The 57,428-nt window shown below is 63.2% G+C and carries 49 protein-coding genes, 1 tRNA gene and 1 pseudogene (2 of these 51 only partly in view); 16 read left to right on the forward strand and 35 right to left on the reverse strand.

Annotated elements, in window-relative coordinates; genetic code table 11:
- On the reverse strand, positions 1–1,449 hold the 5' portion of the coding sequence (locus GGQ99_RS05270) for a caspase family protein (RefSeq protein ID WP_183261172.1). The gene continues 1,332 nt to the left of window position 1, outside the view; the window shows 1,449 of its 2,781 coding nt (coding positions 1–1,449); the start codon lies at positions 1,447–1,449; the stop codon falls past the left edge of the window.
- A 264-nt stretch (positions 1,450–1,713) separates the two neighbouring features.
- On the opposite strand from GGQ99_RS05270, the gene GGQ99_RS05275 reads away from it, so the two are divergent.
- Positions 1,714–3,750, forward strand: a complete 2,037-nt coding sequence (locus GGQ99_RS05275) for a serine/threonine-protein kinase (protein WP_183261174.1) — start codon at positions 1,714–1,716, stop codon at positions 3,748–3,750.
- An 8-nt stretch (positions 3,751–3,758) separates the two neighbouring features.
- Here GGQ99_RS05275 and GGQ99_RS05280 read toward each other — a convergent pair whose 3' ends face one another.
- The 4 genes from GGQ99_RS05280 to GGQ99_RS05295 form a co-directional block, all read right to left on the reverse strand.
- Positions 3,759–4,283: a DUF6931 family protein gene (locus tag GGQ99_RS05280; protein WP_183261176.1), complete on the reverse strand. Its 525-nt coding sequence runs from the start codon at positions 4,281–4,283 to the stop codon at positions 3,759–3,761.
- Positions 4,284–4,390: 107 nt separating this feature from the next.
- Entirely contained in the window at positions 4,391–5,059 is a 669-nt protein-coding gene (locus GGQ99_RS05285) for a DUF2161 domain-containing phosphodiesterase (RefSeq protein WP_183261178.1), read from the reverse strand.
- Positions 5,060–5,171: 112 nt separating this feature from the next.
- Positions 5,172–5,450, reverse strand: coding sequence for a DUF2218 domain-containing protein (locus GGQ99_RS05290; RefSeq protein ID WP_183261180.1), 279 nt, complete (start codon positions 5,448–5,450; stop codon positions 5,172–5,174).
- Between the two features lie 49 nt (positions 5,451–5,499).
- Positions 5,500–6,411, reverse strand: a complete 912-nt coding sequence (locus tag GGQ99_RS05295; RefSeq protein WP_183261182.1) for a LysR family transcriptional regulator — start codon at positions 6,409–6,411, stop codon at positions 5,500–5,502.
- A 128-nt stretch (positions 6,412–6,539) separates the two neighbouring features.
- Here GGQ99_RS05295 and GGQ99_RS05300 point away from each other — a divergent pair, with 128 nt between their 5' ends.
- On the forward strand, positions 6,540–8,003 hold the full coding sequence (locus tag GGQ99_RS05300; protein ID WP_246389417.1) for an MFS transporter: 1,464 nt from the start codon (positions 6,540–6,542) through the stop codon (positions 8,001–8,003).
- A gap of 449 nt (positions 8,004–8,452) precedes the next feature.
- Positions 8,453–9,142, forward strand: a complete 690-nt coding sequence (locus tag GGQ99_RS05305) for a sulfotransferase family 2 domain-containing protein (RefSeq protein WP_183261183.1) — start codon at positions 8,453–8,455, stop codon at positions 9,140–9,142.
- Between the two features lie 3 nt (positions 9,143–9,145).
- Here GGQ99_RS05305 and GGQ99_RS05310 read toward each other — a convergent pair whose 3' ends face one another.
- A complete protein-coding gene (locus GGQ99_RS05310; protein ID WP_183261185.1) occupies positions 9,146–10,333 on the reverse strand; it encodes an acyltransferase family protein in 1,188 nt (395 codons plus the stop codon).
- 371 nt (positions 10,334–10,704) lie between these two features.
- Between GGQ99_RS05310 and GGQ99_RS05315 the strand changes: the two genes are divergently transcribed.
- A tRNA-Ser gene (locus tag GGQ99_RS05315) sits at positions 10,705–10,794 on the forward strand.
- Between the two features lie 34 nt (positions 10,795–10,828).
- Here GGQ99_RS05315 and GGQ99_RS05320 read toward each other — a convergent pair.
- Positions 10,829–11,311: a RidA family protein gene (locus tag GGQ99_RS05320; RefSeq protein ID WP_183262361.1), complete on the reverse strand. Its 483-nt coding sequence runs from the start codon at positions 11,309–11,311 to the stop codon at positions 10,829–10,831.
- A 195-nt stretch (positions 11,312–11,506) separates the two neighbouring features.
- Between GGQ99_RS05320 and GGQ99_RS05325 the strand changes: the two genes are divergently transcribed.
- The 9 genes from GGQ99_RS05325 (at position 11,507) to GGQ99_RS05365 (ending at position 20,424) form a co-directional block, all read left to right on the forward strand.
- On the forward strand, positions 11,507–12,205 hold the full coding sequence (locus GGQ99_RS05325; RefSeq protein WP_183261187.1) for a TetR/AcrR family transcriptional regulator: 699 nt from the start codon (positions 11,507–11,509) through the stop codon (positions 12,203–12,205).
- A 229-nt stretch (positions 12,206–12,434) separates the two neighbouring features.
- Positions 12,435–13,730 carry a septal ring lytic transglycosylase RlpA family protein gene (locus GGQ99_RS05330; protein WP_183261189.1) on the forward strand — a complete coding sequence of 432 codons (1,296 nt, stop codon included), beginning with the start codon at positions 12,435–12,437 and terminating at the stop codon, positions 13,728–13,730.
- Between the two features lie 154 nt (positions 13,731–13,884).
- Positions 13,885–15,018: a D-alanyl-D-alanine carboxypeptidase family protein gene (locus GGQ99_RS05335; protein WP_246389515.1), complete on the forward strand. Its 1,134-nt coding sequence runs from the start codon at positions 13,885–13,887 to the stop codon at positions 15,016–15,018.
- Positions 15,019–15,125: 107 nt separating this feature from the next.
- Positions 15,126–15,797, forward strand: a complete 672-nt coding sequence (gene tmk, locus GGQ99_RS05340; RefSeq protein WP_183261192.1) for a dTMP kinase — start codon at positions 15,126–15,128, stop codon at positions 15,795–15,797.
- On the forward strand, positions 15,794–16,849 hold the full coding sequence (locus tag GGQ99_RS05345) for a DNA polymerase III subunit delta' (RefSeq protein WP_183262362.1): 1,056 nt from the start codon (positions 15,794–15,796) through the stop codon (positions 16,847–16,849). Before tmk ends, GGQ99_RS05345 begins: the two co-directional genes overlap by 4 nt.
- Before the next feature lie 85 nt (positions 16,850–16,934).
- Entirely contained in the window at positions 16,935–18,476 is a 1,542-nt protein-coding gene (gene metG / locus GGQ99_RS05350; RefSeq protein ID WP_183261194.1) for a methionine--tRNA ligase, read from the forward strand.
- Positions 18,477–18,488: 12 nt separating this feature from the next.
- Positions 18,489–19,271 carry a TatD family hydrolase gene (locus tag GGQ99_RS05355; RefSeq protein ID WP_183261196.1) on the forward strand — a complete coding sequence of 261 codons (783 nt, stop codon included), beginning with the start codon at positions 18,489–18,491 and terminating at the stop codon, positions 19,269–19,271.
- Positions 19,271–20,086: an MBL fold metallo-hydrolase gene (locus tag GGQ99_RS05360; protein WP_108608143.1), complete on the forward strand. Its 816-nt coding sequence runs from the start codon at positions 19,271–19,273 to the stop codon at positions 20,084–20,086. Before GGQ99_RS05355 ends, GGQ99_RS05360 begins: the two co-directional genes overlap by 1 nt.
- 5 nt (positions 20,087–20,091) lie before the next feature.
- Positions 20,092–20,424, forward strand: coding sequence for a hypothetical protein (locus GGQ99_RS05365; protein WP_183261198.1), 333 nt, complete (start codon positions 20,092–20,094; stop codon positions 20,422–20,424).
- Between the two features lie 60 nt (positions 20,425–20,484).
- Here GGQ99_RS05365 and GGQ99_RS05370 read toward each other — a convergent pair whose 3' ends face one another.
- Entirely contained in the window at positions 20,485–21,612 is a 1,128-nt protein-coding gene (locus GGQ99_RS05370) for a 2Fe-2S iron-sulfur cluster-binding protein (protein ID WP_210307739.1), read from the reverse strand.
- 11 nt (positions 21,613–21,623) lie between these two features.
- Positions 21,624–22,982, reverse strand: a complete 1,359-nt coding sequence (locus tag GGQ99_RS05375; protein WP_108608146.1) for an aromatic ring-hydroxylating oxygenase subunit alpha — start codon at positions 22,980–22,982, stop codon at positions 21,624–21,626.
- A gap of 107 nt (positions 22,983–23,089) precedes the next feature.
- Here GGQ99_RS05375 and GGQ99_RS05380 point away from each other — a divergent pair, with 107 nt between their 5' ends.
- Complete coding sequence (locus GGQ99_RS05380) at positions 23,090–23,992, forward strand: LysR family transcriptional regulator (protein WP_183261200.1); 903 nt, start codon at positions 23,090–23,092, stop codon at positions 23,990–23,992.
- An 84-nt stretch (positions 23,993–24,076) separates the two neighbouring features.
- Here GGQ99_RS05380 and GGQ99_RS05385 read toward each other — a convergent pair whose 3' ends face one another.
- The 7 genes from GGQ99_RS05385 to GGQ99_RS05415 form a co-directional block, all read right to left on the reverse strand.
- Positions 24,077–25,654 carry an ABC transporter substrate-binding protein gene (locus tag GGQ99_RS05385; RefSeq protein WP_108608148.1) on the reverse strand — a complete coding sequence of 526 codons (1,578 nt, stop codon included), beginning with the start codon at positions 25,652–25,654 and terminating at the stop codon, positions 24,077–24,079.
- A 94-nt stretch (positions 25,655–25,748) separates the two neighbouring features.
- Positions 25,749–26,753 carry a dipeptidase gene (locus tag GGQ99_RS05390; RefSeq protein ID WP_183261202.1) on the reverse strand — a complete coding sequence of 335 codons (1,005 nt, stop codon included), beginning with the start codon at positions 26,751–26,753 and terminating at the stop codon, positions 25,749–25,751.
- Complete coding sequence (locus tag GGQ99_RS05395; protein ID WP_183261204.1) at positions 26,750–28,405, reverse strand: ABC transporter ATP-binding protein; 1,656 nt, start codon at positions 28,403–28,405, stop codon at positions 26,750–26,752. Before GGQ99_RS05395 ends, GGQ99_RS05390 begins: the two co-directional genes overlap by 4 nt.
- Positions 28,398–29,225 carry an ABC transporter permease gene (locus GGQ99_RS05400; protein WP_108608150.1) on the reverse strand — a complete coding sequence of 276 codons (828 nt, stop codon included), beginning with the start codon at positions 29,223–29,225 and terminating at the stop codon, positions 28,398–28,400. Before GGQ99_RS05400 ends, GGQ99_RS05395 begins: the two co-directional genes overlap by 8 nt.
- Entirely contained in the window at positions 29,222–30,244 is a 1,023-nt protein-coding gene (locus GGQ99_RS05405) for an ABC transporter permease (protein ID WP_183261207.1), read from the reverse strand. The genes GGQ99_RS05400 and GGQ99_RS05405 overlap by 4 nt, the downstream gene beginning before the upstream one ends.
- A gap of 226 nt (positions 30,245–30,470) precedes the next feature.
- Positions 30,471–31,748, reverse strand: coding sequence for an NAD(P)/FAD-dependent oxidoreductase (locus tag GGQ99_RS05410; protein ID WP_210307740.1), 1,278 nt, complete (start codon positions 31,746–31,748; stop codon positions 30,471–30,473).
- A gap of 29 nt (positions 31,749–31,777) precedes the next feature.
- Complete coding sequence (locus GGQ99_RS05415) at positions 31,778–33,745, reverse strand: alpha/beta hydrolase family protein (protein WP_183261210.1); 1,968 nt, start codon at positions 33,743–33,745, stop codon at positions 31,778–31,780.
- Positions 33,746–33,914: 169 nt separating this feature from the next.
- Here GGQ99_RS05415 and GGQ99_RS05420 point away from each other — a divergent pair, with 169 nt between their 5' ends.
- Entirely contained in the window at positions 33,915–34,724 is an 810-nt protein-coding gene (locus GGQ99_RS05420; protein ID WP_343061690.1) for a TetR/AcrR family transcriptional regulator, read from the forward strand.
- Between the two features lie 3 nt (positions 34,725–34,727).
- On the opposite strand, the gene GGQ99_RS05425 is transcribed toward GGQ99_RS05420, so the two are convergent.
- The 14 genes from GGQ99_RS05425 to GGQ99_RS05490 all read right to left on the reverse strand — a co-directional run bounded on the left by GGQ99_RS05425 (position 34,728) and on the right by GGQ99_RS05490 (position 53,730).
- Entirely contained in the window at positions 34,728–35,264 is a 537-nt protein-coding gene (locus tag GGQ99_RS05425) for a sarcosine oxidase subunit gamma family protein (protein ID WP_183261212.1), read from the reverse strand.
- Entirely contained in the window at positions 35,257–38,133 is a 2,877-nt protein-coding gene (locus tag GGQ99_RS05430) for a sarcosine oxidase subunit alpha family protein (protein ID WP_183261214.1), read from the reverse strand. The genes GGQ99_RS05425 and GGQ99_RS05430 overlap by 8 nt, the downstream gene beginning before the upstream one ends.
- On the reverse strand, positions 38,130–38,399 hold the full coding sequence (locus GGQ99_RS05435) for a sarcosine oxidase subunit delta (protein WP_183261216.1): 270 nt from the start codon (positions 38,397–38,399) through the stop codon (positions 38,130–38,132). Before GGQ99_RS05435 ends, GGQ99_RS05430 begins: the two co-directional genes overlap by 4 nt.
- A 21-nt stretch (positions 38,400–38,420) precedes the next feature.
- The gene (locus GGQ99_RS05440) at positions 38,421–39,674 is read right to left on the reverse strand and encodes a sarcosine oxidase subunit beta family protein (protein WP_183261218.1); all 1,254 of its coding nucleotides are present in this window, start codon (positions 39,672–39,674) and stop codon (positions 38,421–38,423) included.
- Between the two features lie 52 nt (positions 39,675–39,726).
- A complete protein-coding gene (locus GGQ99_RS05445; RefSeq protein WP_183261220.1) occupies positions 39,727–42,135 on the reverse strand; it encodes a GcvT family protein in 2,409 nt (802 codons plus the stop codon).
- A gap of 175 nt (positions 42,136–42,310) precedes the next feature.
- Entirely contained in the window at positions 42,311–43,918 is a 1,608-nt protein-coding gene (locus GGQ99_RS05450; RefSeq protein WP_183261222.1) for a GMC family oxidoreductase, read from the reverse strand.
- Complete coding sequence (locus tag GGQ99_RS05455; RefSeq protein WP_183261224.1) at positions 43,915–45,429, reverse strand: FGGY-family carbohydrate kinase; 1,515 nt, start codon at positions 45,427–45,429, stop codon at positions 43,915–43,917. Before GGQ99_RS05455 ends, GGQ99_RS05450 begins: the two co-directional genes overlap by 4 nt.
- A gap of 101 nt (positions 45,430–45,530) precedes the next feature.
- Positions 45,531–46,376 carry a class I fructose-bisphosphate aldolase gene (locus GGQ99_RS05460; RefSeq protein WP_183261226.1) on the reverse strand — a complete coding sequence of 282 codons (846 nt, stop codon included), beginning with the start codon at positions 46,374–46,376 and terminating at the stop codon, positions 45,531–45,533.
- Positions 46,349–48,076 carry a glycerol-3-phosphate dehydrogenase/oxidase gene (locus tag GGQ99_RS05465; RefSeq protein ID WP_183261229.1) on the reverse strand — a complete coding sequence of 576 codons (1,728 nt, stop codon included), beginning with the start codon at positions 48,074–48,076 and terminating at the stop codon, positions 46,349–46,351. The genes GGQ99_RS05460 and GGQ99_RS05465 overlap by 28 nt, the downstream gene beginning before the upstream one ends.
- Positions 48,077–48,097: 21 nt before the next feature.
- The gene (locus tag GGQ99_RS05470; RefSeq protein WP_183261231.1) at positions 48,098–49,087 is read right to left on the reverse strand and encodes an aldo/keto reductase; all 990 of its coding nucleotides are present in this window, start codon (positions 49,085–49,087) and stop codon (positions 48,098–48,100) included.
- A complete protein-coding gene (locus GGQ99_RS05475; protein WP_108609900.1) occupies positions 49,084–50,064 on the reverse strand; it encodes a sugar-binding transcriptional regulator in 981 nt (326 codons plus the stop codon). Before GGQ99_RS05475 ends, GGQ99_RS05470 begins: the two co-directional genes overlap by 4 nt.
- A 13-nt stretch (positions 50,065–50,077) precedes the next feature.
- Positions 50,078–51,064, reverse strand: a complete 987-nt coding sequence (locus GGQ99_RS05480; RefSeq protein ID WP_183261233.1) for an ABC transporter permease — start codon at positions 51,062–51,064, stop codon at positions 50,078–50,080.
- 19 nt (positions 51,065–51,083) lie between these two features.
- Positions 51,084–52,613: a sugar ABC transporter ATP-binding protein gene (locus GGQ99_RS05485; protein ID WP_183261235.1), complete on the reverse strand. Its 1,530-nt coding sequence runs from the start codon at positions 52,611–52,613 to the stop codon at positions 51,084–51,086.
- An 88-nt stretch (positions 52,614–52,701) separates the two neighbouring features.
- Entirely contained in the window at positions 52,702–53,730 is a 1,029-nt protein-coding gene (locus GGQ99_RS05490) for a substrate-binding domain-containing protein (RefSeq protein WP_183261237.1), read from the reverse strand.
- Positions 53,731–54,002: 272 nt separating this feature from the next.
- Here GGQ99_RS05490 and GGQ99_RS05495 point away from each other — a divergent pair, with 272 nt between their 5' ends.
- Entirely contained in the window at positions 54,003–54,623 is a 621-nt protein-coding gene (locus GGQ99_RS05495) for a class I SAM-dependent methyltransferase (protein ID WP_246389419.1), read from the forward strand.
- A 42-nt stretch (positions 54,624–54,665) separates the two neighbouring features.
- Here GGQ99_RS05495 and GGQ99_RS05500 read toward each other — a convergent pair whose 3' ends face one another.
- The 5 genes and pseudogenes from GGQ99_RS05500 to GGQ99_RS05525 form a co-directional block, all read right to left on the reverse strand.
- Positions 54,666–55,091 carry a DUF6691 family protein gene (locus GGQ99_RS05500; protein ID WP_183261239.1) on the reverse strand — a complete coding sequence of 142 codons (426 nt, stop codon included), beginning with the start codon at positions 55,089–55,091 and terminating at the stop codon, positions 54,666–54,668.
- A 1-nt stretch (position 55,092) separates the two neighbouring features.
- Positions 55,093–55,521: a YeeE/YedE family protein gene (locus tag GGQ99_RS05505; RefSeq protein WP_183261241.1), complete on the reverse strand. Its 429-nt coding sequence runs from the start codon at positions 55,519–55,521 to the stop codon at positions 55,093–55,095.
- Positions 55,514–55,885 carry an ArsR/SmtB family transcription factor gene (locus GGQ99_RS05510; protein WP_183261243.1) on the reverse strand — a complete coding sequence of 124 codons (372 nt, stop codon included), beginning with the start codon at positions 55,883–55,885 and terminating at the stop codon, positions 55,514–55,516. Before GGQ99_RS05510 ends, GGQ99_RS05505 begins: the two co-directional genes overlap by 8 nt.
- Before the next feature lie 3 nt (positions 55,886–55,888).
- Positions 55,889–57,228 (reverse strand): annotated as a pseudogene (gene blh, locus GGQ99_RS05515) (bifunctional sulfur transferase/dioxygenase Blh).
- 125 nt (positions 57,229–57,353) lie between these two features.
- Positions 57,354–57,428, reverse strand: partial view of a replication-associated recombination protein A gene (locus GGQ99_RS05525; protein ID WP_183261247.1) — the 3' end only. The gene runs 1,227 nt beyond the window's last position; only the last 75 of its 1,302 coding nucleotides appear in the window; its start codon lies beyond the right edge, outside the window; it ends in the stop codon at positions 57,354–57,356.

Raw genomic sequence — 57,428 nt, forward strand, 5'->3', positions numbered from 1 at the left:
TTCGGTGTCGGACGCACTCACGACCTTCAGGGACGGGCGTATGCGCAGCTTGGTGATGTCCTCGGCCTTGATCAGGTCGCCTTCGGAAACGATCTGCCCATCGACCGCCACCTGGGTCTCGGGATCGCGCTTCTCCAGGCGGAGCCAGCCGGTCGGGGCGCTGGAGCGCACGACCTCTTCGGGCATGGCGGCGAAGCCGGTGCCGATGTCGGAGGCCATGGCGACGAGGATCGGCTTTGCCTGTTCGGGCTGCGCCGGCTTCGGCTCTTCGCCCGGCTGGATGGCCAGGGCCGGCTTGACCGGTGCCTCGGCGACCGCCTGGGCATCGACGACGACGCGGACGATGCCGCTGGCGCTGCGGCCACTGTCGGTGGTGACGGTATAGCGCACTTCGTCCCCGGTCATCTCGGCGGAGGCCGGCTTGAGCATGACCTCCTCGATGCGGTCGGCTGAAATCTTGCTGTCGAGACTGAGCTGCTGGTCGCCGAGCCAGAGTGTGCCCTGGTCGGGCAGCTTGGTGAAGCTGATCGTCAGCTCGGCATTGCCGCTGGTGATCGGCGGCGAGATTCGCAGGGCCACTTCCTTGGGAGCAGGTGGCACGCGGACCTCGCGCATATCCTCGATAATCAAGAGGTTCTGCCGGGTTACGAAGAAGAAAGATGAGGTGAGGCTCGAAGCGTCCCACGGCGTCTGGCGTCCGTCGGTGCGCTTGATGACCTCGGCGCGGATGTCGCTGAGCAGCTTCCTGACCTCGACATTGGGCTTGAGCGCGTATTCGGCGAAAGTGCCGGTGAACGGGCTGAGGCCGTCATTGCCGTCGAGCGCCACACGGTCGGGAGCCGTCGAATAGACGATCAGCGTGCCGTCCTGGGGCGCGACCGAGGCAAGCCCCTTCTTGCCCTCGACGGCGACCTTGGCCTGGCCGACATAATAGGAATTGTTGGCGAAGGGATTGTCGCGGCAGGCGTCGAGGATCGCGATCTGTAGCGACGACGTCTCGCGCATGTATTCTAGAAGGCTCGACATGTTGTAGGCCTGGACCTCGAGATCGTAGGAGGTCGCCAGGGTGGCATCGACCGGCAGCATGAAGTTGTGACCGCCAACCTGGACGGCATGGCCGCTGTAGTAGAACAGCGCGACGTCGCCGTCGTTGAGCGTCCTGAGGAAGCCGAGGATGGTTTCCTCCAGGCCCTTCTTGTCGAGATCCTTGCCGAGCGTGACCTCGAAATTGGCGCGCTCCAGCACGTCGCGGATACGGTCGGCATCGTTCGTCGCGTTCGGAAGTTTTGCCAGATGCTCATAGGCCGTATTGCCGATGACCAGTGCTGCGCGGCGGCCCGAGACGCCGTCGGCAGCCAGTGCGGAACCGAGGGCCAGCAGCAGAACGAGGCCGCAAGCGACCATCGCGCCAGCCAATCGCGCGGCAATGCCAGAATTGCGAGCAGGCAAGCAGCCCTCGCATACCATTGACTGCCTCCCTTTAGGATTGCAGCATTTACAGGCTTGGCAAGGCTTGCAGTCTTAGAAAGGCAAGCATCCTCCTCGCAGGCATCGGTGTCAACGCTGATCAAAAAGGCTATTCGTCGGTCTTCGCCGGAGCAGGGCTTGAGCAAGAGCCCATCACGAAAATCCGTGTTATTGTCGCGGCAAGATCCAGCACCGCAGGTGTGAAGCAATGGCCGGCAGGCGCTCACGCAGGGATGGAACCAGGTCATGACTCCGGACGACGCGAGCCCGGAGGACAAGACACGCATCGCGCCCGATACCGGCGTGCACAAGGGCGTCCAACTCAACGGCATCTACGAGATCGACGAGCACATCGCCACCGGCGGCATGGGCGAGGTCTATCGCGGCCACAACATCCAGACCGGCGATCCGGTGGCAATCAAGGTGGTGCTGCGCGAGTTTGCCCGCGACCAGGGCATCCTGGCGTTGTTCCGCAAGGAAGCCTCGATCCTCAACCATCTCTCCAACGACGCCATCGTGCGCTACCACGTCTTCACGATCGATCCGACGATCGGCAGACCCTACCTGGCCATGGAGTTCGTCGACGGCCAGTCGCTGGGCGAGCGCATCCGCAGCGGCCCGCTCGATGCGCAGCAGGCGCGCAAGATGCTGGCCCGCGTGGCGTCGGGCCTTTCGGTGGCGCATGAGGCCGGCGTCATCCACCGCGACCTCTCGCCCGACAACATCGTGCTGCCGGGCGGCCGGGTCGAAAAGACCAAGATCATCGATTTCGGCATTGCCCGCTCCGCCAATGTCGGTGGCGGCACCCTGCTCGGCGGCAGCTTTGCCGGCAAATACAGCTTTGTCTCGCCCGAGCAACTGGGCCTCTTCGGCGGCGACGTCACCGAGCAATCCGATCTCTACAGCCTCGGGCTGGTGCTGGCCGCGGCCTTGCGCGGCAAGCAGCTCGAGATGGGCGGATCGCCGGTCGAGGTGATCGAAAAGCGTCGAAGCGTACCCGACCTTTCCGGCATCGACCCGGAATTGCTGCCGCTGCTCAACGCCATGCTCCAGCCGGACCCCAGGGATCGCCCGGAAAGTGCCGCGGCAATCGTCGAATGGCTGCGCGAGACCAGCGGCGTGACCGCAAGTTCGGGCACCCATCCCGGCATCGCCGGCCAGCTCGATCAGGGAAAACCCGCCGAACGTACCTGGCGCCCGCCGGGGTCGCCGGCCAGCGGGCAGAAACCACCGCCGTCCGAGTCGCTTTTGCCGCGCGACGCACCCTGGCGCAACGCCGGGGCAGCGGGCAGGCCTGTACCGGACCGTCAGCAGAAGCCGGCGACGAAGGCCCCACCTGCCGCGGAGAAGCCGAAATCGGGACGTGGCGCCCTGATCGGCATCTTGTTGCTGGTTGCGGCAGCGGCGGCCGGAGGCGGGGTCTATTATTCCGGGCTTGTGGATGGCCTGCTGCCGGGCGGAACAACACCCGCCCCCAGCAACCAGACAGCTGGCGGCAAGCTGACACCGGCAAGCCCCGAACCGCTGCCGGAACCGGTGGCAAAAGCTCCGCCTGCGACCGAGACCGTGGCGAAGGCGCCTGTGCCCACCGAAATCGCCAAGCCGAAGCCGGCGGAGCCGATCAAGCCGATCGCCGTCGAGCCGCCCAAGGCTGCTGTCAGCGCGGCGGAGTGGTTCAAGTCGTTCGACGGCGGCTCCTGCTTCTATGCTTCGGTGGCCAACCCGTCTGCGCCGAGCCCCCAGGTCGATGGGCTGGCGACCTCGAAGGCGCCATTCGACAAGCTGGCGCGCGATTTTTCGTCGGCCTTCGGCGCCAAACCGGCCGTCAACCCGCGGATGATCGAACGCGACCAATGCCCCGTCGCCGACTTCCTGAAGGCGCTGCCGCCGCGCGAGGCGAGCGGGCCTAAGCTGGTGCTGAACAAGGACAATCTCAAGGTGGGCGACTCGCTCCAGGGCACGCTGAGCGGGACCGGCAGCCGTGATGTCAACCTGCTGCTGATCGGCAAGGATGGCGTGGTCTACAATTTTGCCAGCCTGCTCAAGAAGTCGGGGGCAGGCGAAGCCACGTTCAGCATGAAGCTGTTTCCGCTCAACGACCAGGAGGCGGCGGCGCCGGAACCGCACCTGATCGTCGCACTGGCCAGCGAAGGCGGCATCAAGGCTGCCGACATCAGCGACCCCGAACTGGCGTCCGACCTGTTCCCGAAGATACGGTCGGAGATCGAAACACAGCCCAACGGGGCAGGCGTCGCCTTCGGCTATTTCCTGTTCGACCGCTGAGGCAGGGTTCAAGCGTCGGAACGCTGCAATGCCTCGTTCCCGGCGAGTTGGAGCCCCATTTCGACAAAAGCGGCCAGCACATCGTGGCGGTCTTCCAGTGCCACCCGTGCCAGCCCGGCCAGAATGCCAGCATTGACGGCGCGTGCGGCCGGCAGCTCGGCCGACCTGGCCGTCGCGAGCGCGATCCAGACGGCGGGCGTGCGCTGGTCCGGCGTCGTCATCACATCCAACAGCGGCGGGCCGTTGCCGCCGGCGCCGACCCAGTCGCCGACCTGCGCCAGAAGGCGGCGGTCCGGCTCGTCGAAAAGCTCACCGAGATTGTCGAGGCATTCGTGCGCCCACCAGATCGCGGCCGGCATGGGCAGCAGCCAGGCGCAGAAGGTGATTGCTTCTTCGGGCGTCCTTCCGCCAAGCAGCGCCAGGCAGAAGTCGGCTGGCGGCTCGTCGGTGGGCGACGCCAGCATATCCCGCGCGGCGTCGGGATATGCCTCGAACAGGTTTCGCGCTGTCCTGAACCGGAGCCCCTCGGCCATTTGCCGGGACCTTTCCCGCCATCCATCCTGGCTGAGACAATAACAGGCTTTTGCGCCGTGCTCGACCACCGCGACAAAACATTGCTTCGACCAGGCCGTGGCAGGTTTCAGTCGCCCGACAAGGGAGCCTGGGGCCAGCGCTGCAGCGCCTCGCGCCCGGCATCGGTGAGGTCGTAGACGCCGCGCTCGACCCGGACGAACCAGCCGTAGACGTTGTCGAGCAGGATGTTGGCAGCCCGCGATACCGTCGGCGCGAGATCGCGCGGCCGCCTGGCGCCATCGGCAAGCGCGACTGCGCATTTCAGCGCGTCCTGGCGGTAGGCGGTCATGATCGGCGCGCGCGAACCGCCGCCGGCCACCGGGTCGCCCTGCCGTCGCTTGTGCTCTGCTACCAGCCGGGAGCGGCGCTTGGGGTCCCTGTGCGGGGCAGGCGCGTCGGGGCTGAGCAGCACCTCGACGCGCTCGTCGTCGAAGATGCCAAGCAGGCCAAAGCCCAGCCGCCGGCACAGATTGCGAAAGCGCTTGTCGCCCTCGCGGCCCTTGCCGCGCGGCGACATGCGCGCCGCAAGCCAGACCTCGTCCGCCGCCGCAGCCCGGTCGACGCCCTGCAGGACCAGTTCGAGATTGAATTGCAGCTTGAGTTCGCACACCACCACGATCGGCGGCGCGTCGGCACTCAAGGCCAGCAGGTCGCAGCCGCCGATCTCGCCCTTGACCTCGAAGCCCAGGTTTTCGAGGAAACGCTTGACCGGGATGTAAAGAGCCGTCTCGAGCATTCAGCTGCGTCCCAGGCTGCCGGGTGCGGGCGAGCGGGCCGGATTCTGGCGAGTGCCAGGTTGACGGTCGGCTCCTGTAGGTCGGGTTTTCGGCATCACCTCGGGCCTGCGCTCAGCTGGCGCGCCAGTCGAACTTCAGTTCCTCGCGGAAGGCGAAGCGCACGATATGGTCGACGACCACCTGCTCGAGTTGAGGCAGGTTCGCGGCTTCCACTTCGACCGTCAGCGACGTGTCGTCGGCCGAAAGGTCGACCACCCGTCCTTCGCCCAGGTCTATGCGCCCCGTGGTGGGCGAGAACTCGACGGCGAACTTGTGGCTCCAGTGCTTGCACAGCTGCTGCAGGTAGCGGCTTGCATGTTCCGTTGCGACGACTGCGGTTGATTTCGGCATGATTGTCCTCGGAGTAATCGCGGCCTTGTGCGCCAACATGCGCAATTAGTCACCCGATTCGCTTGGAAAAGGCACCCACGCAGAGTTCACGAACCCGTTCGCGCAGCCAGCGATGTGCCGGGTCGGCATCGAGCCGCGGGTGCCAGAGCATTGAAACGGTGACCTCGGGAACGGCGACCGGAAGCGCAAAACTGTGCATTCCCGTCCGGAGATTGCCGGTGTGGCGCTCGGGAACGCTGGCGATCAGCTCGGTAGAGCGCGCCAGGGTCAGTGCTGCCGAAAATCCGCTGACGATCGTGACGATCTCGCGGCGCAGCCCGGCCGAGCCCAGGACCTCGTCGATGAGCCCGGTGTCGCGGCCTTGGCGCGAAACGTAGACGTGCCGTCCCGCAGCATATCGCGCAGGCGTGACTTCGCCCTGTGCCAGCGGATGATCCATGCGCACGACACCGATAAAACGGTCCCGGAACAGCGCCTGAACCCGCACTTCCGGACTTGTCGTTTCTTCGACAACGCCGGTTTCCAGATCGACGCTTCCGTCGCGAAGGGGCTCGCTGTTCTTGTCCGGCTTGTGGATGAAACGCAGCCGCACGCCGGGCGCGTCACGGCCGAGCAGAGAAAGGAGGCCCGGCCCGAAGTTTTCGACGAAGCCATCACTGGTGCGCAGCGTGAAGGTTCGCTCCAGCTTCCTGGGATCGAGTTTGTCGGCGGGACGCAACACTGCCTCCGCCTCCTGCACCAGGCGACCGACCTGCTCGCGAAGCTCAACGGCCCGGGGCGTGGGGACCAGCCCACGCCCGGCCCGCACCAGCAGCGGGTCGCCAGTGGTGTCGCGCAGCCGTGCCAGCGCCCGGCTCATCGCCGATGGACTGAGCCGCAGCCGCCGGGCGGCGCGGGCAACGCTGCCTTCCGCAAGCAGCACATCGAGGGTGACGAGAAGGTTGAGATCGGGTGTCGACATGTCTCGACCTTATAGTGACATGGCGCCAAACGCACGAATGAAGTGCAATCGGTGCGCGTTCCGCCACACCACAACAAGGGTTACGTCTCTCCAGGCTCCATGCCGGGAGCAGGGAAACGGAGGTCGTGTTGAACAACCGCGCTACAGAACAGGATGAGGCAGTGGTCGGAAGGACCGGCCCCGGATCGTCGGCTCGATGGGCACTCGCCAGCCTTGCACTGTCGATGCTGCTGTCGTCGCTTGGCACCAGCATCGCCAATGTCGGCCTGCCTGTATTGGAACAGTCGTTCAACGCCTCCTTCCAGGAGGTGCAGTGGGTCGTACTGGCCTATCTGCTGGCCATCACCACCCTCGTAGTGAGCGCCGGACGGCTCGGTGACATCACAGGTCGCCGACGGCTGCTGCTGGCCGGCATCATGCTTTTCACACTGGCATCGGGCTTGTGCGCCGCGGCGCCGACACTTTGGCTTCTTGTTGTGGGACGGGCAGTGCAGGGTGCCGGAGCAGCCGTCATGCTGGCCCTCACCATGGCCATCGTCGGCGAGACGGTGCCGCAGACAAGGATCGGCAGTGCCATGGGCCTGCTCGGGACGATGTCGGCGGCCGGCACCGCTCTCGGCCCATCGCTCGGCGGCTTGTTGATCGCCATGTTCGGCTGGCAGTCGATCTTCCTCGTCAATGTGCCGCTGGGTTTGCTGGCCTTCTGGCTCGCGCTTCGCTACCTGCCTGTTGGCACCACAAGAGCGGGGCCCGCCCGTCAGGGCTTCGACGTGACGGGGACGCTGGTGCTTGCCGCCACCCTCGGAGCCTACGCGCTGGCAATGACGATCGGGCGCGGCAATTTCGGGTACCTCAACATTCTCCTGCTCTTGGCTACGGCTTTTGGGGGAGGGCTGTTCGTCCTGGTCGAGGCCAGGACAGCATCGCCATTGATCCATTTGCAGAGGCTCCGCGATCCGGTGCTGGGTCCAAGCCTGACGATGAACGCGCTTGTCGCCACAGTGATGATGGCGACACTCATCGTAGGGCCGTTCTACCTCTCCCGCGGGTTAGGGCTTGATGCAGCTACAGTCGGCATCGTCATGTCGATCGGGCCAGTCATTTCCATACTGAGCGGCGTGCCCGCTGGCCGCATCGTCGATCGTTTCGGCGCGCCGCAAATCGTCATGGTCGGGCTGGTCGCGATGGCGGCGGGCGCCATGGCGCTGGCATTGCTACCTGCAATCTACGGAATCGTCGGTTACACTTTCGCCATTGCGGTGCTGACACCGGGCTACCAGTTGTTTCAGGCGGCAAACACCACATCCGTCATGACGAACGTCAAGCCTGGCGAGCGGGGCGTTCTGTCAGGGATGCTCAACCTTGCACGCAATGTCGGGCTGATCACTGGTGCATCCGTGATGGGTGCGGTGTTCGCGTTCGCCTCGAAGGCGGACATCGCTGCGGCAGGTCCGGACGCCGTGGCGACGGGCATGCAGGCGACGTTCGCCGCAGCGGCAGGCTTGATTGTCGTCTCGCTGGCCATTGCGCTTGCCGCCTATCGCCGGCTGTCGGGACCCGAATTGAACGCAGGCAAGGCGTCTCCCGAGTAACCTTCGGGCGATGCCTTTTGCGCGCTGATAACTTGCATCGAACACGTTGACGCGGCGATGGCACGAGCCGTGTTGCGGCTCTTCTCGGCAGTCGCTGCAGCTGGCTTGGCTGGCATTGGCCGTCTCTTCCTTAAACCACCAGAACGAGCAAATCAAAGACGCTCAACAGAAGCAGCGAGTTTTGCCGAAGGGACGCCGTGGTTCCTGTATGTGCCTCCATCGGTTGCCTGGAAGAAGCGGTGTGCTCTAGTATCGCGGCGCTGGCAGCGTCTGCCCTTGTCCCTCGGCGATTTCTTGGCACGTTCCGGGCTGGCGTGCGCGTGATCTATCGTCGGCCCCGCGGGTAGGCTGGCGGAGGCCCGAAGGCAGCTGAAGATCGGTCAGGCCTGCGCGAAATCGGCCCCACTCGCGGCGACGGGCGGAGGCGACGAGACGTCAGGAGTAAGCTTATGGCATTGATCAACAATACCCACCGTTTTGTTTTCGTTCATATTCCGAAGTGCGCGGGAACCGCGGCAACCCTTGATCTGTCATCGCTTACTCGGGCTTGCGATATCGAATTAGGCGGCACGGAATTTGGCGAGGCGCTATTGCCCGCCTATTCCAACCGCTTTCGGGTAAGCAAGCATTCAACGGCACAGGAGCTCGCTGAGGCGATTGGAAAAGATCGGTGGCGCACCTACTTCACATTTGCTTTCGTCAGACATCCATTCGACCGCGCGGTTTCAACTTTTCGCTTTCTGAAGCGGTGGCGCGAATGGAATGGAAGCGAGATCATGGACGAGTTCCAAAACGTCAACGAATTCATCGCGCATTCCTACTGGGATGGCCCGGGCATCGACAGAATTCTGGAGCCGCAGACGACCTTTACAGCCCACGGCACATCTCATGAGGTCGACCGTACCTTCAAGATCGAGGCGTATGACGAGGCAATGCGGGAACTTTTCACCCGCGTGGGGACAGTTTGGACCGGCCCCGAAGAAGGCTTCCGAAACATCTCTCCAGAGGTCGCATCACAAGAGGCAACACTAGCCCTTAACCCGACTTCCTGCCAAAAGATCATTTCGCGCTATCAATGTGACTTTCTTGCATTCAACTACAAGACAGATCTGGCACTCGCGGGCACTCGAGGCGGCTGAATACTATTCTGCTGGCGCCGGCATTCTTCGGCGAAACCAGCTATCCAGGCACCTAGGAATGCTGTCTAGGGCCCTCAACTTTTTCAGCCACAGACGGTCAAAAGCCGAAAGCGGGATTGCGGCAGCGAAAGACGCCACGACCGCAGCCAGGAATGCCGAGGGGGCAGCAATAGAGCCTGGTACGGACAGATAGACGAGACACCCAACATGGGCGATCATCGCGACGTGGATTACGTATAGAGCGAACGAAATCCTTCCCAGCCAGGCAAAGAAGCCGGAGCTCATTGCGCGAATGAATGGCTCGCAAGCAGCAAACGCCAACACCAAAGCCGTGGCCGCGGCGATCCAGAGATAGGGTCCAACGGTTCCACCCATCTTGACGAGAGGCCCAGGGCCAAGCCACCCGGATGGATGAAAACCAAGAGCAACTACCGCGAACGCAACGAGAGCAACACCAACGGAGGTTGGCAAAACCACCGGCCTTCTTGCCAATACGTAACTGAGTGATGCTCCGATGACGAACGCGCCGATATATGGGGACCAAAAGAATGCTAAGGCCGATGCGATCATCATTGCTGCAGCGGCTGTCGCCCCCGCCCGAACTTTTGCCAGTAGCAGCGCAAATGCAAAGACAATGAAACTGCCCACGAACTCCCACCACATAGTCCAGAGGCTGGTGTTGTAGTAAGAATCCCCTCTAACGAATGTCAGCAGAGCTCCCTGCATGAAGGCATCCACGAAACTCAGCTCAAGTCTACCCTGCATGCCGCCGAAAGCCGCGCCGTAGAGCCACGCTGATCCGGAAATCTCCGCCACTAGAATCGTGCGATCCGGCAAGGTAATCAGTAGCGTTACAGACGTAATCGTGGACACCAGGACCAGACCCATGAGCCTAGGCCACCGCTTTATGGCTGAAGCTAAGAGAACGCTGGCGTCACCTGTCAGGAAATACCGCCTCGACAGGACAAAGCCCGACAGAACGAAGAAGATGAGAACCGCGGCCGCGCCATTGAAAAGTATGAGCCATGGGCCAGCGTAAACCTGAAATGCCGATGGCGTCATTCCGTTGTACAACGAAGCGACGAATTGCGGATAGAAAGCCAAGGTGCAGTGGGTGATCACGACAACGCAGGCCGCAATCCCTCGCAACGACTCCAGTGCCACTAGCTTGTTCGAGTGACTTGCCCCCATGCCGAGGCTGTATCATCGTTCGTTTCTCCGCAAAAGTCTGCCTGAGGAATTATGCGCGGTTCGTCCGGTCTTTCTCCGGCTTCTTCCCAGCCGCGCATCCGCTTGGACGAGTTGGACCCATGCCTCGCAGATGCTGGCGGTCGATGTCCAACCGAAGGTTACCAGCGAACGGCTTGCATGCCTCGATCAGCATGACGCTCGGTCTCTACAGCCATGTGATACGGGGCATGCAAGCGGATGCCTCAGAACAGGTTGACGCCGCGATCAGGAGCGCGGTAAAGGCGAAGCCGTAAGGCTCTCGGTAGCAAATGGTAGCAAGGACCTGATCTGAGGTCGCCAGCAATCCAAAAAAGCTAGCGTTTTCCAGCCTTGGAGGGATGGCCGAGCGGTTTAAGGCACCGGTCTTGAAAACCGGCGTGGGCGCGAGTTCACCGTGGGTTCGAATCCCACTCCCTCCGCCACATCGGTGGCCACGCTAGAGAGCGACCAGTACCGCTATTCCAACATGACGATGGCTTCGACCTCGAAGAGCATGGGGTCGATGGCAAGCTTGGGGACGGGAACCAGGGTCTGCGCCGGCAGTGTCTCGCCGAACATATCCTTGACGTTCCTGGTCAGCACCTCGAGCTTGGACATGTCGTGATCGACCACGAAGACCGTGAGCTTGGCAACCTGATCCGGCCTGGCACCGAGGGCATCGATGGCACTGCGCAAATTCGCGTAGGCCTGCTTCACCTGGACAGCGAAGTCGGGCGACAAGGCTCCCCTGCTGTCCTGGCCGCCCTGTCCTGAGATGTAAGCCATCTTGGCTCCGCCCGGCACGATCACCGCCGTGCTGTAGCCGTTTGGCGACGGGTCGTAGAGATTTCTTGGATTGACGATGGACAGCTTGAACTCATTCGCTGTCGTGGCGGTGGGAACTCCTGCGGGCATGATAATTGGGCCTCCGATAAGCAGATGCTTGATTGTTCGTGACATGGTTCTTTTCTCTTGGCTCTGCTGGCTGCGGGCAACGTACCTGCGCAGCCGGCATGATCGAACTTTCGTCGTCGCCATGGGATGACTCGTACACTGTGCGATTCATCGTGTGGTACAACGTACGAGTCAACCACTCAGGATCGACATTCCTGACGTCGCCTGCCAAAATTGCGGTTCCGACAGTGAGGAATACGAATGGCAGCCAAGCGTAGCGGCGCCCAGAGCAAACGGTCTCAACGGCCAAGCGCGGGACTCCAGCCCGCGCAGGAGCCACACAGCGAACCGCCCCTCTCCAGAGAACGGATCGTGGCCACCGCTGTAGAACTGCTGGACGCGGAAGGAATCGGCGGATTGTCGATGCGTCGGCTGGCTGATCGCCTCGGCTCGGGCGCGATGAGCCTGTATTGGCACGTCGACAACAAAGAGAAGGTCTTCGATCTGGCGCTCGACTCGGTGCTCGAATATCGCGAACCGCCGCAAACCGGAGAGCCTCGAAACTGGCGCGGCGAAGTCGTCCACATGCTCGAAGACTGGCGCGCCAGCATGCTGCGCCATCCCTGGTCGGCATCGCTGTTGCCGCGCCGGGCGCTCGGCCCGAACATCCTTGGTCGCCTGGAACTGCTGAGCAAGATCTTGTCCCGAGCCGGCGTAGCGGATGCAGATTTGAACGTCGCGATATGGTCGCTCTGGAACTATGTGATGGGCGCCACCGTCACCCGGGCGAGCTTCGAGCTCTCGGATGATGACAGGGCCGTCGCGCAGCAGCGCCTTACACGCCTCAGCGAAAGCTACCCGACAATAGAACGTTCCCGTCTGCTGTTGGACAGTGATTGGGATGGCGCCTTCAGCAGAGGCCTCGACTTCATGCTTGACGGCTTCGCCGCGAGACAATGAACATTCTTCATCTCTCCGACGAGACAGTGTCCTTCAAGCCAACAGGCTCGCCACAATAACGCCGCAATCTCGCCCGTTTCGAACCACAGTCGATTAATACGCTGGCAAGAATTACCTGCGCACAAGTGGACGGGGATAACGTGCGCGAACTGTTTTTACATTTTTAGCGCAGCGGTGTTGCGATTCGACGAGCGGCGCTCGCTTGGTACTGGCAGGGGACCTGAGTAAAATGCAGAATTCGACGCGCACGCGTCTTGGTCGCGCAACCGCGATCAGCATTCTCGCGGCGACCGCTGTCTTCATTGCCGGCTGCGCATCGCAGCAGCCCAAGTCCGTGGCCAGCAAGAAGCGTTCGAAAGAATATTTCGCCGAATCCGAGTACGGCGTCAAAGCGAGCCCACGCGTCACGACCAAGTTGTCGGGCCTGCAGCGCGGCGGCGGCCGCGACCAGACCGGCAAGCCCTACAAGGTACGGGGCAAGTGGTATTATCCCAAGGAAGACAAGGACTACGCCGCCGTTGGTGCCGCCTCGTGGTATGGCGACGCGTTCCACGGCCGGCTGACCGCCAATGGCGAAGTCTACGACATGACGAATTTGACGGCGGCGCATCCGACGATGCCACTGCCGAGCTATGCCCGCGTCACCAACTCCAAGAACGGCAGTTCGGTGATCGTGCGCGTCAATGACCGGGGCCCGTATTCCAATGGCCGCGTCATCGACCTTTCCAAGCGTGCGGCAGAGATGCTCGATTACGCCCACAGCGGCACGGCCAATGTGAAGGTCGAGTATGTCGGCCGGGCACCGCTCGACGGACAGGACGACCAGTATCTGCTCGCCTCCTACCGTCCGGGCAAAGGCATGGGCGATCCGATCAATGACGGCCTGCCGACCGGCGTGATGATTGCCATGAACGGCCCGACGCCAAGCGCGGCCGTGGGGCAGGCGACTGCCTTCCCTGGCGCCATGACGGATGCAGCACCCGCGGTGACCCTTGCCAGTGCGTCTGGCAACACGCTCGCTGCGCAAGCGGCACAATTCGACCAGCCGGTCATGACGGCACAGGGGCAGGGCATCATCGATGTGGTGCTTCCCGATTTCGGGCCGATCGCTCCCGAGCGTCCAGATGCGACGATGCCGATTCCGCAGACCCGCATGGCAATCGCCACCACGGGTTATGCCAGCGAGCGCGTCGGCGGTGCGGCAAAAGCCTTCGACGCACTCGAAGGCAAGGCCATGTCCTCAAGCGACATCGTCGATTCCTGGAAGCGCCTCAATCCTGGCCCACGTGCCGAACAGGACTCGGAAACCTACGTTGCCGCCGGAACTTTCGAAAATGGCGAGGAAGCACGCCGCGTTGCCAAGGCGCTGTCGGCCTATGGTCGCACCTTGGTCGAACAATCCGATTTCGAAGGCAAGACCTGGTATTCGGTCGACCTCTATCCGGATGGCAAGACATCGCTCGACGCAGCGCTCAAGGCGGCCTGGTCGCATGGTGCGCCCGACGCGTTCGCCGTCCACGATTGACCGGATCTTCGGTGCGAGGAACTGTGGCTATCTGCCCGGCCACGGTTGATCCCATCGATTGAAGACTGATAGGTTCAAGGCGCTCGACCGGAATACGGGGCCGAACGGGGCAGTATCTTTCATGACCTTCAGACTATCCGCGCCGCTCACCTTGATGATCGGCCTTCTTGCGGCGCTTGCCTTCATCGGTAAGGCCCAGGCGCAGCTGTTCGAGACCAAGGCCGCGCAGGCCTACATGATCGATGCCGAAACCGGCACGGTGCTGTTCTCGAAAGAGCCGGACAAGCCGATGGCGCCGGCCTCGCTGGCCAAGCTGATGACGATGGAGGTGGTGTTCAACGCCCTCAAGACCGGCCGCTACAAGCTCGACGACACATTTGCCGTCAGCGAGAACGCCTGGCGAACCGGCGGTGCGGCATCGCGGGCCTCGACCATGTTTGCCGCCGTCAGGTCGCAGATCCGCATCGAGGACCTGATCCAGGGCGTGACGGTGCAGCTCGCCAATGACGGCTGCATCATCCTGGCTGAAGGCATGGCTGGCTCAGAGGCCAATTTCGCCCTGCAAATGACGGAGCGTGCCCGCGAGATCGGCTTGGCGAAATCGACATTCGTCAATTCGACCGGCCTGCCGATGCCGGGCCAGACCACCAGCGTACGCGAGTTGGCGCAACTCGGCCTGCACATCTGGCGCACCTATCCGGAATACTACCGTTACTACGGCCTGCCGGAATTCACCTGGAACAAGATCCTGCAGCGCAACCGCAACCCGCTGATCGCGATGGACATCGGCGCCGACGGCCTGGCCGCCGGCTTCACCGAAGGCGAGGGGTTCGCCATCGTAGGCTCGGTCAACCGCGAGGGACGGCGGCTGTTTGCGGCCCTTGGCGGGCTCGCCAGCGACCGCGAGCGCTCGGAAGAAGCACGCAAGCTGCTTGATTGGGGCATGCGCGCCTTCGAGAAAAGCGAGATATTCGCGGCCAACGAAACCGTCGGCGAAGCCCAGGTGTTCGGTGGCGTGAAATCGCATGTGAAGCTGGTGGCACAGAAGCCGATCTCGCTGTTCCTGCCGATCACCAATCGCGAGCGGCTTGTCGCCCGCATCGTCTACAACGGCCCCGTCGCGGCACCGGTGGCGCAGGGGACGCCCATCGGCGCGCTCAAGGTCTGGATCGGCGACACGCTGAGCCAGGAGACGCCGCTATATGCCGCCGAATCCGTCGAGGTCGGCTCGCTGCAGAGCCGCGCCCTGGACGCGGTCAAGGAACTTGCCATCGGCTGGCTGCGATAGTCGGGTGGACCTTTGCCACTCTCGACGCTAGAGCTTCGACACCTACATATGCCGTGAGGCCGTTCGTTCGGTTGAACTTGCGATACGGCGAACAGAAAGGCTTTGGAGTGGCGCGCGGCTTCTTCATCACATTCGAAGGCGGCGAGGGCGCGGGCAAGTCGACGCAGATCGAGCGCCTGGCCACCAAGCTGCGCGACAAGCGCTACGACATCATCGTCACGCGGGAACCCGGCGGCTCGCCAGGTGCGGAGGCGGTGCGACACGTGCTGCTGTCGGGTGCAGCCGAGCCCTTCGGGCCGGAGATGGAGGCGTTGCTGTTTGCAGCAGCCCGTTCCGACCATGTCGAGCAGGTGATCCGTCCGGCGGTCGAGCGCGGCGCCATCGTGCTCTGCGATCGCTTTCTCGATTCCTCGCGCGTCTACCAGGGCGTGACCGGCAACCTCGACCCAGACTTCATGACGGCCGTCGAGCGCGTTGCGATCAACGGCATGATGCCTGACATGACGCTCATCCTCGACCTCGACCCGGTGGAAGGGCTGCGGCGGGCCACTGCGCGGCGCGGCCAGGATGTCGCCGACCGCTTCGAGAAGGAGACGGTCGACATCCACCAGCGCCGGCGCAACGCCTATCTGGCGATCGCCGAGAACGAACCGGACCGCTGCGTGGTGATCGATGCCGCGAAGGACCAGGAAGAGGTCGAACACGCGATCACCGATGCGGTGTTTGCAGCGCTCGAGGCGCGTGCATCGGCCGGCAGCCGGGCGAGGGCGGACGCCTGATGTTCGAGCGCATCGCTCCCGAGCAGCACGACACGCTGGACGGCATTCCGGAGCCGGCGGAGAATCCGCATCTGTTCGGGCACGAGCAGGCGATCGCGATGCTCACCGCAGCCTACCGCTCCGGCAAGCTGCCGCACGCGCTGATCCTCGCCGGCCCCGTCGGCATCGGCAAGGCGACACTTGCATTTCACCTTGCCCATCATCTGCTGCGACACCCCGACTACCTAAGCGCACCGGAAACGCTGGCCGATCCCGATCCGCGGTCGGGATCGTTCCGGCAGGTGGCAACCGGGGCGCATCCCGCGGTGCTGCACCTGACGCGGCCACAGAACGACAAGACCAAGGGTTTCAAGTCGGTCGTCACCGTCGACGAGATCCGCAAGGTGTCGCGCTTCCTGTCGATGACCTCTCATGACGGCGCCTACCGGGTCGTCATCGTCGATCCGGCCGACGACATGAACACCAATGCTGCCAATGCGTTGCTGAAGAATCTTGAAGAGCCGCCTGCACGCACGCTGTTCATCCTGATCGTGCATGCGCCGGGCAGCCTGTTGCCAACCATCCGTTCGCGCTGCCAGACCATTCGGTTGACGCCACTGGATGACCAAAGCCTGCTCTCGGCACTTGCCGCCACCGACCAGCCGGCACCTGACGAGCCGGAAGCGCGCGCGGCATTGGTCTTGCGGGCAGGGGGCAGCGCCCGCGCTGCGATCCTGCTCACCCAGTATGGCGGGCTGGAGATTGCCGAAGCACTGGACAAGATCGTGCAGTCGGGGCGCAACGACATCGGTGCCGCCCACCGGCTGGCCGATGCCGTGGCCGGCCGCGACAGCGCCATCCAGTTCGAGATGTTCAATCGCCGTGCGCTGGACCTTCTGTCCGACACGGCGTCGCAGGCCGCGCGCGCCTCCGACCTTTCCCGGGCCAACCTTTTGTCCGATGCTTGGCACGATGCGCAAAACGCGATATCCGAGACTGAAACCTACAACCTCGACAAGAAACAGCACGTCCTGGCCATGATCGACCGCCTGAATGCCGCGATGCGAATGTGACGCTCGTCCGAGCCGGGATGGCAATCGCCATGCCGATGCGTTATCTCACCGCGACCCTTTCATTCGACATTCATGACGGCCATCCATGTCCCGCGAAAAATTCTACATCACGACCGCGATCTCCTATCCCAACGGCAAGCCGCATATCGGCCATGCCTATGAGTTGATTGCCACCGACGCACTTGCCCGCTTCCAGCGCCATGACGGCAAGGACGTGTTCTTCCTTACCGGCACCGACGAGCACGGCATCAAGATGCTGCAGACGGCCAACCGGGAAGGCATCTCGGCGCGCGAGTTGGCAGATCGTAATTCGAATGAATTCAAGAAGATGGCGACTCTTCTGAATGCGTCGAACGATGATTTTATCCGCACCACCGAAGAGCGCCACTATGCCGCCTCGCAAGCGATCTGGAAGGCGATGGCCGACCGCGGCGACATCTACAAGAGCAGCTATGCCGGCTGGTATTCGGTGCGCGACGAAGCCTATTACGGCGAGGAAGAGACCGAGGTCCGTCCAGACAACATCCGCTACGGCCCGCAGGGCACGCCGGTCGAATGGGTCGAGGAAGAGAGCTACTTTTTCCGGCTGTCGGCCTATCAGGACAAGCTGCTGGCGCTCTACGACAACCAGCCCGACTTCATCGGCCCCAACGAACGCCGCAACGAGGTTGCGAGCTTCGTACGCTCGGGCCTGAAGGACCTGTCGATCTCGCGCACGACCTTCGACTGGGGCGTGCCGGTGCCGGGCGACGACAAGCACGTGATGTATGTCTGGGTCGATGCGCTGACCAACTATATCACCGCCCTTGGCTATCCCGACACCAACGCCGAGAAGTGGGCCTACTGGCCTGCCGTGCACATCATCGGCAAGGACATCGTGCGTTTCCATGCCGTGTACTGGCCGGCGTTCCTGATGTCTGCCGGCATCGAATTGCCCAAGCGCGTGTTCGGCCACGGCTTCCTGTTCAACCGCGGCGAGAAGATGTCAAAGTCGCTCGGCAACGTCGTAGACCCGTTCACCATGGTCGAGCACTACGGCCTCGACCAGGTGCGCTATTTCCTGCTGCGCGAAGTGCCGTTCGGCCAGGATGGCAGCTACAGCCATGAGGCGATCGTCAACCGCACCAATGCCGATCTTGCCAACGACCTCGGCAATCTGGCGCAGCGCTCGCTGTCGATGATCGCCAAGAACTGCAATGGCGTGGTGCCACAGCGCGGCGAACTGGCAGACGCCGACAATGCCATCCTCGACCAGGCAACCGCAGCACTGGCCACGGCACGCAAGGCAATGGCGGAGCAGGGGATCCACCACGCGCTTGCGGCGATCTTCGCCGTGGTCGCGGAAGCCAACCGCTATTTTGCGGCACAGGAGCCGTGGGCGCTGAAGAAGACCGATCCGGCGCGCATGGAAACGGTGCTGTGGACGACGGCCGAGGTGATCCGCCGCGTCGGCATCATGTGCCAGCCCTTCATTCCCGAGTCGGCATCGAAGCTGCTCGACCTGCTTGCCGTGACCGACCGGGATTTTGTTCACGTCGATGCCGCGCATGCGCTGGTCTCGGGTGCGCCCTTGCCGGCACCCCAGCCGGTATTCCCGCGCTATGTCGAGCAGGCAACGGAAAACTGAGGCTGTCGAAAAATGCTGGTCGACAGTCACTGCCATCTCGACTTTCCTGATTTCGCCGAGGAGCGCGCGGATATCATCGCGCGCGCCAAGGCGGCCGGCGTCGAGCGCATGGTCACCATCTCGACACGCGTGAAGCGTTTCGAGCAAGTGCTTGCGATTGCTGAGGAATATGACGAGGTCTATTGCTCGGCGGGGACCCATCCGCATAATGCCGATGAGGAACTCGACGTGACCGTGGCCGATCTCGTCAGGCTGTCGGCGCATCCAAAGGTCGTAGCCATCGGCGAGGCGGGTCTCGACTATCACTACGACAAGTCGCCACGCGACGCACAGGCACAGGGTCTGCGGGTCCATATCGCGGCTGCGCGCGAGACCGGATTGCCGCTGGTCATCCACGCCCGCAGCGCCGACGAGGACATGGCGGCGATCCTCAGGGAAGAAACCGGGAAGGGCGCGTTCCCCTTCATCCTGCACTGCTTTTCCTCAGGCGCGGAGCTTGCACGCGTGGGTGTCGAGCTTGGCGGCTACGTCTCGTTCTCGGGCATCGTGACCTTCAAGAATTCCGGCGAGCTGCGCGACATCGCCAAGGACGTGCCGCGTGACCGTCTTCTGGTCGAAACCGACGCACCGTACCTTGCGCCTATCCCGCATCGCGGCAAGCGCAACGAGCCGGCCTACGTCGCCAACACTGCCTCCGTGCTCGCCGAGACCATTGGCGTAAGCACTGACGAGATGGCCGAGATCACGACGACCAACTTCTTCAGGCTGTTCACCAAGATGCCAAGGCCGGCCTGATGCCGGATACGCTGCGCCTCACCATTTTGGGCTGCGGCTCGTCGCCAGGCACGCCGCGCATCACCGGCGACTGGGGCGCCTGCGATCCCACCAATCCGAAGAATCGGCGCACACGCGCGGCCGCGATGGTCGAGCGCATTTCGGCTTCCGGCACGACGCGCGTGATCATCGACACCGGACCGGATTTCCGCACCCAGATGCTGGCCGCCGGCGTCAGCCACATCGACGCCGTGGTCTACACGCATCCGCATGCCGACCATATCCACGGTATCGACGATCTCCGGGGCTATGTGCTCGAGCGCCGCAGCCTGGTCGACATTTTTGCCGACGATTTTACGCTCGAGCGGCTGAAACTGGCTTTCGGCTACTGCATCGAAACGCCGCCAGGAAGCTCGTATCCGCCGATCGTGCGGCCAACCGTGATCGAGCACGACAAGCCGTTCGCCATAGTGGGAGAGGGGGGTCCCCTCACCTTTTTGCCGCTGCCGCAGACCCATGGCGACATCGTTTCGCTCGGTTTCCGCGTTGGGCCGATCGCCTATTGCTCGGATGTCAGCGACTTCCCGGATGCCACTGCGGCCTTGATGAAGGGACTTGATCTCCTGGTGGTCGACGCGCTGCAGCACAAGCCCCATGTCAGCCATCTTTCGCTATCGGAGGCGCTCGACTGGATCGAGCGGCTGAAGCCCAAGCGCGCGGTGCTGACCCACATGCACGTGCCGCTGGACTACGCGGCGGTAATGTCGGCCACGCCGGCGCATGTCGAACCGGCCTATGACGGTATGACAATAGAAGTGCCATATATTTCAATGTGATATCGATGACAGATAAGGTCGTTCAGAAGAGAGTCGTGAGTGGTATTTTCGTCGCCATCCCATTTCTGCTGGTTCTTACCTTCGACCATGTCTGGAACCAACCCGACGCGGCATTCGTCGCCGGATGGCTGATGTTGGCGTTGCTGCCGCTGCTGGCGGTTGCGTACCAGTGCGCTCTCAGTCTTGCGCGCTCACTACGCTTGAGCACGGCAGATAGGAGCCTCGATACAGTCTTCTGGATCGTCTTCCTCGTGCTTCCTTCGGTTCTGTGGGGCACCATCTGGGTATGCTCGTATTTGTGGTACCTCCTGACCGCGCCGCATCTCTTAGTTCCATAATATCTCTTATGCGACTATCGCAATGTAGGTGGGGCTGCCCTGATCTGCAGCACCCAGAGATCAAAAAGCCGCGTCGTAGTCTACAACCACACCACCAGTCCCCGGTCTCGACTGGCAAGTGAGCACCAAGCCCGCCTCCCGTTCCCAAGGCTCGAGAACAGCGTCAGGGACAGTGTCGGCCGATCCATCAACTATCTTTGCGACGCAGGAACCGCACGTGCCACCGCCGCAGGAGTATGGCACCTTGACGCCGGTCCGGCGGGCAGCGTCGACAATGGTTTCCGCCGGGCGCGCGCTGATGACGAAGCTGCGCCCACCTAGTCGGATCTCGATTTGCCGGGATGAATCCCCGGCCTCCGGTGAGGCATCCGGCGAAGCCTTCACTGGAGCGGCCGCGGCATGGAAGGATTCAGCGTGGATCTTGCTCGGCGCAAGGCCAGCCGCATGTAGCGATGCGCTCAGATGCGCAACCATTTCGGGCGGCCCACATAGCAGCGCGTGATCTATGGCTGAAATCGGCACGGCGCATTCGCCAAGGATGGCGGCAAGCTTGCCGACATCAATTCTACCCTGCAGCAGCCCTGCCCGATCCGGCTCGCGCGAGAGAACATGGCGCACCAAGAGCCGGGGTGCGAAGTCCTTGGCAAGCTTGTCTATCTGGCTTCGAAAGAGGATGTCCCGCTGTTTCCGGTTACCGCAGACGAGGACAAACTGACTGTCGGGCTCGCGGGCAAGCACCGTCCTGGCTATCGACAGAACCGGGGTGATGCCGGACCCGACGACGGCGGCAAGGAAGACACGACCCTTTTTCCGCGCCGGCGGCACAATGAAGCGGCCTCTGGGCTCCATCACGCCAAGGATGCCGCCAGCGGTCAGGCTGCGATTGGCGAAAGACGAGAAACGTCCGCCCTCGACCTGTTTCACCGCCACCCGGATCTCGCCGTCGTCCAACCCCGAACAGATCGAATAGGAGCGCCTTACCCGCTCCCCTTCAATCTCGGCTTCCAAGGTGAGGTATTGGCCGGGGGTAAAGACGAAACGCCCCGCCAGTGCGTTGGGAATGTCGAAGACGAGAGAAACCGCATCCGCCGTTTCACGGCGGACTTGGCTCAGGGTCAATCTGTGCAGCATGTTGGCAACCATTGCTGTCGAGGTGAAGCGGCCATAGGCTGCCCTCGCCCCGAGCATCCAGCACTCTCTCAGGCAGTTTCTTTGGACGCGAGCCTCGCATATCCCCTGCTCGGCCGCTGCCACTGCGGGGCTACGGCTGGACGTTCGCCGGTAATAAGGTGCCGCATATTGGCCAGATATACCCCCACGAACGCGGCTGTTTGGGTCTCCAAGGCCGTATAGGGTCCGGGCCTGTAGGCCCTGGAGGTAACGCCCTCGGCATTGTGTTCGGTGATCGTCTTGTCTTGCGCGGTCGTCACGTCCCACATCCACGTAATGGCATCGGTGTCGATGTCGGCATCTGCATCCTTGTCGACCAGCCAAGTCAGGACGACGTCGGTTTCCGTGGCACTGCGCGGTATCATCTGGAACAGGGTGACGTAATCGTTCGCCGAACTTACGAATGACAGCCGGCCAAGCAGGAACCCGGTTTCGCCACCATCATAGGAGGTGCGTCCCCCCATCAGGCACGAGACGGGCTGGCCGTCGTCGGAAAGAGTCATGCGGCCAGGACCAATTGGCTTGCGGTACATGCCGAACGGCGCTGTGTCGATATCTCCGGATTCCCATGCGCCCTTGTTGAATTCGGTGTCACCAATGACGCTATGCCAGGCTTCGAGTTCTTCCTGCCATTGCACTGCCTTGTCTTCGTCCCGCATGGCCGTGACCTTCACATGGGCGTTGACCCTGAAGTATTCCGGATGCGCAGGCCGGCAGTGATAGCATTCGGTGAAGTTCTCGAGCACCAGCTTCCAATTGGCCTTGGTGGGATACGTCTTGCGGGCTGCAATGCGCGCCCGGTCGATGCCGTTCTGGCGCAATCCGTCTATCAGCGCATCGGCGACAGGCTGGACATCCGGCAGGCTGGTTTCGTCAAGCCCGCACAGCACGAGGCCGCCGATACATTTCGTCGGGACGCGATGCAGGCCGAGCGCTTCGGGGTCGACATCCGCCGGAACATCCTGCCGGGTCTGCAATTCCCCGGTCAGCCTGAAGGACCAGGCGTGATACGGGCAGACCAGCAGCCTGCTGCGACCATCCTCAGTGCACAGGCGTGAGCCACGATGGGTGCAGACATTGTAGTAGGCCGCGATGTCTTCTTCGCCGTCGCCGAAACGAACGACGATGATTTCCTCGTCGAAGAGCTTTCGCACGATGTAGCGCCCCTTCTCCGGCACCTCGCTGGCATGAGCCACCAGCGACCATTCCCGTGGGAACAACAATTCGCGCTCCAGCTCGAAGATGGCAGGGTCGACATAAAACGGCTGCTCCAGCGACCAGTTGGGGCGGCTGCGATCGATCAACCCGACGATCTTGGCGCGGTCAGGGTGAAGTCCGTTTGTTGTTGCACCTGACACCAGGGAACTCCTTCGATCTGAGCTAATCATGACTATTAGTCAGGAAATTGCGATACAAGGCCCTGGATTGCAAATATGTAAGTGGCATTCTATCATAACAAAAAGATATTGAGCGCGAGACGAGCCGGCAGCCAACCATGAAGACACTGAAGACCTCGCTGCCGCTTCTCAATGCAATGGTCGTGTTTGAATCGGCCGCACGAAATGGCGGGCTCACAACGGCAGCGGAAGAGCTCAACATCGCGCAGTCAGCGGTCAGTCGGCATGTCGCCAACCTCGAGCGCCAATTGTCGGTCACCCTTTTCACACGCAAGGGAAACCGGGTCTTCCTGACCGATGCCGGCAGCACGCTCGCCGAGGCGATCCGCGACGGGCTGGGCACCATACGTGAGGCGGTGGAGCGACTGCAGGCCCCGGATCGGGACACATTTGTGGTCGGCAGCAGCTTTGACATAGCGCAAATGTGGCTCATGCCCCGGTTCGATCTGGTCGCTTCGCGTATCCCCAACGGCCAGGTGATGTTGTTGACATCCAACGACTACAAGGACTTCGACCAACCCGACGTGGCACTGTCGATACGCTTTGGAACGCCTGAGGAATGGCCGGGACTGGTTGCCAGGAAACTGTTCGACGGCGAGTGGTTTCCGGTCTGCTCGCCGGCCTTTCTTGAGCGACATCCGCTGGCGTCGGAGTTTCCGCAAGCGTTCCTCGATATCCCGCTTTTGCACCTGATCACCCAACCGGGAGCCGTCGACAGCTGGCAGTCGTGGATTGGCACCGAACGGCCCCTCGATGGCCCGCGGTTCACCAGCTATCTGTCGATGATGCATGAGACCATCGCCGGTCGGGGTGCTGCCCTTGCGTGGGCGGGCTTCGTCGAAGAACACCTGCGGCTTGGTCAGTTGGTGCGCCTGACCAGCACGTCGCGGCGGCACCACGGTTCATTCTACATAGTGACGCGCACGAAAACGAGCCCGGCCATTCAGGCCGTCGTACAAGCGCTCATCGGTTCCGTGGCAGACCAAACACTGCAAGGCTGAGGTCTGCTCACGCCGCCAGCCGAGGCCGAATGAGTTGCGCAGCAACGTTTGCTGCGCAACTGGGGTCAGGCGGCGTCTGTCGGGTTATGCCTCCAGCCAGGCGCGCGATGCGACGTAGCCGTTCGACAGGTCGTTGCCGACATCGTGGACATAGCCCTTGAGCTCCTTCGTCGCGGCAAGAAGGTGGTCGTTGAAGACCGGGGTGATCGAGCCGCCTTCATCGCGCACCATCACTGCCGCGGCATGATAAAGCTCTTTGCGCTTGGCCTCGTCGGCCTCGACGCGCGCTTGCTTGATCAGCTTGTCGAAGTCAGGCCGCTTGAAGTTGGTCTCGTTGGCAGGCGAGTCCGAAGTGTGCTCGGTCGAATACATCAGATCCTGGGACAGGCGGCTGCCGTAGTAGGACATGCAGAACGGTGCTGCGCGCCAGACATTGGTCCAGTAGCCGTCTGCAGGTTCGCGCTTCACTTCGATGGCAATGCCGGCCTTCTTGGCGCTTTCCTGATACAACAACGCTCCATCGACCGCGCCGGCATAGACCCCATCCGAGGTTCTGAGCACGATCGGCCCGTCATGACCGGACTTCTTGAAATGGAACGCAGCCTTGTCCGGATCGTAGCTGCGCTGCTCGATCTCGGCGGGGAAATACGGGTAGGTGGAATTGATCGGAAAATCGTTGCCGATCGTGCCGTAGCCGCCAAGGACGGTCTGCAGCATGGCCTCGCGGTCGATGGCATATTTGAGGGCAAGCCGCAGGTCGTTGTTGTCGAACGGTGCCTTGTCGACCTGCATCGGAAAGGTGTAGTGGCCGCGGCTCGGCGTGTTCAGGATCTGCACTCCCGGGGCTCGCTTGAGCAACGGAACGGTCTTGGCACTGACGCTGTTGATGAGGTGGACGCGCCCGGCTGAAACCGCCGCGATACGGGCGGTTGGGTCATTCATCGCGATGATCTCGAAGCTGTCGACATGGCCGCGCTCGCGCCAGTCGTTCTTGTTCTTCTCAAACAGCGCCCGCACGCCCGGCTCGAAACTGACCAGCTTGTATGGCCCGGTGCCGACGCCCTCGCCCGGGTTGTCGTAGCCGCCGTTCGGCTGGATCACCAGGTGATAGGCCGTGAAGATCAGCGGCAAGTCGACATTGCTCTCGGAGAGCTTGACGACAAGATCGTTGCCGCTACCCTCGATCGAGGTGATCGCCCGCAGAAAGCCGAGCGCGCCCGAACGCGACTTCTCATCGCTGTGGCGCTGCAGCGTTTTGACGACATCGTCGACAGTCAGCTTCTTGCCGTTGTGGAACTGGACGTCGTTGCGGATCTTGAAGGTCCAGGTCTTGGAATTGTCCGAGGATTCCCAGCTCTCGGCGATGGAAGGTATAGCCTTGCCGGTCACCGGATCGCTTTCGACCAGATGGTCGCCGAAGCTGCGGGCAAGGCAGAAGGCGATGGCACTGATGTAGGCGGCTGGGTCAAGCGAATCCGTCGATGACCCGCCATCGAGCCCAAGCTTGAGATGTCCGCCCTTGACCGGCGTGCCTGCCTGCTCGGTTTGTGCCCATGCCGTACCCATTCCACTGCCCAGCAGCAGGCCCGCACCGATCGATCCCTTGAGGAAGTCGCGACGGCTGGCCGCGAGGTCCATTCCGAAAAGTCCTGATTTCTTCATTGCTCTCCCCTATTTGATCTGTCGAAATTCAACTGGATAGGTTCAGCGCGGGCCCTGCAGCGGGCACGCGGCTTTGACCCGCGAACTGGTCTGCCTATTTCCAGACCTGCCGCGCCAAGCGCAGGAAATTCCCGCCCAGGACACCGCGCACGGTCTCGTCGGCATGTCCGCGCCGGAGAAGGATCTCGGTCATCTCGGCAAGCTGCGCAGGCTCGGCATAGACGGTGGGTGTCGTGCCGTATCCCTCGCTCAGCGGCCAGAACTGAGGATTTGCCGCCAGAATCTCCTGGATACCCGCCATGTCCACCGGGAAAGCGTAGTCGAGGCCTATGCCGACATGAGCCGGTCCGGCGACGTCGAGCAGATATTCGACGTGGTCGGCCAGGCTGTCGGAACTGGCCTTGTCGTCGCCCAGGAATTTGCTGAGACCGACGATGCCGACGATGCCGCCCGTCTTGGCGCATGCCCTGATCTGGTCGTCGGTGATATTGCGGCCGTGGCCACACAGCGCCTTGGGATTGGAATGCGAAAAGATGACCGGTCGGTCGGAATACTCCATCACGTCCATGGTGGTGCGGTGGCCGCAGTGGGTCACATCGACGAACATGCCGAGACGGTTCATCTCGTCGATCACCTGCCGGCCGAAAGCTGTCAGGCCACTGTCGTCGTCGTGGCAGCCACCGCCGGCCAGATTGTTGCGATTGTAGGCGAACAGCATCTGGCGGACACCGAGGTGATGGTAGAACTCGACCATCTCGATGCGGCCGTCGAGTGCGTTCATGCCCTCGAGGTCGAAGGTGATGGCGAGCTTGCCCTGCGCCTTGGCCTGCAGTGCCTCGTCGGCGCTTGTCACCAGCGTGTAGTACTCGGGATGGGCGTTGATCCAACGACGGAAAGCAGCCAGCGTCCTGACCGTGTCCTGCCACGACATCAGGTCGAAGCCGACATCGATGGACAGATAGTTGACGCCGGCGTCGCGCCATATCTGGAGATTGTTCAGGTCAGCAACCGGGTCGGGCATGAAGCCGGAATGGGTGTCCCAGACAAGGGCGTCGGCATAGAGCTTCCTGGCCCGTTCGCTGATGGTTATCTCAGTCATGATCTCTCCAATTCCATGGCCGCGCCGGGCACCTGGGTGACGACGCGGCGTCCGTCCAAAACACGTTCCAACCAGCCTATTTCCATTTCGGGCACCGACCTGAGCAGCAGGTCGGTGTAGTCGTCGAAGGGGGGCGACAGCACCGCAGACTTGACGCCTTCGCGCACCACCTTGCCGCGATGCATGACCGCGACACGGTCGGCAATGGCGCGAACGATGGCGATGTCGTGGGTGATGAACAGGTAAGAAACCGCCGTCTCCTCCTGCAGGCGCAGCAGGAGCTTCAAGATGCCCTCGGCCACCAGCGGATCGAGCGCCGAGGTCGGCTCGTCGCACAGGATCAGCTCAGGCTTGGCGGCAAGCGCGCGCGCTATGGCGATGCGCTGTTTCTGGCCGCCCGACAGCTCGGCTGGAAAGCGATCGAGGAACTGCGGTCCCATCTCGATCTGGTCGAGCAGTTCCTTGACCCGCTCGGTCTTGGCCTTGCCACGCATGCCGAAATAAAGCGTCAGCGGACGACCGACGATGTCGCGGATCTTCTGCCGCGGGTTCATCGCCGTATCCGCCATCTGGTAAATCATCTGGATGCGCCGCAACTGCTCACGTGAGCGGTCCTTGCGTGCGGGCGGCAACGCTGCACCGTTGAACGAGACCGCCCCTGCCTTCGGTTGCAGGAGGCCTGTTATGACGCGGGCAAGCGTGGATTTGCCCGAACCGGATTCGCCGACGACGGCAAGCGTCTGCCCCTTGGGCAGGATCAGGGAAACATCGTGCAGGACATCCATCGCCGAGTAGCCGGCGGTCATCCCCGCGACGCGCAGCTGTGCGTCGTCCGAGGGTAGCGCCTCCTGCCGCATGGTCTGGCGGATGCTGACCAAGGCTTTGGTGTAGTCTTCACGCGGCGCTTCGATGATCTGCCGCGTCGAGCCGTATTCCACCGTCTTGCCATGGCGCAGCACCATGATGTCGTCGGAAATCTGCGCCACCACGGCAAGATCATGCGTGATGTAGAGCGCTGCCGTCTGCGTCTCGACAATGGCATGCTTGATCGCGGCGAGAACCTCGATCTGGGTGGTGACATCAAGTGCCGTGGTCGGCTCGTCGAAAACGATGAGCTCCGGGTTCGCGCACAGCGCCATGGCGGTCATGGCCCGCTGGAGTTGGCCACCGGAGACCTGGTGCGGGAAACGTTCGCCGAAGGTATCTGGGTCGGGCAGCCCGAGAATGCCGAAGAGGTAGGCCGCCCGCTTCGTCGCCTCCGCCCGCGTCATGATGCCGTGGCGGATGCTCGCCTCGATCACCTGGCGCCCGAGCTTGTGGGCAGGATTGAATGCGGCGGCCGCCGACTGCGCGACATAGGCAACGCGCGCGCCGCGAACGGCACGGATGCCGCGCAAGCCAAGCTTGGCGATGTCCTGTCCGTCGAGCAGGATCTGCCCGCCCTCTATGCGCACCCCGCCCCTGCCATAAGCCAGGGCCGACAGCCCGATCGTCGACTTGCCGGCACCCGACTCGCCAATGAGACCGAGTACCCTGCCCTTGCCGACGTCGAAGGAAACATCATCGACCAGCACCAGATTGGTCGCAGTGCCATCGGGCTGGCGCGCGGTGACCTCGATACGCAAGTTCTTGACGGACAGCATCTCAGGCATTGTCGCGCGCGCCCTTCAGGCTGGACGTGGTGTTGATCAGCCAGTCGACGACGAGGTTCACGCAGACGACCAGGAAGGCGATCGCGGCACCCGGCGTGAGCGACGCCGAAACACCGAAGATGATGCCGTCCTTGTTGTCCTTGACCATGCCGCCCCAGTCGGCAATCGGCGGCTGGATGCCGAGCCCCAGGAACGAGAGCGTCGACAAGAACAGGATCGAGAAGGCGAAACGCAGACCGAACTCGCCAAGCAGCGGCGCCAGCGTGTTGGGCAGGATCTCGCGGAAGATGATCCAGAGCTTGCCCTCGCCGCGCAGCCATGCGGCCTCGACGAAATCCATGACGCTGACATCGAGGGCGACGGCGCGGCCGACACGGTAGACCCGCGTCGAGTCGATGACGGCCATGACGACGATCAGGATCCAGATGTTCTGTGGCAGCACCGCAAGCACGACCAGCGCCAGGATGAGCGCGGGGACGGACATCAGGAGATCGTTCAGCCGCGACAGCAGCTGGTCGACCACGCCGCCGGAGACCACCGCGGTGAAGCTCAGGAACATGCCTATGGAAAACGAGATCACCGTTGCCGACAGTGCCACAAAAAGCGTTGCCCGCGCGCCGTAGATCAGCCGCGACAGCAGATCGCGTCCAAGGTTATCGGTGCCGAGCAAGAAGTCGCCGCCCATCGGCGCCCAGACTTCGCCGACAATGGCGCTTTCATCATAGGGCGCGATGACAGGAGCGAAGATCGCGCAGGCGAAGACAAGCAATATGCCCGCAAGGCCGATCCGCGCGCTCATTGGCATTGATCGCAATGTCATCGTGGATGCCTCAGTCGCGGATTGGCCAGGATCGAGACGATGTCGGCGACCATGTTCAACACGATGTACAAGGCAGCGAAGATCAGCCCGCAGCCCTGGACGACAGGCATGTCGCGCATCGTCACGGCGTCCACCATGTATTGGCCGATGCCGGGGTAGACGAACACCACCTCGACGACGACCACACCGACGACGAGCGCGGCAAGATTGAGCGCAATCACCGTGACGACCGGCGCTATCGCATTGGGCGCGGCGTGCTCGGCAATGATGCGCAACGCCGAAAGCCCCTTGAGTTCGGCGGTCTCGACATAGGGCGAAGACATGACGTTCATGATCGCCGAGCGGGTCATGCGCATCATGTGCGCCAGCACCACGATCACAAGTGTCATCACCGGAAGGGCTATCGTCGCAAGCCGCTCGCCAAGACCCATGCCGTCATAGACGGTGGCCGGAAAGGAAGCGACGCCCAGCTGGACGGTGAAGAACTGGATCAGCAGGTAGCCGATGAAGAATTCGGGCAGCGAGATCGCGGCCAAAGACAGGATGCTGATGACCTTGTCGGGGATGCGATTGCGGTAGAGCACCGCGACCATGCCAAGTGCCAGTGCCAACGGGATCGCGATGAGTGCTGCAACGCCGGCAAGCAGTAGCGAATTGCCAAGCCGCTTCCATATCTGGTCGCCGACCGAGTTGCGATTGGACCAGGAGGTACCGAAGTCGCCCTGGGCGATGCCGCCGAGCCAACTGAGATAGCGCTCGGTCATCGGGCGATCGAGATCGAGCTCCTCGCGGATGTTGGCGATGGCCTGCGGGGTGGCATCCTGCCCGAGATAGGTCGATGCGAAATCGCCCGGCAAGGCCTCGACGCCGCCGAAGATCAGCATCGATGCCGCGATCAGCAAGCCGAAGCCAAGGAGAATGCGGCGCACGACCATTTGGCCGAGCGAATTGCGCAGTAGCGTCTGCCGGGCAGACGCTAATGGCTTGCTTGATACCGGCTCTTCGAGCGACGATGTCATCGTGCGCCCATGCCCTGCGGGCACGCAATCGATGTCGTATCCCTATCGACACAGAAGTCTCTCAAGCCACCCTCCCCGTCTCGGCCGCGAAGTTACAGGCGCAAGCCCGACCCTCGTCATTGGCGGTTTCGTTGTTCCCAGAAACCGAAAGCTAGCGGCACTGTTCACACATGTCTAGTACGATCAGCGCCAAACACGCCGCTTTGTGCAATTGGGGAAGTTGCGCCTACTGCAGCTGCGAAACCGAGCGTGCCTCGTGCACTCCATTCCAGGCTGGCAGGGCTGCCGCAATCTCGGCCTCGCTAGCGTAGGAATCGCGCGCAAAGCGGTCGAGGCGGAACCGCGTCGTGTCAACAAAAGGCTTCTGGCCGAGCACCAGTTCGGCGGAAAGACGGCCAAGGCCGGGGCCGTGGCTGACCCCCGTTTCGTTGTCGCCGCCGACCGCCACGACGTTCGTCGTGCCCGGCACGTGACCGACGATCAAGCCACTGTCCGGGGTGTAGCAGGGCACGCCCTGGGCCCAGCTCGATACCTTCGAACCGCGGAGTGGCGGGAAGATTTTCTGCAGCCTTGCCAACTCGTCGTCGTCCATCGCCTGCATCAGATCGACATTGCGCGGCTGGCCGGGTTCGATCCAGTCGTCGCCCGACTTGTAGTAGGGCTGGTAGTGGCGACCGGTGCCCCACATGACCGCGCCAAAGCTCTCGCGCAACCAAAGGCGCAGTTCGCGGCATTGCACCGTCGGCAGCGTGGACGGAAGCCCTCGCCCGTCAGTGACGATGCGCGTGGCCATGACCCTGAGCAGCGGCAGACGCCAACCGAGCCCCTTGAGCACTTCGTTGTTCCAGGCACCGGCGGCGACGACGACGCCATCGGCTTCGAACTCGCCCTTGTCGGTCTCGATCTTCACATGACTCCCGGCATCGTGAATGCCGGTGACTGCCGTTCCATTGCGGAACACGCCGCCCATCCTGACGATCTCGTCGACCATGACGCCGGTCGCAAGCCTGGTGTCGAGTTGAATGCCATGCGGATTGAAGGCGCCGGAATGCACCTGGGTCGCGTCGATCAGGCCCCTGGTCTTCTCGCCGATCTGCTTGGCGCTCAGATCCTGCATTTCCGCTGGCGCGTAAGGCGAATCCAGGACGGGGCGAACGAAGCGCTCTCGCCCCGCCTCGGTCAGCGCCATCATCAACGTGCCGTTCGGGCGATAGCCGATCTCGACGCCGAGATCATGGATCGCGCGATAGAAGTCGAGACCGTATTGCTGAAGCTGCAGGCCCTCCTCGCCAAGCGGGAACATGCCCGCGGACCAATGGGAGACAAACCCGGCACCCGCACCCGTTGTTGCCGCGGCCGGTTCGCGCGCTTCGATGACGGTCACCTGCCGCGCTCCCGCCTTCAGCAGGTGGAAGGCTGTCGAGCAGCCGATGATGCCGGCGCCAATGACGGCGATGCGCTTGCCTGCGAACCCCACTTCGGCTGAACCTGTCGTTGTAGCCAATGCTTTTCCTCCTCTGTCGCTGCGCCTAGCTAGTTGGTCGGACGCACATATTTGCCAAGCCACCACAGGATGCGGGCGGCACTATCGAGATATTCCGGGTAGCTGCGGATGCTGTGACCGGCATTCGGATAGATGATGAGCGAACTTGGCGCGCCGGACCTGATTGCCGCAAAATGGCACTCCTCGGCCTGGCCGACCGGCGTGCTCCTGTCGAGCGCGCCCGCCATGACCAGTGTCGGAACCGTCGCCTTGTGCTTGAAGAAGGCAGGGCTACGCGAAAAATAGGCACCGTCGGCTGCCCACGGCGACGACTCGAGCATGATCTCGTCGAATTCGGGGATCTGCGACGTCCGATGCTGGCTATACCAGTCGCCCACGGGCGAAATCGGTATCGCGGCAGCGAAGCGATCGCTTTGCGATGGCAGCCAGGCGGACATGAAGCCGCCATAGCTGGTGCCGGTAACGGCGATCCGCTTGTCGTCAGCCCAGCCCTTGGCGACAAGCGCCTCGATGCCGCTGGTAATGTCGAGCGCGTCGGCACCACCCATGTCGCCCTTGACCGCGCGGGCAAAGGCATCGCCCCTGCCCGTGCTTCCCCTGGGGTTGGGTAAGAAGACCGTCCATCCTTGGCTGACCAGGATGGGAGCGGCGCGCATCCTTGCCATCCAGCGGTTGCGGTGCGCCGAGATCGGTCCGCCATGGATGTCGACCAGAAGCGGCGTAGGGCTTGTCGCGCCATGGGGCCGCACGACCCACCCCTGGATTTCCAACCCGTCCGGCGCGCTCCAACTGACAGGTTCGATCAGCCCGCAGCGCGACATCGCCTCTTGTGCCTGGGGCGCTGCGAACGATGCCACCTCGCGAATGGCGCCAGAGACCACTTCGGCAAGGAACGGCGGGCGCGAATAGGACTCGGCAACGAACAGGCTGCCGCTCGCTCCGATCGGATATGAACTCGGGACCCATTCGCCATTGGTAAGGTCGCTGGACGACCAGCTTTCGGTGGCGACGGATTGTTCGAGGTCGTAGTCGCCTGTCGCGGTTTGGTGGCCGCGCGCACCCGTGAAATGGATGACTGTCGGCGAGCGCCATTCGATGGACGTCACGTCGATGCCCAGCGTATCAGGTGTTTCGACCTTGCCGGTTTTCAGATCGAAGATGGACAACAGGCCGGAAACCAAGCCCCGGTCGCTGCAAAATGCCTCGATGAAGGCCACGCTGCCACCGTCCGCAGCGCCCCTGACACAGCCAAGCTGGTCGGCAGGTGTATGGACTGTCGTCACGGCTCCCGAACTCGCATCGACAAGCGAAAGACGCGCCTCGTACCAACTGCCTTCGCTATGACGATCACTTGATATGGCGGCAATCATACCACTGCCGCACCAGCTGGCTTCCCACACATTCAGCGGCGGCGTGGTGAGACGCTGCGGCCCGTCGTTGCCGTCCCACGTCCAGATGGTGCGCCAGAGTTCGTCACCGTGTTCAGAGCGCACCTCTGGAAGCCATGCCGGGCCGTTGGATTGCACCTTCTGGCTATAGCCGCCGTGGATGCCGGCAAGGTCTGCAGCCGCTCCAGCAACGACCACAAGCAAAGACGCGCCATCCGGCGACCAGTCGATCTGCTCGATACGTCCCGGCACTGCTTGCGCATTTGAACAGCCGTCGCCCGACCATAGCTCGATACGGTCGGCCGCGGGTTCGTCGCCAGCGCATGCCACTGCCAAGGTTTGACCGTCGGGAGAAAGTCTGATCTGCCGTGTTTCGCGCTCATTGAGGCATTCGAGGTCGCCGCCGTCGCGACCCGTCCGGCAAAGCCTGCTGGTGACGCCCTCTTCCAGGGATTTCGCGAAGCTCTGTCCGATAAAATAGAAATGCATTGCATCCTCGTGGCCACACAAGGAACGCGCGCCGAATACGTGCCCGCCCGGCGCCAGCAGCGCGCCGTAGAATGTCTGTGTCGCCACATGTTCAGGCGACGAGCGAAAATCGCGGTCCATCAGGCTCCTCCACCAACGGCATCATTACCTTGGCAAGGGGCTCCTCCCCCTCGCCCGCAGAGGCTTTCGCTGCGTCAGCGTGGGCAACATTGCAGCCAATTCGCCGCCTGTCTAGACATATGTGTACTTTCGCGCCATGTCTGTGCGGAGAGGTCTCTGCAGCGACGTGGTGAGCGAACGCGCCTTGGTCCATGCGCCGGGCGGCGGCCCTGCTCAAAATAGTCGATGCGAAGAGCCGACAGTTGCTCGTATAACGATGAAAATAATAGGGGGATCGCCAGTGCCACCATCGCAAAGCAAGGGGCCGGAACAGATAGCGGCTCATCAGGTCGACAGCGTTGGCGACAGCTCGTCGAGGACCAGCAAGAACGACTGGCTCAATCTGGCTATCAATACGCTGATCGATGACGGGATCGACGAGGTCAAGATCCAGGTGATGGCCAAGAAACTCGACGTCTCGCGCTCGAGTTTCTACTGGTTCTTCAAGAGCCTGCAGGACCTTCACGACCAGCTCCTGCAGAACTGGCTGCAAAACAACACGACCCCGATCATCGAACACGCAATGCGCCCTGCCCCCACCATCAACCGGGCCATTCTGAACGTCTTCGAGTGCTGGGTGGACGAGCGCCTATTCGACCCAAAACTGGATATCGCCGTGCGATTGTGGGCGCGACGCGAACCGGCTGTCCGTACGGTGGTCCATGAAGCGGACAGGCGGCGCGTCGATGCCATCAAGGCGATGTATCTGCGCTACGGTTATGATGACGAGAACGCGTTTATCCGCGCCCGCGTGCTCTACTACATGCAGATCGGCCACTTCACGCTCGATTTGGGCGAAACCCTGGACGCCAGGGTCTCGCATGTTCCGGCCTACCTGCTCGCCTTCAGCGGGCAAGAACCGGAGCCGGAGGACGTGCGGTTGTTCGACGCTTTCGCGGCACGCTTCGCCGTTTCCGACCCAAGTGCGGAAGTGCCCTGAGGGTCAGGCTTCCGCGCTTGCGATATTGCCGCCGACCGTTGCCACCCAGCTCCAGAAATAGGCGGCAAGGCTACGATCGACATGAATGCGAATCCTCTCGCCGTGGCGGTAGACGACGGCATTGATACCCGCAAACGAGATGGCCGCCGAAGCGCTCCCCTTGCCTGGATCAAGCGTGGTTGCACGCGCGACAAGTTCGGCTGCGGCAGCGCCTTCGATCTCGAATATCAGCATCCCAGCGCTCACCGTGCTCACGGCGAAACCTTGTTCGTGCCAGCCCTGAGCGACGGTGGACGGAAGGGCAGACACGACCAGCAGCCGGTCGCGCGCGACCTGAACCGTGTAGGTATCGCCCATTGCCTGCCCGAATGCGCCCACCGGCTGCAGGGCTATGCCCCATGCCTTGCTCCAGGTCGCGAGATCGCCGCTGACGAGAAACTGGTTCAGGCCGGACACCGAACGGATCGCAAAGCTGGGCGTATCGATCACAGCCGTCTGCCAATCCGGCATGGCTGTCCATTTTTCGGCGAGATTACGCATTGAGCCGTTCTCCTGAAGGATCGAAGGCGCAAGGGCCGGTGATCGTCGCGCGCCTCACCATGCCGAGATGCTGGATGTCGATCGTCTCGCCATGGCGCGCGGCTCCGCGTTCGATCAGGCCAAGTGCTACCGGCCGCGCCAGCGTCGGGCTGTGATAGCTCGAGGTCACGAAACCCTGGCTCCGGAGCTTGCCGCCCTCGCGCGAGATACCATGCGCGCCGGTCGCCAGCGGCTCTTCGCCTCGGGCAACAGCAAGGCCAACCAGCTGTTGCCGGCTGTCAGGCATGGCCACCTCGGTGAACAGCGAGCGGCGGCCGACATATTCGCTCTTGCGTTTGGCACGCGGCCCATCGACGCCGAGGTCGTGCGGCAAGGTGGTGCCGTCGGTGTCCTTGCCGATAACGATGTACCCCTTTTCTGCCCGCAGGATCATCAAGGCCTCAAGCCCGATGGTGACCGCATCGAATGCCTTGCCGGCCTCGTGCATCCGCGCCCACAGGCGCTCCGCCCGGTCGGCGCGTATCGACACCTCGTAGCTGCGGTCGCCGGTGAAGCTGACGCGGGCGACACGAACCGGTTCGGTCTCGAACATGCCCTCGCCTATCGCCATGTGCGGAAGGTCCGTATCGTCCAGCGACAGGCCGAGATTCAGTGCCACGAGCAAATTCTTGGCGTTCGGCCCGGAAACGGTCAGCGTCGCCATCTCGGAGGTGGCATTGTGAATGTAGACCGCATCGCGGCCGAAGCGGTCCTGTCGCCATTCCTCCAGCCGGGCATGAACAGCTGCGACATGCGAACTCGAGCAGGAGACGACAAAGCGGTGCTCGTCCAGCCGCACCAGAATGCCGTCGTCGAAGACAACGCCATTTTCCGACAGCATGAAACCGTAGCGGCAGCGGCCGGGCTTCAGCGTCGACATGGTATTGTAGTAGATGAAATCGACAAATTCCGCAGCCTTCGGGCCCATCACCTCGATCTTGCCGAGCGTCGAGCCATCGAACAGCGCCACCGACTGGCGGGCACGCCGCGCCTCGTCCTGGATCGCCCGGTCGGCATCCGCGCCTCCATAATGGGCGGGCCGCAGCCAGCCGCCATATTCCTGGAAGACAGCGCCTTGGGCGCGATGGACATTTTCAAGCGGCAAACGGCGCACCGGCGACATCAGCTCGCCGCCACGCGCGCCGGCAAAGCTTGCCAGCGGCACCGGCGTGAAAGGCGGGCGGTAGGTGGTGGTGCCGACCTCGGGGACGGTTCGCCCGGTGGCGGCGCCCATCAATGCCAGTCCAGCTAGGTTCGACGTCTTGCCCTGGTCGGTCGCCATGCCAAGCGTGGTGTAGCGCTTGAGGTGCTCGACCGAGATGAAGTTTTCGCGGGCAGCGAGTTCTACGTCCTTGGCGGTGACGTCGTTCTGATAGTCGATCCAGACGCGGCCCCTGGCACCGGGGATCGGCCAGGCAGCAAGGATGCCACCCGTCGCTTCCACGCCCGTGCTGCGCGGCGCGGGCGACGTGGTCGCGCCCGGCATTGCCTTGGCGGCACCTTCGAATACGCCAGACAGGGAAACTGCACCTGCCGCCGCGCCGACGACAGCCATGCCCTCGACAGGATCGCCCGGCAGGAAGGCAGCTTGCGCCTCGCTCCAGACGAGTTTGCCCCTAGCCTGGCAGAACAGATGGATGGTCGGCGTCCAGCCGCCGGAAACCGCAACGCAATCTGCTTCAAGCACCGTGCCGTCGTCCAGCACGGCGCCCTCGACGCGCACTTTTCCGCGCGCCGCAGCGACGAGGCGACCGGCCATCCGGCTCACACCCTCAGGCGCTGCAGGAGCCCCGTCCTTCCGGCTATCGACCAGGGTTACATCGGCACCGGCTTCAGCCAGGGCGCCGGCGACCTCGTAGGCGCTGTCGTTGTTGGTGGCGACGATGATGCGCCGGCCGACGAGCACGGCAAAGCGCCTGAGATAGATCAACGCCGCATCAGCCGACATGATGCCCGGCAAATCGTTGTTGGCGAAAGGCAATGGGCGCTCGATGGCGCCGGTCGCCAGCACGATCCGGCGCGGCCTGACCCGCCAAAGCGTATCGGGCCTGCCGTCGACGTGACGCTGGTTCAGCCCGACGAGATTGTGGTCGTAAATACCGAAGGCAGTGGTCGACGGCAGGACAATGTGCCCAGCGGCGGAAAGTTCGGCGATCGTCTCGGCGACCCAGGCAGCGTCCGGCTTGCCGTCGATTTCGCCGGTGCGATGGTTGAGCGATCCGCCAGGCTCGCGCTGGCCATCAACCAGAATGACGGACTGCCCCGCGCCAGCTGCGAGCTTTGCCGCTGCCAAGCCTGCAGGCCCGGCACCGACCACAAGCACGTCGCAATGACGGTTGATCTGGTCGGCCGGACCGGACGATTGCCATCCCGTATCGACCTCGCCCAACCCCGCGACCGCGCGGATGCGCGGCTCGAACAGATGCCAATCCGGCCACATGAAGGTCTTGTAGTAGAAGGCGGCGGGAATGAAGCGCGAGAAGCGGTCGATGAAGGCATTGCGGTCGGCAGCAGCGTTCGGCGACGCATTGACGCTCTTGGCGATCATGCCTTCGAGCACGAACTCGGTGGTGGCGCGGGTGTTTGGTGTGGTGGCGACACTGCCGCTGATGTCGACCAGCGCGTTCGGCTCTTCGACGCCGGCGCCCCAGATGCCACGCGGACGGTGGTACTTGAAGCTGCGGCCGACCACGGCAACGTCGCTGGCAAGCAGGGCGGAGGCGATGGTGTCGCCTTCAAAGCCCTGCAGCTTGCGTCCGTCGAAGCTGAACGAGACCGGGCGGGAGCGGTCGATGGCGCTGCCGCCGGAAGACAGGCGCGTGGCGGTCATTGGGCGTGCCCCGCGCCGTCAAGCGATGTCGAGGACAGGACCTGATGGCTGACACTGTCGCGCTCCATGACAAAGAATTCGCCGCAGTTCATGTGCACCCAGACCTCGCGGACCGCGCCCTTGGGATTGTCGCGCATGTAGAGATAATTTGCCCAGCGATCGGCGGGGGCGTCAGCGCCGTCGGGCCGCAGGTTTCCGGCTTCGCCGCCGAAATGGAATTCGGTCTCGTCGCGAGCGCCGCAGAACGGGCAGTGAAAAAGCTGCATGGTTTACTCCAGGTCGACGACCTAATGCGCGATGCCGGAACCGGCAGCCTCGTCCAGCAAGCGGCCGGTGACGAAGCGATCCAGATCGAAGGGGCGGCTGATATCGTGATGCTTGCCGGTCGCCAGCAGATGCGCGAGCAAAGTGCCGCCGGCCGGAATGGCCTTGAAGCCGCCTGTGCCCCATCCGCAATTGAGGAACAGACCAGGCAACGGCGACTCGCCGATGATCGGCGAAGAGTCCGGCACGACATCGACGATGCCGGCCCATTGCCGCATCAGCTTGAGCTGGCCGAAGGCCGGAAACATTTCGAGCAGGCCTGAAATGACACCCTCGAGCGTCGGCAGATTGCCGCGCTGGCCATAGGATGGAACCCGGTCGAGCGCGCCGCCGATGACGATCTCGCCCTTGTCGGACTGGCTGACGTAAACGCCGGTGCCTGGCGACAGAACAACCGTATCGAGGATCGGCTTGATCGGTTCGGAGACGCAGGCCTGAAGGGCATAAGAATTGATCGGCAGGCGTAAACCCGCCTTGGCAGAAAGCACCGAGGAATGGCCTGCCACCGCCATACCGATGCGGTCGGTGCGAATGGTACCGCGCGAGGTCTGCACGCCGCGACAGCGGCCGCCCTCGACGATGAAGTCGGTGACCTCGCAGTTCTGGATGATGTCGACGCCGAGCGCGCTTGCAGCACGCGCATATCCCCAGGCCACTGCGTCGTGACGAGCCGTGCCCGCCCTACCCTGCCAGACGCCGCCGAACACCGGAAAACGTGCGTCTGGCGCAAAGTTGAGAACGGGCGCGACGCGGCGCACATCGTCCACTGAAAACATCTCGGCATCGACGCCGTTGATCTGCATCGCATTGACGGTGCGCGCGCCGATCTCCATCTCGCCGGTACTGTGGCACAGGAACACCATGCCGCGCTTCGAGAGCATGACGTTGTAGTTCAGTTCCTTCGACAGCCCCTCATAGAGCCGGTGCGCCAGGCCGTAGATCGCCACGCTCTCGGGATAATAATAGTTGGAGCGCACGACCGTCGTGTTGCGGCCGGTGTTGCCGCCGCCGATCCAGCCCTTTTCAAGCACGGCAACGTTGGTGACGCCGTGGCTCCTGGCGAGATAATAGGCCGTCGCGAGCCCATGTCCGCCGCCCCCGATGACCACCGCGTCATAGATCTTCTTCGGTTCGGGCGAGCGCCAGGCGGGCTGCCAGCCCTTCTGGCCGGCCAAACCTTCCTTGATCAGCGATAGCGCGGAGTAGCGGCGGGTCATTGAACCATTCCTGGAAACTTCCGTCTTGTGCCCGATGTGGATGATGCGAAGCTTACATCCGCATCCGGAGGCCCTGCGGATCATAGACAGAGGGCTGGACAACGCGGGCTGTACGCTCGACGCCGACAATATGGACCCTCAGCTCGGTGCCGACCTCGGCCAGTTCCCTGTCGACCAGCGCCAAAGCGAGGCTCTTACCGACGGTGTGGCCATATCCGCCAGAGGTGACGAAGCCAACCAGCCTGCCATCGTGCCAGACAGGCTCATAGCCGCTGGCATCGGCATCCATTGCATCCACTTCCAGTGTCGCCAACGCGCGTCCAGCGGTCGCCACCCTTTCAGCCAGTGCCGCCTGTCTGCCGATGAAATCCTTGTCGAAATCGATCCAGCGATCCATGCCGGTTTCGCCAGGCGTGTAGTCCTGCGTGAATTCGCGCGACCAGATGCCAAAACCTTTTTCCAGGCGCAGCGCGTTGACGGCGTTGAAGCCGTATTCGGTGATGCCGAGATCCCGGCCTGCCTCAAGCAGTGTGCGCCGCAGCGTGGCGTGTTCGTTGGCCCTGCAGTGGATTTCGAAACCGAGCTCGCCGACGACCGAGAGGCGCCCGACCTTGGCACGGATGAGGCCGACATCCAGGCTGCGGCAGCCGAGGAACCCGAAGGCCCCGTGCGACACGTCCTCATGCGTGACGCGCTCCAGCACCTTGCGTGCATTCGGACCGGCAAGCGAAAAGCCAACGACATCGTCGGAAATGTCACGCACCGCGATGCCTTCAGCGAGGTGCTGTTCAAACCAGCGCATATGCCACTGGCGCAGATAGTAAGACCCCATGATCCACCAGGTGCCATCGCCCCAGTTGAACACGGTAAGGTCGCCCTTGAGCTTGCCGTTTTCACCCAGCATCGGCGCCAGCCTAGCGCGACCGGGTGCAGGCAGCTTGCACGCGAGCAGGCGATCGAGCCAGGCTTCGGCGCTCGGCCCCTTTACCTCGTAGCGGGAGAAGGCTGAGATATCGAGCAGGCCGACGCCGGCACGCACCTTGCGGCATTCCTCGCCGATGAGATCAAAGGCATTGGAACGCTTCAGCGTCGGCGTTTCGACAAAAGCCTCTGGCGCGAAATAGAGCGGCACCTCCATGCCCCACGAACTGCCCCAGTGCGCACCCGCAGCGGTCATTGCGTCATGTGCGCCTGAGGTCTTGAGCTTGCGCCCCGCCGGCAGTTGTTCGTTGGGATAGCTCATGACGAAGCGGCGCGAATAGAACTGGCCGGTGGTCTGCTTGATGTATTCGCGGTTGGAGGCGAAGTCGCCGTAGCGGGCGATGTCCATGCCGAACACGTCGGCCTGCGGTTCGCCATGGATCATCCACTCGGCCAGGGACTTGCCGACGCCGCCGCCCTGCAGGAAGCCCGCCATCACGCCGCATGCGACCCAGTAGTTCGGCACGCCGCGAACCGGACCGACCAGAGGATTGCCGTCAGGCGAGAAGGTGAAGGCGCCGTTGACCCAGCGCTTGATGCCGGCTGTATCGAGACACGGATAGCGGCTGAAGCCGAGCGTCAGTTCGTCTGATATGCGGTCAGTGTCTTCCTGGATCAGTTCGATGCCGTAGTCCCACGGCGCGCCGTCCATGTTCCAGTGCTTGTGGTCGATCTCGTAGATGCCGAGCAGCAGCCCCTTTTGCTCCTGGCGCATATAGGTGAAGCCTTCGAGGTCGACGATGAGCGGCAGCTCCTTGTCGAGCGCCTGGATTTCGGGGATCGCCTCGGTGACCAGATAATGATGCTCCATCGGCGAGACCGGCAGGTCGATGCCGACCATGCGACCCACCTGCTTGGCCCACAGGCCGGCGGCATTCACGACATGCTCGGCGACAATGGTGCCTTTCTCGGTAACCACGTCCCATTGGCCGTCGGCGCGGCGGTTGAGCTCGAGCACGCGGTTGTGCTCGACAATCTCGGCGCCGCGCAGCTTTGCCGCCTTGGCATAGGCATGGACCGTTCCGGACGGATCGATATGGCCTTCGCGGGCCGCGTAAAGACCACCGAGCATGCCGTCCGTGTTGAGGATGGGGCACTGCTTCTTGATCTCGTCGACACCGATCAGGTGGACATCGTCGATGCCCATGGTCTGGAAGACGCGGTAGGACGCCTGCAGCCATTCCCAACGATCGGGGGCGGACGCCACCGAAATACCGCCGGTCATATGCATGCCGATGTTCTGGCCGGATTCCTTCTCGATCTCGGAGAGAAGGTCGATCGTATAGGACTGCAGGGCTGCGATATTGGGATCTGCGTTGAGCGCATGGAAGCCGCCTGCGGCATGCCAGCTCGACCCGGCCGTCAGCACGTCGCGCTCGATCAGCACGACGTCGGTCCAGCCGTATTTCGCCAGGTGATAAAGCACCGAGGCACCGACCACGCCTCCGCCAATCACGACTGCCCTGTAGTTGGATTTCATCGGTATCCTCCCCCTGTTGCGAGAAGGATTACCGACTATGGACACATATGTCTAGACCCTCGATGCGGCGGGAATGGAACGATATTGCCAACCTTGTTCGCGGGGTGGCACATGCTGCATGGGATCGCGCTGCACGAAGCGCAGATCGCCACATAGCCGCGCTCTGCTGGCAACGTCACATATCGGCGAGGATCATCTCCGACGCCTTTTCGGCGATCATGATGACGGGCGAGTTGGTGTTACCCGAAACGATCGCCGGCATGATCGACGCGTCGACGACGCGCAGGCCGGCAAGGCCGTGGACCCTCAGCCGCGCATCGACGACCGACATGGCGTCACTGCCCATCCTGCAAGTTCCGACGGGGTGGAAGATCGTCGTGGCGATGTCGCCGACCTTTGTCAGCAAGTCGGCGTCGCTGGCCACCGCTGGGCCGGGCAAGATCTCCTCCGGCGCAAAACGCTCGATCGCCTTGGCCGACATCAGCCGGCGGACGTGGCGGATGGAGGCTATGGCAACCGCGCGGTCGTTGTCGGTCGACAGGTAGTTGGGGCGGATGGCTGCCGGCGTCCGAGGATCGGCCGAAAGGGCATGCACCGTGCCCCGGCTTTCCGGCCTGAGGTTGCACACAGAAACCGTGACCGCCGGGAAGCGGTGCAGCGGCTCACCGAGCCTGTCGGTGCTGAGCGGCTGGACGTGGTATTCGAGGTCGGGCGTTGCGAGCCGCGGGTCGCTGCGGGCGAAGATGCCGAGTTGGCTCGGCGCCATCGACAGCGGGCCGGAGCGCTTGAGCGCATATTCGATGCCCATGCCGGCCCGGCTGAAAAGGTTGTGGTAGCGCTGGTTCAGCGTCGCGGCGTTCCTGACCTTGAATACGGTGCGGATCTGCAGGTGGTCCTGGAGGTTTTCGCCTACGCCGTCGAGCCGGTGGGCGACATCGATGCCGAGCCCGAAGAGCACATCCGGCCGGCCGATGCCCGACAGCTCCAGGATCTTGGGCGAGTTGATCGCGCCGGCGGCCAGGATTGTCTCCCCCGCCCCTGCCTCATGCAATTTACCGTCCAGCCGGAAGACGACGCCACGCACCTGCCGCCCCTCGATCACCAGCCGCTCTGTCTCGGCACCAGTGACGACACGCAGGTTCGGCCGCTTGAGGATAGGCCGCAGGAAAGCCTTGGAAGTGTTCCAGCGCACGCCCTTCCGCTGGTTGACTTCGAAATAGCCCGAGCCCTCGTTGGTGCCCTGGTTGAAGTCGTCTGTGCGCGGGACGCCGATCTCTTCGGCCGCATCGCGGAAGGCGTCCAGGATCGGCCAGGACAGCCGCTGGCGCTCGACCCGCCATTCGCCGCCGGCGCCATGCCCGGCGGAGGCACCACCATGATAGTCCTCCGACTTGAGGAAATAGGGCAGCACGTCGTCCCAGCCCCAGCCGACATTGCCGGCCTGGCGCCAGCCGTCATAGTCGGCAGCCTGGCCGCGCATGTAGATCATGCCATTGATCGACGAGCAGCCGCCCAACACCTTGCCTCTGGGATAGTTGAGCACGCGCCCGTTCAGGCCCGGCTCGGCCTCGGTCTTCATCAGCCAGTCGGTGCGCGGATTGCCCATGCAGTAGAGGTAGCCGATCGGGATATCGATCCAGTGATAGCGGTCGCTGCCGCCGGCCTCGAGCAGCAACACCCGGTTTTTCGGATTGGCGGACAGGCGGTTGGCCAGCACGCAGCCGGCCGAGCCGGCGCCGACCACGACGAAGTCATACGTCCCGAAATCGCTTGCCGTCGTCATGCCTCGACCTGTTCGCTCGCCATGCTTTGCCACAACGGGCCCATCGCCTTGTTGATCTCGCCATAGAGCCGGTAGCGCCGTCCATAGGCCAGCGCGACCTCGCAATTGGGCGTATATCGGCGCGCCGCAGCTGTCATCGCGGACGCCCCTTCGGCAAAATCCTTGAAAAGGCCGACACCCGTGGCGGCAGCAATCGCAGCACCCAACGCCCCGGTCTCGCGGCTGCGCGCCACCGTTACCGGGAGGGAGAGCACGTCAGCGAAGATCTGCGGCCAGATGGCGCTGCGCGAACCGCCGCCCGACAGCACGACCTCATCGACGACAGCACCGGCATCACGCAGCGTCTCGACATGGCGCCGGTGCTCGAACACCACGCCCTCGAACAGCGCCCGCAACAGATGGGCGCGGCCGTGCCAGCCGGCGATGCCGTAGAAGCCGGCACGCGACTGGCCGTTGGTCTGGGCACCGTAGAGATAGGGATGATAGATCGGCACATCGCCTGTCGGATCGACCGAGGCGACCAGATCGCCACAGAGTTCGAAGGGCGAGCGGCCGGACTCGGGCGCATGCTCGAAGAACTCGCGCACTATCCATTCGAGATTAGCGGCGGAAGTAGCGCTGGATTCGATCGCCAGATAGCGCTCGGGATCGTAGGTCGAGACCATGAAGATCTTGGGATCGCGGATCGGCTCGTCTGTGATGACCTGGTTGATGCTCCAGGTGCCAGCGATGATCGAGGCGGCTCCCGTGCGGGTGACGCCCGAGCCAATGGCGCTGGCGACGACGTCGAACAGGCCGGCGATGACCGGCGTGCCCGCAGCCAGGCCGGTCAGGCCGGCAACATCCGACGAAATGCGGCCTGCGATTTCGGCGGATTCCAGAACCGGCGGCAGCAACTGTGCAGCGTCCCCGAGGCCGTAGGCTGCGAGAAGACCGCCGTCATAACGACGGGCCGGCATGGTGAGCAGGCCGCAACCGGACATGTCCGACGTGTCGGTCGAGCGCGCGCCGGTCAGCCGGTTGACGACAAAATCCTTGCACAGGAACACCGTGCCTATGCGTCCATGGAGAGCCGGATCATGGCGCTTCAGCCAGGCCAGCAGCGTCGGCGTCTGCGCTGCCCACGGCTTCTGCAGGCAAAGGGGATAGGTGCGATCACCGACGCCTTGCTTCTGCCATTCGTCGACCAGCCCGCTTGCACGCGTATCGAGCGACTGGATGCCGATCAGCGGTTCGCCGTCACGGTCTAGCGCGTAAAGCCCGTTGCCATGGCCGGCGCAGCCGACGGCCAGGACGTCACCGGCATCGACGCCGGCACGTTCGATGCACTGACCGATGACCTCGACGGCATTGCGCCACAGTTCACCCAGGTCACGTTCGACATGGCCAGGCTTCGGCATGGACGACCGGCCATCCTTGGCGGCGAGCGCTAACTCGCGGCCTTCGAGGTCGAAGAGTACGGCCTTGATGACGGTGTTGCCGGCATCGAGGCCAAGAATGTATTCTCCCATAAGCCCCTCCCAAGGCGCTGGAGCCTATCCCATTCCGATTGAATCGGAACGGGTCTCTGTCCGTTTGGCTGGAATGTCTTCAGCCGCTTGCGAGCGGCTGGCTAATTCGCCCCGGTGTACCGGTCCCAGGCGGCGGCGCCGTCAGCGCCCTCGTGGATGATCGCCATGAGCCCGGCCACCACAGCGCGCGGATTGGCGTGCTGGTAGATGTTGCGGCCATAGACCATGCCATGCGCGCCCTGCGCCATAAGCGCCGCCGACTTGTCGAACACCGTGCGCAAATCCTCCTTGCCGCCACCACGCACCAGCACCGGGCAGCGCGCAGCCTCGACGACGCGGTGGAAATCGGCAGCCTCGGTCGTCGGATCGGCCTTGACGATGTCGGCGCCCATCTCGCGGGCAAGCCGGGTCAGCGTCACGATCTTCTCGGCATCGCCGTCGACCATGTAGCCGCCGCGCTCGGAGTTCGCCAGCATCGCCAGCGGTTCGATCATCAGCGGCATGCCATATTTGTCGCAGTCGGCGCGGACGCGCGCAATGTTCTGCACGCACTGGCGGAACAGGTCGGGTTCGTCGGGCAGCATGAACAGGTTGACCACCACGCAGGCGGCGTCCATCGCCAATGCGCCGGTCAGCGGCTCATGCTCGTTCTGTAGCACAGCCCACATGTGGCGGTGGCGGGTCTTGTTGTAGGGATTGCCCATGTCGATGCGCATGACCAGCGCCGGCTTGTCCTTGCCCGGGCGCTCCTGCAGCAGGTCGGCCTGGCCGAAATTCATCTGGATCGCGTCGGGACGGGCCGTGACCAATTGGTCGACCACGCCGGCAATGTCTTCCAGTCCGTCGAGGAAGGACGGCTCGTTGCAGACACCATGATCGATGGCGACGTCGAGGCACCGGCCGTTGGCGAACAGACGGTTCATGCGGACTTTAGGGCTGATGCGCATTCGGCGCTCCTTTCGGATCTTGCTGAGAGTTTCGTGGCGTCGAGCCCGTGCCGGCTTTCCAGCAGGGCGAGAAATTCCTGGCGCTCGCGCGCGCTGCGCTGCTCACCCCAACCCTTTGCTTCGGCGAGGATGCCGAGCGCCTGCTCGATGAGTCCCCACGAGAGCTTGCCGGTCACGCCGATGGTCGTGCGCCGCAGCAGCAGATCGTCGAGCTTTTCGACATGCTCATGCGCGATCAGGTGCGCGAGTTCGCGGTCCGAATAGGTGGAGCCCGGCAACATGGCGTCGTCGCCGAGGCCGTCGGCAACCGTCGCAGCATCCGTGCCGTAGCGTTCGAACAGCTCGCGCATGCGGGCACGCGGAACACCTGAAATGGCGGCCTGTTCGGAAATCCACCGCTCGGCATCGCTAGGAAAATCACGGCCACCGCCAATGGCCAGTTCCTCGGTATCCCTAGTCCGCTTCGTGCCAAGACGTTCCAGTGCCATGTCGGCCGCCAGCGCCCCGAACGAGCGGAAGGTGGTCCACTTGCCCCCGATCATGCACAGCATCTCAGGCAGCGCGCCGCTGGCCTCGACCACCTCGCAGAAGTGGTCGCGCGGGATGCGGCCGGTGAAGCTGTCGTCGCTGGCCGGCAGCGGGCGCACGCCGGCAAACTGGAAGACGATCTCCTCAGGCGCGATGCGGAGGTGCGGAAAGACGAAGGCGAGCGACTGCAGGATGTAGTCGCGCTCATCGGTCTCGCAGCGCACCTGGTCGGGATCGTCGACACGTATGTCGGTCGAGCCCACCAGCACGTTGCCGAGATAGGGAAACAGGATGCAGATGCGCCCGTCCTCGTTCTCGTAATAGATCATGTGACCTGATAGCGCGTCGTGCAGTTCGCGGTTGGCGACGACCAGATGCGAGCCCTTGGTGCCGCCTATCATCGTCGGCGCCGAGGCGCCGAGGCCAGCGTTGGTCAGGTCGATCCAGCCGCCGGTGGCGTTGACGATCAGCCGAGGATTGAGGCGTACCGCCTCGCCGGTCAGAATGTCGGTCAGCACCACGCCGTCGCCATCGCCGCCGACCTGGGCATGGTTCAGCGCCCGCGCCGCCGGATTGGTCGCCAGCGCGTCGTTCAGCATTTCGACGCCCAGCCGCTCGGGCCGGCTCACCCAGGCGTCATAGTAGGTCGCCGAGTTGCGGATATCAGGGTTGATCGCCGGCCAGGTCCTCAGCGTCTCGGCGCGGCTGCGGAAGACATGCTTTGGCATCAGCCGGCGCGTGGCGGTGAGGATGTCGTAGACCGCCAGGCCCGCCTTGATGACCACCGCACCGCGGCGGTTCGGCCTGCGGGTCAGGCCGAGAAAGCGGAAAGCGCCGTTGGCGATGCCCGAGAAGAAGTCGAAGATCGGCACCGTCGTCGGCAATGGTGCTACGAAATGCGGGGCGTTCCTGAGAAGCCTGTCGCGCTCCAGAAGCGACTCCCGCACCAGCTTGAACTCGCCGTTCTCGAGATAACGCAAGCCCCCATGCACCATGCGCGACAGGGCCGCGCTCGCCCCCGAGCAATAGTCGCCCTTCTCGGCCAGGAGCACGTCGACACCTTGCAGCGCCAGCTCGCGGAAGACGCTGATGCCGTTGATGCCGCCGCCGATCACAAGCACGGCGGGGCCGTTCCGGCCCTCGAGGCCGGCTATGGTTTCGCTGCGATTCATGGTGCGGAGGGTTTCCTTCGGTCAGGCGTCCATGGCGACGAGATGCCTGGAAATGGCGGTATCGAGGGCGAGCAGATCGTCGGCATCGAGCCTGATCTTGCCGGCCCGCGCATTGTCGAGAGCCTGCGCCGGATTGCGCGCGCCACAGAGTGCAAAGGTGATGCCGGGCTGGGCCAGCGTCCAGGCGATCACCACCTGCGCCATGCTCGCCTTGTGCCGCTCGATGACAGGCTCAATGGCCGCCTTGAGCTCTGCGACCTTCTGCCGGTTGGCCGCGGAGAAGCGCGGATTGTCCTTGCGCTGGTCGTCGCCACTGAATTGACGGCTCGGATCAATAGCGCCGGAGAGCAGGCCGAGCGCCAGCGACGAATAGCTGAGGGTCGCGACATCGTTGCCCTGCGTGATCGGCAGCAGCGTGTCTTCGATCTCGCGATCAAGCATCGAGTAGCGCTCCTGGATAGCATCGATCTGACCGGCTTCGATATAGGTCTTCAACTCGTCAGCATTCACGTTGCTCGCGCCGATGGCGCCGATCTTGCCCTGCTGCTTGAGCCGCAAGAGCGTGTCCATCGTCTCGGCGACCGGCGTGGTCGGATCCTGCCAGTGGGTGATGTAGAGGTCGATATGGTCGGTGCCGAGGCGGCGCAGGCTCTGCTCAACCTCGTAGACGATGCCGTCGGCGCCGAGATAGCGATGTACCGGCAGCCCGTCCTGGTCGAAGAAGTGATTGCCCTTGCCGGAGTGCCAGTTGAGCCCGCACTTTGTGGCGACCACCACCTTGTCGCGGCGTCCGCGGATCGCCTTGCCGACGATCTCCTCACTACGTCCGAGACCATAGGCGGGCGCTGTGTCGATCAGCGACACGCCGGCATCGATCGATGCCTGGATCGCCGCAATGGAGGCGTCCTCGTCGGTGCCGCCCCACATCCAGCCGCCGATCGCCCAGGTGCCGAGGCCGACGCCCGAGGCCGATATCCCCGATCGGCCGATGTTGCGAACAAGCTGGCTCATGGTCTTTTTCCTTCGGCGAGTTCCAAGACCTGGAGGGCCGTGGCTTCGTCGGTGACGATGGTTTCGAGGTGGTTGCCGCGCATGGCGCTGAGGATCGGCGCGGCCTTGCTGGCGCCGCTGGCGACGCCGATGGTGCGCGGGACGGTGGCGAATTCTTCCAGTGTCAGCGACACCAGGCAGCGATTGAGGCTGTAGTCGCAGACCCTGCCTTGGGCATCGACAAGGTGGGCCAGCAGCTCGCCCGCCGCCCCCGACCGCTCGATGGCCTGGCGGTCTGTGCTCGACGAGGGATGCAGGTCGTAATAGCTGGAGTCGTCGGTCAGGATCGAGCCGATGCCGACCACCGCGACATTGGCCTCGCGCGCCTTGCGGAACACGTCGGAGACGGAGCTTACGCCCATCAGCATGTCGCGCTGCTCGGGGCTGTCGGCAAATAGCGGCGCATGCACCTGGTAGGCACGGCCGCCGAGCTTGTCGGCCATCAGCGAGGCGACGTGGTTGACGTCTGTGTAGTGCTTGCCCTGGACAAGCCCGGTCGCCGGGATGACCTCGACCTTGAACTGACGGTCGCCATTCAAGCCCGCAACCACGGCCGAGACACCCTTGCCGCCGGTGATAGAGATCGTGTCGCCGTCCTTGATCGTGTCCTGCAGTAGCGTTGCCGCGGCTTCGCCGACGCGCTGTAGCGCTGTCTGCGGATTGTCGCCGAGAGACGGCACGACAACGGCGCGCTTGAGCCCGCCGAGTGCCACCAGCCGGGCCTCGAGGTCAACGAGGTGTTCGATCGGCGATTTGATCCTGATCTCGACCAGCCCCATCTGGTGGCCGCGCTTGATCAGGCGGTTGACGGTGGCGTGCGAGATGCCGAGCTCGTGGGCGATCTCCACCTGGGTCTTGCCTTCCATGTAGTGGAGCACGAGCGCCTGATGCATCTGCCGCGCGTTGGCGATTTCGTCGCGTGAATTGCCGTTGGCCATCATTCGTCTCCGCTCATGCCTTCCTGCGATGAAGCAGGTGGTCGATGGAGACTGCGGCGAGAAGGATGCAGCCCTTGATCATGTCCTGCCAGTAAACCGAGATGTCGAGCAGGATCAGCGAGCTGGTGACCACCGAAAGCAGCGCCATGCCCAGGATCGCGCCGAAGATGGTGCCTGAACCGCCGTTGAGCGAAGCCCCGCCGATGACGGCCGCGGCGATGATGTTGAGTTCCATGCCGGCGCCGAATGTGGGCGTCGCCGCTCCGAAGCGGGACATGTAGATGACACCTGCAAAGCCTGCGAGCGTCGAACTCAGCACCGTCACCCAGAACTTCACCTGCTTGGTACGAATGCCGGAATACTGCGCCGCCTTCTCGTTGGAGCCGGTGTAGAAAACCTTGCGGAAAGCCGTCGCCCGGCGGAGCAGGAAGTCGAAGACGGCAACCACCACCACGAAGATGATGATGACATAGGGGACGCCGTGGAAGCTGCCCTGGCCGATGGCCTTGAAGGCCGGCGGCAGGGTGAACAGCGAGAGCGGCGTGCCCTTGGTGACGATCAGGCACAGGCCACGCACGATCACCATCGCCGCCAGCGAGGTGATGAAGTGGTTGAGCCCGACCACGGTGACGAAGAAGCCCATGACGGCTCCGATGAGCGCGCTGACGGCGATGCCGATCAGGCTCGCCGTCCACGGGTCGAGCCCGGCAAGAAACAGCGCGCCAGACACCACCATCGAGAAGGCGACGACCGAGCCGACCGACAGGTCGATACCGCCGACGATCAAGAGGATGGTCATGCCGACAACGACGATGCCCTCGATGGAGAAGCTCATCAGCATGGCGCGGAAATTGCCCCATGTGAGGAAATGCGGCGAGGCAAACGACATGGCGATGCACAGCGCCAGGATGATGACGATCAGGCCCGCCTCACGCATGGAACCCAGCCGCGCAAGGTTCCAGCGCGCGCCTTGGCTTTCCGATTTCATCTGAGCCGTCATGATCGGTGCTTCCGCTTCCCTAGGCGACATTTTGAGCCCTGGCATTGTGTGAATTTGACTGCACGCCGGAGGCGAGCATGATGATGGCTTCTTCGCCGAGCTCGTCGGCCGCAAGTTCGCCGGCGACCCTGCCCTCGCGCACGACGAGCACCCGGTCGCACAGCCCAATCAGCTCGGGCATCTCCGAGGAGATGACGACGATGCCGACGCCGCGACTGGCAAGCTCACGCAGCAGGCGATGAATTTCGGCCTTGGCGCCGACGTCGATGCCGCGCGTCGGCTCGTCCATCACCATCACCCTGGGGTCGACCGACAGTTGCTTGGCAATGGCCACCTTCTGCTGGTTGCCGCCGCTGAGCGTCGAGACGGCAGCGCCGACGCCACCCATGCGCACGCCGAGCCGCTTCGCCAGCTCTGTCGCCTGCGCTGTCTCGGCGCGGCGGTCAAGCAGGCCGAGTTTTCCTGTGAGCTTGCCGAGGTCCAGCGCCGACACATTGGCTGCGATCGACATGTCGAGGAACACGCCGGAGCCCTTGCGGTCCTCGGAGAGATAGACCAGGCCGGCCTTCACCGCGTCGGCATAGCAGGAAATCCTGATAGGCTGGCCGTCGATCTCGACCTCGCCAGCGGCCACGGATCTCAGGCCGCACATCGTTTGCGCCATTTCGCTGCGGCCCGACCCGATGAGCCCGCCGATGCCGAGGATTTCGCCGGCGCGAAGCTCGAGGCTGACACCGAAGCAGCGCTCGCCGTCCGACAGCCCTGACACCTTGAGCAAGGTGCGTCCAGGCGCCTCGTTCAGCTTGTCGGGGTAGAGCTGGGCAATCTCGCGGCCGACCATCTTGCGCACCACCTCGTCAGGGGTGGTCGAGACAATCTCGTCGGTGGCGACATAGCGCCCGTCGCGGAAAACCGTCACCCGGTCGCAGAGCGAGAAGATCTCGGCCATGCGGTGGCTGATGTAGATGATGGAAATGCCGCGCGACCTGAGTTCGCGGACGATAGCGAACAAGCGCTGCGCTTCCGGTTCGGTCAATGCCGCCGTCGGCTCGTCGAGGATCAGCACGCGACAGTCGAGCGTCAGCGCCTTGGCGATCTCGACCAGTTGCTGGTTGGAAATAGAGAGGTCGCCGACCTTGGTGCGCACCGGAATCGGGGCCAGAAGGTCCATCACCTTTTGCGCTTCGGCATGGAGCCGCCGGAAATTCATCAGCGGCGCGCGGCGGCTGTTGATCGCCGGCATGAAGATGTTCTCGGCAACCGTCGCATCGGGACAGAGTGCGATCTCCTGGTGGACGAGCGCGATGCCTAGCCGCTGGGCCGCGGCCGGATTGGCAATCACGGTGCGCTCGCCTGCGATGCGGATCTCGCCTTTGTCGGGCTGAAGCACGCCGGCAATAATGTTCATCAGCGTCGACTTGCCGGCACCGTTCTCGCCGCAGAGTGCATGGATCTCGCCGGGCGCGAGCGAGAAATCGATACCGGTCAGGGCCTTGATGGCGCCGAACGACTTCGAAACTCCTGAGATCTCGAGAATGGGCGTCGACATGAGTCAACCTTCACGGAGTGTGATCTTTGCGGTGCCGGGGCAGGACGCCCCGGCCGTCTTTCAGCAAGGCATGAAAGGGAGCGGAAATCTATTCCTCGATGCCCTTGGTGCCGCGGCGCTTGAGGTACTTGTCCCAGTAGAAGTCGTCGGCGTTGTCGGCGGTGACGATGGAGAAGCCGTTGTCTACGAAGGGCACGCTCATCGGGTTGAAGCCCGAGCGCTTGGCGTCGTTCATCGGGTCGATCAGTTCGGGATGCTTGGCCATCCACAGCAGCATGAAGCCCATGTAGCCCTGCATGCCCTGGTTGGGGTTGACCGAGCCGAAGATCTCGCCGGCCTTGATCATGTCCAGGATCTTGGCATTGACGTCGGCCAGCATCACCTTGATCTTGCCGCCGCCTTCCTTGGCTGCCTGCGCAGCACCGATGGCCGAATTGGCTTCCGGCATGAACACGGCGCCGAGGTCGGGATGGGCCTGCGCCAAGCTGAGTACGGCCTGGTAGGCCTTGGTCGGGTCCTGGTTCGAGGCGGCGCGGCCGACCAGCTTCATGTCGGGCCACTTGGCCTCCATGCGGGCGACGAAGGCATTGACGCGCTTGTCGTGATTGTCCTGGCCGGGGTTTTCGAGCACGGCGTATTCGCCCTTGCCGTCCATCGACTTGGCGACCGCGTCGGCGGCATAAGTGCCTTCGGCGACATTGTCGGAGGTGATGTAGGAGACGCGCTTGGAATTGGGCGAGTCGGCGGCGAAGGTGACGACGGCCGTGCCCTGCTCGATGGCGCGGTTGATCGGCTCGATGAACGGGTCGGAGTTCATCGGGTGCACCAGGATGCCGGCCGGCTTCTGGGCGAGCGCCTGGTCGAAGGTGGCGATCTGCTTGTTGACGTCATATTCCGGCGTGCCGGTGTAGGCGGTCTCGCAGCCGAACTGCTGGCCGGCCTGCTTGAACATCTCGTAGACCGGGAACCAGTATTCGACGCCCGACACCATGACGTTCATGACGTATTTTTCGCCGGGCGCGCATTTGAACGGGTTTTCGGCCGACTGGGCATGGCCGGCACCGAGAATGGTCGAGAGCGCGGCCGCGGCCGCGAAAGTGCTCAGAAATTTACGCAAGTTCCCTCCCTTGGCCGAAGCCAGATCAATAACCTTCGCCAGCACCTGACATGCCGTGCGGTATGGATTGATTGTCCGAACTTCCTCCCGAAGCCCGGTGACAGTGAGAATTGCAGCCTCGCGGCGCAATGTCAATAAAATTCATCATCTGAAATATATTTCACGCCAACACCAAGGTCAAGACTGTTTTAGCCGTCACCGCAAGCCCGAGAGCTTGGCCGCTCCCCCATCCGCGGATAGGCTGCCACTATCGTTAAGTGGAGCCTCATGCCTTGACCGACGATCGCAAGTCCCACTGGGACACCATCTACGGCACCAAGGCGGAAGACGACGTCAGCTGGTTCCAGAAAATGCCGGAGCCGTCCATGACGCTGCTCTCGCTCGCAGGCGCTACGCCTGGACAGGCAATCATCGATATCGGCGGCGGCGCCTCGCATCTGGTGGACGCGCTGCTCGATCAGGGTTTCGGCGATGTGTCCGTCCTCGATATCTCGCAGGCCGCACTTGAGGCCGACAAGGCTCGGCTAGGCGCAGCAGCGCACGAAGTCCACTGGATCTGCTCCGACGCGACCGCATGGCGGCCGGCGCGGCATTACGATATCTGGCACGACCGCGCCGCCTTCCACTTCCTGACCGATCCGGCCGACCAGGCGGGCTACATGTCAGCCCTCAAGCAGGCGCTGGTGCCTGGCGGCCACGCGATCATCGGCACCTTTGCGCCCGACGGACCGGAGAAATGCAGCGGCCTGCCGATCGTCCGACACGATGCCCAAAGCATCGGCAGGCTTCTGGGCAGCGGCTTCGAGCTCGTCGACAGCCGCCGCCACGAGCACAAGACGCCATGGGACAGCGTGCAGCATTTTCAGTTCGGCACCTTCCGCAAGCGGGCCTGACACACCTGCCCGATATATTAGCACGCGCGGATTTCGCGAAGATCAGGCCGCTGCAACAGGTCGTGCCGTGGCCATTCGCGCCAGCCACATGCCAAGAAACATCATCGGCAGAAACGCATACGTACCGGCCGCGCCCAACGCTATTGCTGTCAGTGCCGGACCCGGGCAGAAACCACCAAGCCCCCAGCCGATGCCGAAGATTGCCGGGCCGACTATGATCCTGCGGTCGATGGCAGAACTGTTCGGCACGTGAAACGAGGCGCCCGCCAGCGGCTTGGGCCGCCTGAAGACGATTCGATAGCCTGCAAAGGCCGTGATCACCGCCCCGCCCATGACGAAGGCAAGCGATGGATCCCACGTGCCGAACAGGTCGAGGAAGTTCAGCACCTTGGCTGGGTCCGACATTCCCGAAACCACAAGACCTATGCCGAAAAGCAGGCCGAGCGCGAGATTGACCATGAAGGACATGTTAGGCTCCCAGCACGTGGCGAACGGCAAAGACTGTGGCAAAGGCAGTAGCCATGAAGGTGAGCGTCGCCACCAGCGAACGCAGCGAAAGGCGCGACAGCCCACAGACGCCATGGCCGCTGGTGCAGCCATTGCCATAGACCGAGCCGAAGCCGACGAGCAGTCCGGCCAGGGCCATCAGCGGCAGGTTTGACGAGACGGTCTGGACGACGTCGGTGCCGCTTATTGCGGCATAGGCCAGCGGTGCAGCAACCAGTCCGAGAACAAAGCCGAGCCGGGAAAGCAAGGCGCCGTCGAGGTATGGCGGCAGCAGGCGGGCGGCAATGCCGCTGATGCCGGCAATGCGCCCTTCCCAGGCCATCAGCAGCACAGCCGAAAGCCCGATCAGGACGCCGCCGATGGTGGAGGCTATGGGGGTGAAGTCAGTCATATCCTTGCCTTTTGATGGGGTCTGCCGCCTGTCGCGGCTTGCTCTCGCCGTCCGGATCGCAGAACAGCGTGTAGAGCAGCGAGACGACAGCCCTCACCCGCTCGTCGGAGAGCCGGTAGAAAACGGATTTCGATTGCTTGCGGCCGACGATCAGGCCGGCATCGCGCAACTCGGCGATCTGTTGCGACAGTCCCGGCTGCCTGATGCCGAGGCCATCTTCGAGTTCACGCACCGAGCGCTCGCCTTCAACGAGTGCGCAGGCGATCATCAGCCGGTTCGGATTGGCGAGCTTCTTCAGGAATTCCGATGCCTCCGCTGCGCGGTCGAGCAGATCGGAAACCGGCCGATGCGGTTCCTGGGCCATGTCCTACCCCCAGTTTGCGCCCTGCAGGGCGTCGAGCGGGAACTTCAGGTAACGCTTGCCGTTGGCTTCGGGCTCAGGCAGGCGCCCGCCATTAATGTTGACCTGCAGCGCGTGCAGGATGAGCTTGGGCATCGGCAGCGTCCTGTCGCGGGTTTCGCGAAGCGCGACGAATTCCGCCTCTGTCGCCAGCCTGGAGATGTGCGTATTGCGCGCCTTTTGCTCAGCGACGGTGCTTTCCCATTGCGGCTGGCGCCCGCCCGGCTGGTAGTCGTGTCCCGTAAAAAGCCTGGTTTCGTCGGGCAACGACAGGATCTCCTGGATCGACTGCCAGAGGCGCTTGGCGCTGCCACCGGGAAAATCGGCCCGTGCCGTGCCGCTGTCGGGCATGAACAGCGTGTCGTGGATGAAAGCGGCATCGCCGACCACATAGGTGATCGAGGCCAGCGTGTGGCCGGGCGAGAACAGCACCTTTGCCGGGAGCTCGCCGATGAAGAAGGTCTCGCCCTCGGCAAACAGTTTGTCCCACTGCGACCCGTCGGCGGCGAGGTCCGTCCAGTTGTAGATGGCCTTCCAGAGTTTCTGCACCTCGATGACGCGTTCGCCGATAGCTGTCCGTGCACCGGTCCTCGACTTGAGATAGCGGGCCGCGGAAAAATGGTCGGCGTGGGGATGGGTGTCGAGGACCCACTCGACGGTCAGCCCCTGCTCCTCGACGAAATCGAGGATACGGTCAGCATTGCCGGTGGCCGTGGCGCCTGATTTCTCGTCGAAATCGAGTACCGGGTCGATGATCGCGCATTTCCTGGTCGCCGGATCGGCAACGACATACTGGACGGAAAAGGGTGCGCGGATCGAAGAAGGCGGAGACTTCGGGTTTCTGTACCATCATCTGCCCCACAAGGTTGTCGTGCATTTGCAAAGCATCAGGAGTTGGTGCGCAGCCAATCCTTGGCGCCGGCCAGATTGGTGCCCAGCCGTTCGCCGAGCGCATCGATATCCGTCAGTTTCATCCGGCCATCGAGTACCTCGCCGATCGCCCAAAGCGTCAGCGAGCGCGTGCCGCCCTTGCAATGGGCGAGAACCGGGCCCTGGGCCTCGTCGACAGCCTTCTGGAAGGCCCGTACGGCTTCCAGCGTGTAGCGCCCAGACAACACCGGGACATTGACGAAGTCCATGCCCAACTGCCCTGCCAACGCGGCGGCTTCGGCCATGCCGGGTTGGGTCGGCTCCTCGTTTTCGGGGCGGTTGTTGATGATCCTGCGAATGCCCGCTTGGGCAGCAACAGCCAGATCAGCGTCCGTTGGCTGGCCGGAAATCCAGAGCTTGTCGGTAACCTGCTTCATCACACATCCTATCAAAAGCGCTTGCGTAGGCCGCTACACGATTTAATATGAATGATTGCGTTTTCTTGCAATAGATTTTTTGTAACTAAAGATTGATGCCGCCTCGCCCGCGGCCTCTGCCTTTGCTAGCCGCCGCGATCCTGGCGGCGCTTGCCCCAGTAGTCGAGTCGCTTCTTGACGTCGCGTTCGAAGCCGCGCTC

This window comes from Aminobacter niigataensis, from assembly GCF_014200015.1.
Classification (GTDB): domain Bacteria; phylum Pseudomonadota; class Alphaproteobacteria; order Rhizobiales; family Rhizobiaceae; genus Aminobacter; species Aminobacter niigataensis.

What these genes read in the sequence shown, in the direction of transcription:
- GGQ99_RS05470 (WP_183261231.1), bottom strand. Translation starts at nt 49,087, where the DNA reads ATGAGCCAGCTTGTTCGCAACATCGGCCGATCGGGGATATCGGCCTCG.
- GGQ99_RS05405 (WP_183261207.1), bottom strand. Translation starts at nt 30,244, where the DNA reads ATGACATCGTCGCTCGAAGAGCCGGTATCAAGCAAGCCATTAGCGTCT.
- GGQ99_RS05400 (WP_108608150.1), bottom strand. Translation starts at nt 29,225, where the DNA reads ATGACATTGCGATCAATGCCAATGAGCGCGCGGATCGGCCTTGCGGGC.
- GGQ99_RS05365 (WP_183261198.1), top strand. Translation starts at nt 20,092, where the DNA reads ATGACAGATAAGGTCGTTCAGAAGAGAGTCGTGAGTGGTATTTTCGTC.
- GGQ99_RS05415 (WP_183261210.1), bottom strand. Translation starts at nt 33,745, where the DNA reads ATGGACCGCGATTTTCGCTCGTCGCCTGAACATGTGGCGACACAGACA.
- GGQ99_RS05465 (WP_183261229.1), bottom strand. Translation starts at nt 48,076, where the DNA reads ATGAATCGCAGCGAAACCATAGCCGGCCTCGAGGGCCGGAACGGCCCC.
- GGQ99_RS05390 (WP_183261202.1), bottom strand. Translation starts at nt 26,753, where the DNA reads ATGACTGAGATAACCATCAGCGAACGGGCCAGGAAGCTCTATGCCGAC.
- GGQ99_RS05450 (WP_183261222.1), bottom strand. Translation starts at nt 43,918, where the DNA reads ATGACGACGGCAAGCGATTTCGGGACGTATGACTTCGTCGTGGTCGGC.
- GGQ99_RS05305 (WP_183261183.1), top strand. Translation starts at nt 8,453, where the DNA reads ATGGCATTGATCAACAATACCCACCGTTTTGTTTTCGTTCATATTCCG.
- GGQ99_RS05510 (WP_183261243.1), bottom strand. Translation starts at nt 55,885, where the DNA reads ATGGCCCAGGAACCGCATCGGCCGGTTTCCGATCTGCTCGACCGCGCA.
- GGQ99_RS05455 (WP_183261224.1), bottom strand. Translation starts at nt 45,429, where the DNA reads ATGGGAGAATACATTCTTGGCCTCGATGCCGGCAACACCGTCATCAAG.
- GGQ99_RS05290 (WP_183261180.1), bottom strand. Translation starts at nt 5,450, where the DNA reads ATGCCGAAATCAACCGCAGTCGTCGCAACGGAACATGCAAGCCGCTAC.
- GGQ99_RS05330 (WP_183261189.1), top strand. Translation starts at nt 12,435, where the DNA reads ATGCAGAATTCGACGCGCACGCGTCTTGGTCGCGCAACCGCGATCAGC.
- GGQ99_RS05500 (WP_183261239.1), bottom strand. Translation starts at nt 55,091, where the DNA reads ATGTCCTTCATGGTCAATCTCGCGCTCGGCCTGCTTTTCGGCATAGGT.
- GGQ99_RS05370 (WP_210307739.1), bottom strand. Translation starts at nt 21,612, where the DNA reads ATGCTCGGGGCGAGGGCAGCCTATGGCCGCTTCACCTCGACAGCAATG.
- GGQ99_RS05275 (WP_183261174.1), top strand. Translation starts at nt 1,714, where the DNA reads ATGACTCCGGACGACGCGAGCCCGGAGGACAAGACACGCATCGCGCCC.
- GGQ99_RS05460 (WP_183261226.1), bottom strand. Translation starts at nt 46,376, where the DNA reads ATGCGCATCAGCCCTAAAGTCCGCATGAACCGTCTGTTCGCCAACGGC.
- GGQ99_RS05285 (WP_183261178.1), bottom strand. Translation starts at nt 5,059, where the DNA reads ATGCTCGAGACGGCTCTTTACATCCCGGTCAAGCGTTTCCTCGAAAAC.
- GGQ99_RS05430 (WP_183261214.1), bottom strand. Translation starts at nt 38,133, where the DNA reads ATGACCGCCACGCGCCTGTCTTCCGGCGGCAGCGCCATCGACCGCTCC.
- GGQ99_RS05360 (WP_108608143.1), top strand. Translation starts at nt 19,271, where the DNA reads ATGCCGGATACGCTGCGCCTCACCATTTTGGGCTGCGGCTCGTCGCCA.
- GGQ99_RS05295 (WP_183261182.1), bottom strand. Translation starts at nt 6,411, where the DNA reads ATGTCGACACCCGATCTCAACCTTCTCGTCACCCTCGATGTGCTGCTT.
- GGQ99_RS05395 (WP_183261204.1), bottom strand. Translation starts at nt 28,405, where the DNA reads ATGCCTGAGATGCTGTCCGTCAAGAACTTGCGTATCGAGGTCACCGCG.
- GGQ99_RS05435 (WP_183261216.1), bottom strand. Translation starts at nt 38,399, where the DNA reads ATGCAGCTTTTTCACTGCCCGTTCTGCGGCGCTCGCGACGAGACCGAA.
- GGQ99_RS05445 (WP_183261220.1), bottom strand. Translation starts at nt 42,135, where the DNA reads ATGAAATCCAACTACAGGGCAGTCGTGATTGGCGGAGGCGTGGTCGGT.
- GGQ99_RS05380 (WP_183261200.1), top strand. Translation starts at nt 23,090, where the DNA reads ATGAAGACACTGAAGACCTCGCTGCCGCTTCTCAATGCAATGGTCGTG.
- GGQ99_RS05485 (WP_183261235.1), bottom strand. Translation starts at nt 52,613, where the DNA reads ATGTCGACGCCCATTCTCGAGATCTCAGGAGTTTCGAAGTCGTTCGGC.
- metG (WP_183261194.1), top strand. Translation starts at nt 16,935, where the DNA reads ATGTCCCGCGAAAAATTCTACATCACGACCGCGATCTCCTATCCCAAC.
- GGQ99_RS05310 (WP_183261185.1), bottom strand. Translation starts at nt 10,333, where the DNA reads ATGGGGGCAAGTCACTCGAACAAGCTAGTGGCACTGGAGTCGTTGCGA.
- GGQ99_RS05355 (WP_183261196.1), top strand. Translation starts at nt 18,489, where the DNA reads ATGCTGGTCGACAGTCACTGCCATCTCGACTTTCCTGATTTCGCCGAG.
- GGQ99_RS05425 (WP_183261212.1), bottom strand. Translation starts at nt 35,264, where the DNA reads ATGCGTAATCTCGCCGAAAAATGGACAGCCATGCCGGATTGGCAGACG.
- GGQ99_RS05335 (WP_246389515.1), top strand. Translation starts at nt 13,885, where the DNA reads ATGATCGGCCTTCTTGCGGCGCTTGCCTTCATCGGTAAGGCCCAGGCG.
- GGQ99_RS05475 (WP_108609900.1), bottom strand. Translation starts at nt 50,064, where the DNA reads ATGGCCAACGGCAATTCACGCGACGAAATCGCCAACGCGCGGCAGATG.
- GGQ99_RS05375 (WP_108608146.1), bottom strand. Translation starts at nt 22,982, where the DNA reads ATGATTAGCTCAGATCGAAGGAGTTCCCTGGTGTCAGGTGCAACAACA.
- GGQ99_RS05325 (WP_183261187.1), top strand. Translation starts at nt 11,507, where the DNA reads ATGGCAGCCAAGCGTAGCGGCGCCCAGAGCAAACGGTCTCAACGGCCA.
- GGQ99_RS05480 (WP_183261233.1), bottom strand. Translation starts at nt 51,064, where the DNA reads ATGACGGCTCAGATGAAATCGGAAAGCCAAGGCGCGCGCTGGAACCTT.
- GGQ99_RS05440 (WP_183261218.1), bottom strand. Translation starts at nt 39,674, where the DNA reads ATGACCCGCCGCTACTCCGCGCTATCGCTGATCAAGGAAGGTTTGGCC.
- GGQ99_RS05280 (WP_183261176.1), bottom strand. Translation starts at nt 4,283, where the DNA reads ATGGCCGAGGGGCTCCGGTTCAGGACAGCGCGAAACCTGTTCGAGGCA.
- GGQ99_RS05385 (WP_108608148.1), bottom strand. Translation starts at nt 25,654, where the DNA reads ATGAAGAAATCAGGACTTTTCGGAATGGACCTCGCGGCCAGCCGTCGC.
- GGQ99_RS05320 (WP_183262361.1), bottom strand. Translation starts at nt 11,311, where the DNA reads ATGTCACGAACAATCAAGCATCTGCTTATCGGAGGCCCAATTATCATG.
- GGQ99_RS05505 (WP_183261241.1), bottom strand. Translation starts at nt 55,521, where the DNA reads ATGACTGACTTCACCCCCATAGCCTCCACCATCGGCGGCGTCCTGATC.